The following is a 55,826-nucleotide window of genomic DNA, read 5'->3' as shown; positions in this document are numbered from 1 at the left end:
GTCAGAGACTGCTCACGGTCACGTTCGTGGGCGGCGGGTTCTCCGGTGTCGAGGGCTTCGGCGAACTGCTGTCGCTGGCCACCGCGATGCTCAAGGCCTATCCCGAACTGAGCTTCGACGACCTGTCCTTCCACCTGGTGGAGGCTCGGGACCGGATTCTGCCCGAGGTGACCGACAAACCCGGAGCCTGGGTGGTGCGCTCCCTCGAACGCCGTGGTGCGCACGTTCACCTGAACACCCAGCTCATCTCCGCCGAGGGCGGGCACGTCGTCCTCTCCAGCGGCGAGGAGTTCGACTCGGCACTGATCGTCTGGACCACCGGCAACGCCTCGAACCCCGTCGTACGCCGGCACACTGACCTGCCGGTCGACGAGCGCGGCCTGCTCGTGGTCCGGGCCGATCTCCGGGTGGGTACTGACGGCGATCCGGTACCGGATGCGAGGGCGGCCGGAGACGACGCGGCGGTACCCGATCTGGCCTCGCCCGTGGCGGGGACACGCACGGTGCCGAACGCGCAGCACGCCGTACGGCAGGGCAAGCACCTGGCGAAGAACATCACAGCCGATCTGAGAGGCGGCAAAGTCCGGAACTACCGTCACAGCAGCCTCGGGGTGGTGGCCACGTTGGGGCTGAGGCGGGGGATCTTCCAGTACAAGGGAATCGTCATCAAGGGCTTCCCCGCATGGCTGATCCACAGGGGCTATCACGTACTGGCCGTGCCCACCTGGGAGCGGAAAGTCCGGGTGCTCACTGTCTGGCTCACCGCCGCACTGTTCGGCCGGGATCTCGTCTCACTCGCAGCCGTGCAGCACCCGCGAGACGCATTCGTCGCCGGCGGTGACCCGCGGCGTCCCGAGGAGAGCCGGGCGAACGACCACACGGCCGCATGAGAGGACAGAAGAGGAGAAGATCAGGTCTTCCCCAAGGCTTGATACACTGTTCACAGTGTTCTCAACACCATGTGACATGGTTCCCGTGAAAGGTGTCCGGAACACGCTTCCCCGCCTGCGGCCCCAGGCCGGCAGATGCGGTGCTCCGGACGCCACTCGATCCCCCGCGAGTCGGCGTCCGGAGCTGGTACCCGTCGGCGGCGTGCCGGCCCGACGGCGGCGGCCGCTACTCGTTGCTCTTCAGGACTTCTTGGCGCGGTAGAGACCCCGGCCGGTACGACGGATACGGGACGTGCCGACAAGGCGGTCGAGTGTGCTCCGGACCGCGTTGATGCTACCGCTGTCGGTGTCGCGGCCCAGAGCCGCCGCGACATCACGAGCCCGTACGTCGGTCTCGCCGACCTCTGCGAAGTAGTCCAGGATCTGCTCGGTGAGCCTGCCGTAGCTCCGCTGCTGTTCTGCTTCTGCGCGGGATCCACGGGAAGCCCGCTTCCCTGCGCCCTGCCGGCTCTTCGGCTGCCGAACACGAGGTTCTGCTTTCGAGACGACACCGGCGGAAACGGAGGCAGCAACGTCCGTCTGCGATTTCGCGGTCTCCGCGGTCTGGCGCTGACCCGTTTCTGCGACATCTGCGACAGGGCCGGCGGTGTCCGCTGGGGCCGACGAGCCGAGCATCAGGACTTCGAGGGCACTGAGGGCGCGCTGGACGGAACCGAGATGGGCCACGACCGCAGCCAGTTCCCTCTCCAGTGCCTGCTTCTGGACCTCCAGACGGGCCAGATCCTCCTGGAGGCTCTCAGCGGTGATCTCAATGTTGTGCGCCGCGCGAGTTGCCGAGACCATGTGTTCCTCTCATCCTCAACCCTTCTTTGCTGCGTTCCTGACCAGCTCACCAGCGGTGTCGCTCGGCCCGAACGCCGGGATGGGCTACCCCAGGACATCATATGCAGGAGCGCACTCCGCACAAAGATGGACCAGTGGGCCACACGTTTCCGAAGGGGCGACCGCACTTCGGATTCCCGTGATGCTGCGGCAAGAAACCGTATCTCATCAATTGTTCCCACTGTTGCGCAGGAAATGCAACGGACAAGTACCGACAGGAAAGGACGCTTCCCCGGTCAAGGCAGGCAGGGCAGGGAGCGCTTCAACCACTCGGCCTCGTGCGAGGAGGCGGGGCGGTGCAACTGCCGCAGTGTTTCGGAGACCGCCTCGATACGAGCGTCGACCGTCTCGAGCGCCTCTTGCAGCATGCGCACACGAGCCTCCAGCAGGGCAGCCTCGGCTGCCAGAGACACACTGGCGGCGGCGGGATCGGAGTGCTGGTCAGAATCTCGGGGCATCATGCGTCTTTCTTGGGAGGGAAGGAGACCGTGTGCCTCGGCCGCGCCTCGCAGCGCAGCACGGCCGGTGCCGCGAACGGGCTCGCGAAGGTGCTCACGGACCCCACATGCATTGACCGAGCAGTCGAGGGAGTTGTGACAACCCCGTACGACGCTGCGCCTGTGCGTGGATGTGGGTCGGACACAGCTGAAAGCCCACGGGAGGCCGCCGGACACATCACTGCGCCATACACACGTCTAGCAACATCGTCGCCAGTTGCCACTGTCTTAACAGAAAGTGTGATCCTCGCCCCTGATTGCCGGCTTCCGTGAGAGGGTGGCGGGCACGAAAGCGAAACCGGCGCACATCCTGCCGCGACCCCGCATCTGCCGTCAGCAACGACTTGTCACGGCGAACCTGTCACAGAACAGGGACGGGCATGGTCAATGAAGCAGATGCGATGGGAGTAGCCGTGATTTTCAGTGTCCGAAGCCTTTGCGGCAGCCGGCCGGCCGGATCTGGAGGCCAGGACGGCCGATACGGCCACGCCCAGGAGCCGGCCGCCGGGGCGGCTGCCACATGGCAGTCGCATGATCGCCTCTCTGAGCAGCACCGACCCCCGGAGGAACGGAGACAGCAGGATCATGCATCTTGATACGTCCCCTACGGAAAGTGGCACCCTGGACCAGGCCCTCTCTGTGTTCGTGAAGCTCAGGCCACGCCTTTTCGGCATCGCGTACCGCGTTCTCGGAAGCTCGGTCGAGGCCGAGGACGTGGTCCAGGAAGTATGGCTGCGCTGGCAGAAGGCGGACCGTTCGGTGGTGGTCAGCCCCGTGGCATTCCTGTCGAGTGCGACCACTCGGCTGGCCATCAACGTGGCCCAGTCCGCTCGTGTGCGGCGCGAGACCTACATCGGCCCGTGGCTGCCCGAGCCCGTCGACACGAGCTCCGACCCGGAGGTGGGCGCACAGCGGGCGGAGGCTCTCGAACTGGCCCTACTCCTCGTACTGGAGAGGCTGAACCCCACCGAGCGGGCCGCCTACGTGCTGCGAGAGGCGTTCGACTACGCCTATGCCGAGATCGCCGAGATGCTTCAGCTCAGCCATGTCAACGTACGGAAGATCGTGAGCCGGGTCCGCAAGCACCTGGCGGCCGAGCAGCGGGAGACCGTGGACACGGGGGAGCACAGACGGCTCCTCGAGGCCTTCGTCTCGGCCGCGCAAGCGGGGAACATCGCCTCGCTGGAGGCGCTCCTCACCCCTGATGCCGTCAGTCTGTCCGACGGCAACGGGCTGCGTGGCGTCGCTCGCATCCCCGTTCTCGGCCGCTCACGTGTGGCGAACCTGTCGACTGCGTTTCCGAGGTTCTGGCCCGAAGCGGACGTCCAGCCGGTCCATGCCAACGGACGGGCCGGCGTGATGATCTACCGGAACGGGCGACCCACGACCTTCATGACCGTAGCGGCTTCCCACAAGGGCATTGACACGGTGATGTGGGTGTTCAGCCCGATCAAGATCGCCGCGTTCCTCGACTCGACGTCACGCTCCGCGAGGGCACCCAAAACCGAAGGCGATGTGCGGTAACCGCGCCGAAGCTCTTCCTGCCGGTACTCACCGCGACGCATCGGCCTCCGGAACGGATCAACGGCCCGCGGCGGGGTCCGGTTGGTTCCAGGGGCGGAGTTTGTCGGGGTTGAGGGTGACCCATACCTGTACGGCGTGGTGGCCGGCGATGTCGAGGCTGATGACTGCGACTACCTGGCCGTCGTAGCGGACGACGAGTCCGGTTCGGCCGTTGACGGAATGGGTGTGCAGGGTGGTGCGCGGATGCCGGGCCAGGAGTGTCAGCAGGCTGTGGGCGACCTGCTCGCCGCCGTGGACGGGTCTGATCAGAGCGCGGACCTTGCCGCCGCCGTCGAAGAACGCCGTGGCGTCGGGCGCCAGCAGGGACGCCAGGAGTGCCGCGTCCTGCGTGGCACAGGCTTCCCGGACGGCACGGACCATGGCATCGTGCCGCCATTGAGCGGCAGGAAGCGAACGACGGGCCCGCAGACTGCTGCGAGCACGCTCGGCCAGCTCGGCGGCCTCGGCCTCGCTCTGACCCACGACGCCCGCAACCGCACCCGACGCCATACCGAACACGTCGTCGAGGACGAACGCCGCCCGCTCGGCCGGACTCAGCGAATCCAGCACCTCCAGCCACACCGCACCGGTATCCCCCTCCAGAACACCACCCGGACCCACCACTCCTGCCACGCTCTGCCCACCCGTCCGGCCATCGCCCTCCCACCGGCCGGGCAGAGCCAGCCGGTCCAGGCAGATACCACCCGCGACCTTCGCAAGCCAGGAACGCGGCACCGAAATCCGCGCCCGCACCGCATCGGACAGCTCGTACCACCGCCGATAGGTCTCCGCGACAACACCCTCGGCCTCACGCCCACTGCCCAGCATCCAATACGCCACATCCAGCAGATGCCGCCGCTCATCGAGCAGCTCCGCGATCGGCACGCCGACACCGGCACCCTCCATACGACAACCACTCTCTCTTGTGCGCTTGATAGTCCTGACCGGGCAGACGTAGATCTTGTGACACTCTGCCCGCCGCCCGCTCGGACCCGGTGTCACACATGCGGAGGGCACTCGGTCTGACAGGCACTGCCGTGATGCGTTTCGTGCGGCCCCAGGCAAGATCACGGACCTCGAGCACACGAGGGCCGTTCGAGCAGGCACCGACCTACGAGGCACATCGCCTGCGCGACCCGGCGTGAAAGCCGACATCTCGGAGGTTCCCGAGGTACAGGCATGGGTCCACATCCATCAAGGAGGAGGTGCAGCGTGGACTGGCGTGACATGGCGAGCTGCCGAGACGGAGACCCTGACCTTTTCTTTCCCATAGGCAACAGCAGCAGTGCTCCCTCACTGATTCAGGTGTATCGGGCGAAGGCCGTGTGTCGTCGCTGCCCCGTCAGGGACAAGTGCCTGAACTGGGCCATCAAGGCCGACCCCGTGGAGGGCATATGGGGCGGCACCACGGAGAGCGAGCGTCGTGCCCTGAGGCGTCGCTCGGCGTGCCCGTCGCGGGCCGGCGTGGAATCCCCGGCGTGACCACGCGGCACAGAAACACTGACTTGAACCCGCGGCCGAGGTGCTCGCGGACGCGACGGCCAACCCGCCCTTCCTGTACGAACTCGGTCCGGAGGGCGCTCGGAAGGTACTCGACGATCTGCAGGCGGCGCCCATCGAGAAGCCCGACGTGGGGGAGAAGTGGGTCACGGTGCCGGCCGAGGTCGGCGACGTGCGGGTACGCGTCGTCAAGCCCGTCGGTGCCGTGGGCGCGCTGCCGGTCGTCCTCTACGTGCACGGCGGAGGCTGGGTCATCGGCAACGCGGGTACCCATGACCGCCTGGTCCGCGAACTGGCCGTCGGAGCGAACGCCGCTGTGGCGTTCGTCGAGTACGACCGTTCCCCGGAGGCGAAGTATCCGGTTGCCGTCGAGCAGGCGTACGCGGCGGCACAGTGGATGACGAAGCAGGGCGCTCAGGAAGACCTGGATGTCTCCCGCATGGCCGTGGCGGCGATTCCGTCGGCGGCAACATGACCGCGGCGCTGACCATCATGGCCAAGCAGCGCGGTGACGTGTCCTTCGTACACCAGTCCCTGTACTACCCCGTCACGGACGCTGCTCAGGACACCGACAGCTACCGGGAGTTCGCGTACGGCCCCTACCTCACCGCGAAGGCCATGGCCTGGTTCTGGGACTGCTACACCACGGACCCCGCCCAGCGGGCCGAGATCACCGCGTCACCGCTGCGGGCCGACCTGGCCGATCTGGCGGGACTGCCGCCCGCCCTCGTTCTCGTCGACGAGAACGACGTCCTGTGGGACGAGGGTGAGGCATAGGCCCGGAAGCTGACGGAGGCCGGTGTACCGACCACCAGCATCCGGTACAACGGCACCCTGCACGACTTCATGATGCTGAACCCCGTGCGGTCCACACACGCCACCACGGCCGCGATGCAGCAGGCCATTCGCAGCCTGGGCACGGCGCTCCACTCCAACTGAGCCACGGCTGCCTGCCGTTCGCGTACGGCCCACTCCTCCCCACACGGTGTGCGACAGCCGACTGCCTCGAACCACTGCCGATCCGTCCATCCGGACACGGCGGAACCAACAACTGCCCCGAGAAGTCCTCTCATGAACCGTCATTCTCTCTACCGGCGTGTCCGCACGCCGCTCTCCCTCATGGCCACGGCCGGCGTTGCCGCTGCACTCCTCGCCACCTCGGTCGCCCCGGCGAGCGCCGGCAAGGGATCGTCGTCGCCCAGCCGCAAGCCGACCGTGGTGCTCGTCCACGGAGCTTTCGCCGATTCCACCAGCTGGAACGGCGTCGTGAAGAAGCTGAAGCGCGACGGCTACCCGGTGGTGGCCGCGGCCAATCCGCTGCGCGGGCTGAGCAGTGACTCCGCCTACCTCAGGGACGTCCTGGCCGCCATCGACGGGCCCGTCGTACTTGCCGGACACTCCTACGGCGGAGCGGTCATCAGCAGCGCCGCCCATGGCGCCGACAACGTGAAGGCGCTGGTGTACATCGCCGCCTTCATGCCCGACAAGGGGGAGAGCGCCATCGAGCTGGCCGGCAAGTACCCCGGCAGCACGCTGGGCGAGGCCCTGCGCCCGGTCCCGATCACCATGCCCGACGGCTCCCAGGGCGCGGATCTCTACATCCAACAGGACAAGTTCCACCACCAGTTCGCCGCGGACGTCCCGGAGAGCACCACCGACATCATGGCGGTCGCACAGCGCCCCGTGACCGGTGCCGCGCTGGAGGAGGGTGCCGGCGAGCCGGCCTGGAAGACCATCCCGTCCTGGGCCCTGGTGGCCACCGAGGACCTCAACATCCCCCTGAAGGCTCAGACCTTCATGGCCGAGCGGGCCCAGGCCCACACCGTGGAAGTGCGGGCATCGCACGCCGTGAGTGTTTCCCGGCCCGATGACGTCGCCCGGATCATCCAGGAAGCGGCGCGGACGGTCCGCTGACCGGCCGACGGCCAGGCCGGCGGGGTGGCGCGAACGTGCCGCCCCGCCGGCTTGTCGGCCTTTCAGCACATCACTTGGATTCGATTCGCCCAAGTGGGTTGGTGCTCTCGGCCAAAGCCTTCTGCGCTGCCGGCCAGCTGGAGTTCTCAATGCCGAGGGCATGGCGAAGGTAGGCCCACGTAAGCCGTTGGATCAGGGCAACTCTTCCGGGATTCTCGTCCGTTGTCTCCTTGACCTCGTAGCCAGGAATTCCGCCGAGCGAGTGTTCTGCCCCGAACAACGTAAGCAGGCTCTTCTCCCCGGGACTCAGGAAGTACGGGTCGGCCATCCAGTCCGGCCCCCGAACGGTCAGCGGTGAGTGGTCCTGGTCTCCCGCGACCACCAGGGCCGGCGTGGCCATGTCCGCGAAGCTCGGGTTCATGAACGGGAAGTGCTCGGCTGCGAACGGTGTCAGGTCGGCTCCGCCCTGTCCGGCCGTGGCAAGCAGCACGCCCGCTCTGATCCGTGAGTCGGACAGGTCCTCTCCCTTCCTGCTCCGCGGATCGAGGACTCGCAAGCCCAGCAGACTGCCCGCCGTCTGGCCGCCGAAGGAGTGTCCGGCTGCGGCGATGCGGCTCCGGTCGAGGCGGCCGCCGAGGCCGGGGACGGCAGCTTCCAGAAGGTCCAACTGGTCGAGGACGTGCTTCACGTCCTCGACTCGCCAACGCCAGATCCGTGGTGTGCGGGGATCCTCCAGAGGGAGGCCCACCGTTCTCGAGTCGAGATGGGTGGGCTGAATCACCACGAAGCCATGGGCAGCCCAGAAATCGGCCAAGGGGCCGTAGCCGTCGAACGACGAGCCGAAGCCGTGCGAGAAAACAATGATGGGCAATGCCCGCCCGACCGTCGGTGCGGAAACCTTCACCCGCAGGTCTTCACCACGGCCCGGAGCTGAGAGCACTACCGGCTTCACCGAGATGATTGGATCGGGTGTATTTATGGCCACTTGCGAGGTAGCCGTCTCTGATTCGTCCATGGAGCAGCCGTCCTTGGCTTTGACGGGAGTGTGAGGTCTTCGCGAGATACGCTAAAACCTGACACTGGCGTCAGAGGCAAGAAGTGTGGTCCGTGCCACGGCGGGAGACATGATGCGTATCGGCGAACTCGCCACCAGGACAGGCGTCAGCGTCCGGGCGCTGCGGTACTACGAGGAACAGAACCTGCTCGCCTCGGAACGCAGCCCCAGCGGCCAACGGCACTACCCGGAGAATGCGGTCGACCGTGTCCAGCTGATCCAGCAGTTGTACGCCGCTGGGCTGTCGAGCAAGTCGATCCTGGCTTTGCTGCCGCGCGTCGTGAACGGAGAAGCCACGGCAGAGCTGCTCGAAGGGCTTGCGGCCGAACGGGACCGTATGGACAAGCAGATAGGTGACCTGGTGAGTGCCCGGGACAGGCTCGACACCGTCATCACCACCGCCACCACGAACTGGCGAACAGGTGAACGCTGCCGACCCCGGTGACCACCAGGTCCCGGTAAAGAGCTCGACGTCACAGAGGCGCTTCACTCCGGCACGCTGACGGCCGAGCAGTCGCCGCTGACTCCTGAGAGCTCGTCAGGGATGGTGGTTCTGGAGGTAACTGCTGAATGACCTTTGTGCCGCAGCAGGTTGGACACCGCCCGCATCTGCTCGTCGAGTTCTGCGAGCGCCTGGCGCAGCGCGATGACGCGAGTCTCGAGCTCGGTGGCTTCGGCGGCCAGGGAGATCACGGTGGCTGCGATGGAGGGTCGGTTCTCGGATGCCAGGGTCATCACATGTCCTGTCATCAGGCAGCGGCCTTCGGCTCATGCTGCACGGCCGAGATGTCGAGTATCAGCGTCACCTTGTCGCTGATGAGAACGCCCCCTGTTTCCAGGGCCGCGTTCCAGGTGAGACCCCAGTCCGATCGCTGCAGAGTGGCGGTGCCCTCGAAACCGACCCGGTGCTGCCCGTCGGCGTCCAGCCCGGCTCCGCCGAAGCTGAGGGCGATGGGGATGGGCAGCTCGACGTCCTTGATCTTGAGGTTCCCGACCAGACGGAACTCGTCGCCACCGACGGGAACGATTCCCGTGGAGCGGAAGGTCATCAGGGGAAACGTCGAGGAGTCGAAGAAGTCAGGACCCCTAAGGTGCGCGTCCCGTTCGCGGATCCCCGTGTCCAGGCTCTGGGTCTGGACGCTCACGTAGGCCTCGGAGCGGGCGGGTTGGGACCCATCGAGTTTGAGGAGTCCCTCGAAGGAGTCGAACTTTCCCCGCACATTCGAAATCATGGCGTGCCGGACGGAGAAACCGATCATGCTGTGAACCGGGTCAATGGTGTAAACACCGGTCAGTGCTTCATACGGGCCGGTGCCGGAGACAGTGCTCTGAGTACTGTTCTTGAGCATGACGAGCCGCCTTCTTCGTGCTGTGGAGGTTGGGTCGGGTTGGTTCCGGCACGGCTCGACCGACACGTCTCCGCTGCACGCAGCATGCGAGATGCGAAATGCGGCGAAGTGAGGACCGGCCGGAGACGGGGTGGCCCCTGGAGGCAGGGGCCACCCTCATCCCGAGTGCTTACTGCTGCTGCGCGAGCCAGTCGGCGAACCTGGTCTCGGCGAGGTGCGCGTCCGGACCGGGCAGGAGCGTGGTCTCCTGCAACTCGGCGCCCGAGTACGTGGCGTGCGGGTCCGTGACCACCGCGCGGGGGTCGTTCTTGGCGGCGAGTCCCTTGCGGACGAACTCGTCGATCGGGAACGCTTCGGGGCCTGCGATCTCCACAACACCGTTGACCGGGGCGCCGACCGCAGTGCGGCCAACGGCCGCGGCCACGTCGTCGGAGACGATGGGCTGGATCTTCGCGGCGGGCAGACGCACGGTGTCGCCGTCGGTGGCCCCGTCGGCGATCCCCTTCGCGAACTCGAAGAACTGGGTGGCGTGAACGATGCAGTAGGGGATGCCGGACGCCTTGATCAGCTCTTCCTGCACCTGCTTGGCACGGAAGTACCCGCTCCCCTGGAGCCGCTCGGTGCCGACCACGGAGAGCGCCACGTGGTGGGTCACGCCGGCGTTCGCCTCCGCCTTGAGGAGGTTGGTGGTCGAGGTGCGGAAGAACTCCATGACGGCATCGTCCGCGAACGAGGGGGAGTTCGAGACGTCGACCACGACGGAGGCACCCTGCAGAACCTCGGCCAGGCCCTCACCCGTGAGCGTGTTGACGCCGGTGTTGGGCGCGGCCGGAACTGCCTCGTGGCCGTGCTCGTTGAGCTTGGCAACCAGCTTTGAGCCGATGAGCCCGGTTCCGCCGATGACTACGACCTTCATGAAGTGGATCCTCTCGAAGTTTTTCCCATGTGCAGCGGGCGCTGTGCGAAGAGCGGCTCGGCTGCACCGGTCAATTCTGTCTTCACCAGGAAAGACAGGGCGGTGACTGCATTTGTGACACGAGACCCGGATGGAGTCCGAAAATCCCTCGACAAGGCGGGCCGATGGCGATTTCCACATGTGTGCCCGGACGGCTGCACACCGTTTGGGCACAGGCGCGCCACGGATTTCCTGTAGGCAGTTGTGCCGAAAGTCGAATTCGGCGGGTTACTCCACGAGCTTTCCTACGGTCGAGACCTCTTCCATGAGAGGGGCGATCTCGTCCGGGACGGGGGCGATGCTCTCGCGGGTGATTCCCGTCGTCGGGGACCACACGAGGTTGACCTGCAGTGCGGGATCCATGTCCGGGTAGTCGCTGCGGTTGTGGCAGCCGCGGGACTCACGCCGTTCCAGCGCCGCTTCGAGGGTGGCCCGGGCCGCGAGGGCAGCGGACTTGAGGTCGAAGGCGTGGGCGAGATCCTGGAAGCCGGCGATGTCGGGATGGACGCCGACGTCCTCCATCCGCTTCTCGATCACACCGAGTTCCGCCAGCCCGGCGCGCAGCCCTTCTTCGTCGCGTACGACGCCCGCGTGCTCGGTCATGGTGTTGCGGATGGCGCGCTGCAAGGCACGGACGTTCTCCGGTCCGTCCGCCGCGAGCAGCTCGTCGATCTCGGCCCGGGCCTCAGCAACCGCTGCCGCCGAGCGCGGCTGTGCGGTCAGACCCTGGGAGTAGGAGGCAGCCGCCTGTCCCGTGATGCGGCCGAAGACCAGCAGCTCGATGAGACTGTTGCCACCGAGGCGATTGGCGCCGTGCAGACCGCTCGACGCCTCGCCGATGGCGTAGAGACCGCGCACGTCGGTGCTGTGGTCCTCGGGCCTGACCCAGACCCCGCCCATCGAGTAGTGCGCCGTCGGTGCGATCTCGATCGGCTCGCGGGTGATGTCCAGCATCTGCAGGTCCAGCAGCGTCTGGTAGACCCGGGGCAGCCGGTTCATGATCGTCTGCCGGGGCAGGTGGGAGACGTCGAGCCATACCCCGCCCTTGGGCGTGCCGCGTCCTTCCTTGATCTCCGTGTAGGAGGCGAGGGCCACGCGGTCGCGGGTCGAGAGTTCCATGCGCTCGGGGTCGTAGCGGGTCATGAAGCGCTCGCCGAGGGCGTTGCGCAGGATGCCGCCCTCTCCCCGCGCGGCCTCGCTGACGAGGGTGCCGGCCGCGTTCTCCGGCTCGATGATCCCCGAGGGGTGGAACTGGACCAGCTCCGGGTCGCGCAGACGTGCTCCGGCCTCCACGGCCAGCCGGAACGAGTCGCCGGTGTTCTCGTCGCGCCGTGAGGACGTGCGCCGCCAGATGCGGGTATGGCCGCCCGCCGCGAGAATGACGGCGTCCGCGTGGATCACGTAGCGCTGTCCGTCCGTGAGATCGAAGCCGTATGCCCCGAACACGGCACCGTCGTGCACCAGGAGCCGGGTGATGTAGACGCTGTCCAGCATGGGGATCTTCAGCTGACTCGCCCGCCTGATGAGCGTGCGCTGGATCTCCAGACCCGTGTAGTCACCGGCGAAGGCGGTGCGCCGGAACTTGTGCGCACCGAAGAAGCGCTGCGAGATACGGCCGTCCTCCTCCCTGGCGAAGGCCATGCCGTAGCGCTCCAGATCATCGATACCCAAGGCGGCGCCCTGGGTGACGATCTCGGCGGTACGAGGATCGGCGAGCAGGTAACTCTCCTTGAGAGTGTCCGCGGCGTGCTGCTGCCAGCTGTCCTCGGGATCCATGGTGGCCAGGGCCGCGTTGATGCCCCCGGCGGCCAGCGCCGTGTGGGCGTCCTCCTTCGGCCGCTTGCCGACGGCGAGGACGTCCATACCGGCCTCGGCCAGCTCGATCGCCGCCCGCAGGCCTGCTCCGCCCGTACCGATCACCAGCACCATGGTGGAGAGACGTTGTTCGGTGATAGCCACGATTGCTCCGATCGCTTGGTCTCACTGAGTACGACCGGCTGCTCCCGCCGTTTGTGACACCGAGCCGTGGACCTGCTGTCTCACATCGGTGTGTCCCGGTGCCGTCGTCTCCCACTCACACGGTCGGGGTGTCAGGGCAGCAGGCTGGCCAGAGGGAGGATTCGGGATCGGCGAGGAGCGCGTCGTCGACGTCGGCCGGGGACTCGATCAGGGACCGGACCGGACCGGTGACGTCCCGCACATTGACGCTCATCCCACGGAACGGGCCGAGGCGGCCGTGCTCCCGCAGCGCGTCTGCTGCCTTGCCGTGTGGTTTCCCGTCTGAGCGACTGGCCTCCGCTGCGATCGTGGGTACGGTGACCACCGAGGCGTCTCCCGTGAGCGGGCGATGCACTGGACAGCGTTCGGGCGGGCCGGGGGAGTGCCTGAACCGCTCGGAGCAGAGAGCCCTGGCTAGGGAGCCAGCGTGATGGTCGTCGGCGTTCCTTCCCCGGCCATCCTCGCGTAGGGGCACAGTGAGTTGGCCTTCTCGATGAGGGGCGCGGCGGTTTCCGGAGAGATACCCGGCCACTTGACCACCAGATCGACGCGAAGCACGTAGCCGCCGTCTCCCGGATACCGGCCGAATGCCGCGGTCGCCTCTACCGTGATCGTGGCCGGATCGAGCGCCGCTTGCCGTGCCACCAGGCTCAGGGCCCCGTGGAAGCAGGCTCCGAAGGCGGCGGCGAACAACTGCTCGGGATTGGTGCCTTGGCCGTCGCCACCGAGTTCGCCGGGCATGCTCAGGTCGAGGTCCAGAACCCCGTCGGCCGATCGCGCCCTCCCCGAGACTCGCCCGTGTGCCGCCACGCCGCCGCTGACGGTCACCGTCGTCGTGTAGATCGCCGAGAACGACTCACCGTTGAAGTCCTTGCCGGTGGACAGGTCGGGCAACTTGATGTGCTCAGTCACCGCGTTACTCCAGCCTCGTGGCATGCAGGTCCTGTCAGAGTCCCGACAGCAGGTGCGGAGCGGGCAGGGCGGCGGCGACGGCCGGGACTGCCCGCCCCACCAGGAATCTTCCCTCGCCAGGCACAGCCATGCACTCCGCCGAAGGCAGGGCCGACTGTGCCGTTCATGACACTGTGCCGTTCATGACAATCGCCACGGGGTCTTGTCCTTCTGGTCTTGGGAAACCTCAGGTACCGGTCAACTGGTTGACCGACACGGCACTGTCTTGTGACACCTGGCCGGCCTCGCGTCGTTCGCCGGACGCCCAGAGTGCTCAGCCGTCCAGTGACGCCACATAGGGCGACAGCTTGGCCGGGTTCATCACCCACATGATCCGGTCGATCCCCTCCGCCGACACGTCGACGGCCAGCAGGGCCACAGCGTTTCCTCCGGACTGGACAAGGACAGCCGGGCGGCCGTTGGCCTCGACCCAGCGGATGTCCGACTCCGGCCAGAACCGCGGCGCGAAGGCGGCGAGGTACTTGGAGACGTGCAGACGTCCGATCACCGGAATCCTCGATGCGCCACGCACCCCTCCGCCGTCGGAGTAGCTGACGACGTCCGCGGCGAGCACATCCTCGAGCGCCCTCAGATTGCCCGTCTGCGCCGCGGTGAGGAAGGCCTCCAGCAGGCGCTGGTGCTCAGTCCGGCTGACACGTTCCCTGCGTTCTTGGGCCAGGCGCTTGCGCGCACGGCTCACCAGCTGGCGGGTGTTGGCCTCACTTGTCTCCAGGATGTCGGCGACCTGCCTGTAGGGGTAGTCGAACGCTTCCCGCAGGACGTAGGCGGCCCGTTCCACCGGGTTCAGTTTCTCCAGGAGGAACAGGACCGCCAGTTCGACCGCCTCGGCCCGTTCGGCTCCCACCTGCGGGTCCAGGCTGGTGTCGACCGGCTCGGGAAGCCACGGGCCGACGTATGACTCCCGCCGCACCCTCGCGGACTGGGCCGTGTTGATCGCGAGACGTGTGGTCACGGTGGCGAGGAAGGCTGCCGGCTCGATGATGTCCGTGCGGTCGGCGTTCTGCCACCGCACCCACGCTTCCTGAAGGACGTCTTCGGCTTCTACGGCGCTGCCGAGCACGCGGTAGGCGATTCCGAAGAGCTGCGGACGCGCTGCGACGAAGTCCCTCGTCGCCTTCTGCAGAGAGTCGACGTCATCTCCAGCGTGCATGGGTGTCCCTTCCGGCACAGGAGCCACCATGCTACAGCCGGTAAGAAGGTGTGTCCCGCGGCCCCGGACAGCTCACACTCAAGTGCCCCAACGGTGTCACTTACGGGCGCCTCGAATGGAGAACGTTGTTACCACTGCTGAGCGTCATCGACAGGACGGCTGGATCATCTCGCCGGAGCAGCGGGGCGAAGCCGTGCTTCTCCAGGTCACCGATCAGCTCGGCCCGAGTGGCCGGCCACATCCAGAATGTTTCGATGTGCTCTCGCAGCGCGTTCCCCGCCCCTCGCACCCAGTAGTCGAAACGCGTGCGGATGCGGTTTCCGTCGGCCGACATCAGCATGTGCCCTCCGTATTCGTGCCGGCCGACCCTCTGACGGGGGAAGACGCGCATGATGTCCTTGTCGGGGAGGCGAGCGGGCGGGAGTTGGAGAAGCAGTGAGCCGCCGGGAACGAGTGCCCGGGCGACAGCCGGCCAGAGAGCCTGTCGTGCGGCGGGTGCGAGACAGGCGATCGTGTTGTGGCAGATCGCCACGTCCGCGACTCCGTGCAGTGCCGCCTCCTCGAGCGTCTGGGGGTGCACCGTAACCCGCTCCCTCAGTTCTGTGGGCAAGGTGGGCGAGACGCGTCATCAACGGCGCGCGCATGGCCCGTGCGGGCTCGACAGCGTGAACGCCGACCCGGGATTCCATGAGGCTCATCATCGTGACGCGTCCGGTTCCGGCTCCGATGTCCAGCATCCCGAGGCGGGCACGACCCGCATCGCGACCGTAGAGGTGATGGACCCGTATCTCGTCCTGGTGGGCTTGGAGTACGTCGTAGAACTCCGCGCTGACTGCATAGTCGTCCGGCTGCATCCGAACAGTCGGTGCTCTCGGAATGACAGGGTGCATATCCAGTAAGACAGATCATGCGCTGCGTCTGTGACAGGTGCGGCGGGGGCACTGACTGCCTGCCTTCGCCCTCATCTCGACACGATAGAGCCCGAATTCGCCTCGTGTGGTGGTCGTGGTCGCCAGGTAGTGAATGGCGTCCTCGCCGGCCTTGCCGAGATCGGGCCCGGCGCTCGCGGGACGGAAGTCAGCGCTGATCTCGCCGCCATCTCCCCAATACACCTGTTCCGGTTACGACATGATTCCCATCCTTTACATAGGGTGGTTTCGGCGGTCGCCGACCGAGGGTTTCTCCGGCGGTCCGGAGCCGCTGACGCCCATGCCTCCTACAGAGACCGAGGATCCCCGAAACCTGTGACACCCGAGGCCGACCAGGGGGCGCGGCAGCATCCTCTTCCGCGCCGGTCACCGCCCCGACATCAGTTCCTCCGGGGCCCAACCGACAGAAAGCCTGCGTCGATGCGGCCTCCGGCAATTCTTTCCGCGGCGCCCTCCGCGCAGATGTCGAGCGGCAGAATCTCGATGTCTGGGTGCGTGAGCCGTCCGCTCCGGAGCGTTTCGGCGCCCCCGCCGAGTACCCGGGCTCCTGACTCGGCCAGGGCGACGGCTGTGGCATGAACCACGCCAGCGTGTGACACAGTGGTTCCGAGTGTGCCGTGAACGCCGGAAGTCCGTCTCCCCGCCGCAGGCCGGGCGACGCGGAGACGGACCGTGTGTGTCCGGCCGGGGTGGGGTGTCTCTCGTCAGCCGAACTGGCCGGGCTGGTAGCTGCCGGCGGGCTGCTGATTGATCACGTTGATGCGGTTGTAGGCGTTGATGACAGCGATGAGGGAGATGAGTGCGACGAGTTGGTCCTCGTCGTAGTGCTTGGCGGCATTCGCCCAGGCCTCGTCGGTGACGCCACCGGCCGCGTCCGCGATCCTGGTGCCCTGCTCCGCCAGTTCCAGCGCCGCGCGCTCGGCCTCGGTGAAGACCGTGGCCTCCCGCCAGGCGGCGACCAGGTTGAGGCGCTGGGCGGTCTCCCCGGCGTGCGCGGCGTCCTTGGTGTGCATGTCGGTGCAGAAACCGCAGCCGTTGATCTGGCTGGCGCGGATCTTCACCAGCTCCTGCGTCGCGGCCGGCAGCGTCGAGTCCGAAACGACCTTGCTCGCCGAGTTGATGTGCTTCAGGACCTTGCCCGCAAGGGGATTGCCGAAGTAGTTGAGACGTGAATCCATGCCTTCTCCTGGAGTCAGTTGCGGATACGCACTACTGACAGCGGAGCTGAAAGAAATGTGACACGGCAGGGGCCTGTGTCGGCGTGGCCAGGCTCACACCTTGCGCTTACCGACCGTTGTGTTTCCGAACCTGTGGCATCCGCCCAAACCCGTCGCCAGAACCGTCACCACCACTGGTCGGCGCGTCAGCTTTCCCGACATCCTGGTGATCCGAGTCCGGGACGGCACGATTGTGCATGTCCGCGATTACAGGGACGGGCTCGGTGTGGCTCACGCCATGGACCGGCTCACCGTCGTGGTCGCCGGCCTGAGCGGCCGAACCTGAGCCTCTGCCTAGGACCGTTCGTCTGCCGTGGTGGCGTTCAGGCGGCGGCCAGGGTGGCGGTCCCCAGCGCGACGAGCGTGACCAACTTGACCGACTCGCAGGCCACATAGACCAGGTGAGCGCGGGAGCGCGGGACGTCCGCTCCGGCCAGGACCCGGTCGGAGCGGCGGTTGAGGACGGGCCGGACCGCGGCCATCTGCACCGCCAGCAGCGCGACGGCGAGGACCGCCAGGACCAGGACCGTCACCGGGGGACCACCGACGGCGACCGCCGCGACCACGACGACGGCCAGGACCACTTCGGCCCGGTTGAGCGCGCGGAAGACGAGGCGGCCGATGCCGAGTCCGATCCGTACGGTCACGTCGGGCGCCCGGAACTTCAGCGGTGCCTCCAGGAAGGAGATGGCCAGCACCATCCCGAGCCAGACGAAAACAGCCGCGGCGGCCACGGCCGCCGAAGTGTCGTTCATGCGCGGTGCGCCTCTCTCGTGTGATCGTTTCCCGTCGCGGCGGGCGCGGTTTCCGTGTGCGTGCGCCGTGCGTCGGACGCGTCCGCAGGCCTGGTCCCGCCGCCGTGGGCATCGGCTCTACTGGGCGAGCCAGAGATCCGGGCCGAAGACCTCGTAGTGGATCCTCTCGGCAGGCACGCCGCACCGCAGCAGGTCGCCACGCACCGCCCGCATGAACGGCAGCGGCCCGCACAGGTAGGCGGTCAGGTCGGCCGGGAGGTGCAGGCTGCTCACGTCGGCTTGGCCGGCCGCGGCCTCTGAGGCCTGGTCGCCGGGCACCTCGTACCACAGGTGGTGCCGGGCGTTGGGCAGGGCCCGCACCAGGCCGAGCTGCTCCGCGCGGTGTGCGTGGTCGGCGGGGGAGCGGTCGGCGTGGATCGTGACGACCGGGCGGGTGGAGCCGGTGGAGGCCAGGTGGTCGAGCATGGCCAGCATGGGGGTGTTGCCGATCCCCGCGGATGCCAGCAGGAGTGGGCCGTCGCCCGCGGGCAGGACCAGGTCTCCGAACGGTGCCGACAATGTGAGCCTGTCGCCGGGCTGTGCGTGTTCGTGGAGCCACGTCGAGACCTCGCCGTCCGGCCTCGCCTCGTCGCGGACGCGCTTGACGCTGATACGCCAGTTCTGCCGACCGGGTGCGGAGGAGAGGCTGTACTGGCGGATCTGCCGGGCCCCGTCAGGGAGTCCGACCTGGACGCTGACGTACTGGCCCGGTCGGAAGGGGGCAGCCGGGCGCCCGTCGGCGGGCCGCAGGAGGAGGGAGACGACATCGGACGTCTCCTGGCGGCGCTCGGCAATCTCCATGCGCTGCCAGACCTCGCCGTCCGCGGTGCCCGCCTCCTGGTACAGGCGCGCCTCGATGGCGATCAGCGCGTTGGCCATGAGCCAGTAGACCTCGTCCCAGGCTGCGGCGACCTCGTCGGTGACCGCGTCGCCGAGTACCTCGGTTATCGCGGCGAAGAGATGGCGGTGGACGATCTTGTACTGGCCGGAGGTGATGCCGAGTGAGGCGTGTTTGTTCGCGATCCGCGCGAGCATCGCGTCGGGGCGGGTGTCCGGCTTCTCCAGCAGCAGGCTCGCGAACGCTGCGATGGAGCCGGCCAGCGCCTTCTGCTGATCCCCGCTGGCCTGGTTGCCGCGGTTGAACAGGTCCCGCAGCAGCTCGGGCTGGGCCTCGAACAGCTTGCTGTAGAACAGGTCGGTGATGTTCCCGATGGCGGCTCCGACCGCCGGAAGGGTGGCCCGGACGACGGGGACAGACTGTTCGGAGAGCACTGGGACTCCTAATAGGTAAATGAGCTTCGCATTTTGAGGCGTGTGTGGCCGCACCCCAGGGAGCGTGACTACCGTGGCGACCGGGGTGGGTGCCAGGGCATGGCTCTATTGCGGGGGAGGGCCGGCCAGAGCGATCAGCACCGGCCCGGTGGGCGAGGTGACGAGGTCGGCCACGGTCAGCGGATCGAGCGTGGCGTAGAACGCATCCTGGGCGTCGCGCAGTGCGCGCCGCAGGCGGCAGGCCCCGCGCAGGGGGCACGGTGGGTCGTCGCAGGAGACGACCTCGCCCTCGCCCTCGAGTTCGCGCACCAGCCAGCCCACCGAGGCTCGCCTGCCGAGGCTGGTCAAGGCGAGACCGCCGCCGCGGCCGCGCCGGGCCTCGACCACGCCCAGGTGTTGCAGGCGCGTGATCGCCTTCGCCGCGTGGGTGTGCCGTACGTCCATGGCCTCGGCCACCTCGCGGGTGGTGAGCACCTCGTCGTCGGCGCAGACCGCCAGACGCATCACGGAACGCAGCGCCAGGTCGGTGAACTTCGTCAGTCTCACAGCCCGGACGCTAGCAAATACGAATGCTAGATTCTTGTTTGATGAATGGTGTGACGGTGTGGAGTGCGTCACGGGCGGCGGCGTCCGGCGATTCTCCGGCGTTCCCCCGGCACAGGGCCGGCCATGCCGGCGACGGAGAAGGCAAGGCGAGATCGGATGGTGGCAGTGACTGTGGCAGACGGCGACTCCCCGGACCCGGCCGACGGGGCGCCGGTGCCTCGGATTCTGTTCGACACCGCGGCGCTGGAGGCGCTCGGCCCGGCATCGACGGGCGCGGTGTGGAGGCTGTCCGAGCCCGGCCGGCAGATCGACGCCAATATCGTCCGGATCCTGTCCGAGCAGCGCGTCGAAGCCCATGCCGAGCCGGACCTGGACGTACTCCTGCTGGTCGTGGCGGGAGACGGCACCCTGCTCACCCCGGAGGGACCGCACACTCTGGGCGAAGGCAGCCTGGTCTGGCTGCCCCACGGCTCCACCCGCGGCCTGGAGGCGGGCAAGAGCGGTATGTCGTACCTGACCGTTCACCGCCGCCGGCCCGGCATGCGGATCCAGTCCGCCGCCAGCCGGGATCGTGGGCACGGCAGGCCGCGCCCCTGAACCGCGGGCATGCCGAACAGGGCGTCGAATATTCCCTGCCCTGGCGGTCGTTGGACGTGCAGACTCGTCCCATGGCGGACATGCGCGTATTCCTGGACGCGGTCGGTAGCTGGGCGGCGGGCGGCCCCGGCGAACCGGCGGCTGATCTGGCTGTGCAGCTGGGGGTGCGGACGGCGGTACTGCTGGAAGGACCGAGTGACCTCGCGGCCGTCGAGGCGCTGGCCGCACGGCGTGGCCGGGACCTGGCAGCCGAGGGGGTGTGCGTCGTGCCGATGGGCGGGGCGATGAGCGTCGGCCGCTACGCCGGTCTTCTCGGGCCACCAGGTCTTGGCCTGCGCCTGGCAGGACTGTGCGACGAGCGCGAGCAGGGCTTCTACGACCGCGGCCTGCAACGGGCCCGGGCGTCGCACCGGGGTTTCTTCGTGTGTGTGGCGGACCTGGAGGACGAGCTCATCCGCGCGTTGGGCACGGCGCGGGTCGAGGAGATCATCCTGGCCGAGGGTGACCTGCGGCCCTGGCAGACCTTCTTGCACCAGCCCGCACAACTCGGTCGGCCCCGGCATCAGCAGCTGAGGCGCTTCCTCGGCACGAAGAAGGGTCGCAAGATCCGCTACGGCCGTCTCCTGGTGGAGACGCTCGACCCCGGCCAGGTACCGGCCCCGCTCGACGACCTCTTCACGAGCCTGTGACCGCGCACGAAGGCGCGGTCACGGCCGCTCAGGGCGCTCTGTCACGCCGTCCGTCCGTGTGGCCGACTGGCGCTGCGGACGGCCATCTACCGGCGACTGTGATGCGATGCGAGGGCGGGGCCTCCCGCTCCGGCCAGGTGAAGACGATGTCCGGTCAAGGAACGTGCGAACTCGTCCACGGCTGGGGGACTTTGATGGGGTGAACTAGCCCGCGCCGAGCCGCAGTTCGCCGGATCGGCCCTGTACCCGCAGCCACTCGGTGCGCTCCGGATGACGCCGTAGGCAACAGCATCTGGCCGGTCCTGCCGTGGAGGCGAGTCCTGGCAAGGTGCTCCGCCTGCCCCACCAGCACCCCTCAGGGCCTTATGACGATTCACGCACGACGAGCTCGGTGGGAAGCGTGACGTGCCGACGCGGTGACTCGGGATCGCCGATCTCCTCCATCAGGATGTGGGCGATCATGCTGCCGATCTCCTCGACGGGCTGACGCACGGTGGTGAGGGGCGGATTGCTGTGCCGGGCGATGATGGAGTCGTCGAATCCGACCACCGCCACCTCGTCGGGGACGCCCCTCCCCTGCCTGCGCAGCTCCACCAGCGCCCCGGCCGCCATGACGTCCGAGGCGACGAACACGGCGTCGAGCTCGGGGACTTGTTCAATGAGTGAACGCATCGCGGCCTCGCCGCCCTCCTCGGTGAAGTCGCCCGAGGCCACGAGTCGGTCCGTGGCCTCGTGCCCCGCCTTCTCCAGGGCCTCGCGCCAGCCTTGGAGCCTGCTGCGCGCCACATCCATGTCGAGGGGGCCGCTGATGGTGGCGACGGTCCGCCGCCCCCGCGCGAGGAGGTGGCGGACGGCCGTCGCGGCCCCGCCCGCGTTGTCGGAGTGCACGTGGCTGAGCGACTCGTCGGGGGAGCGGCGCCCGGCGAGCACCGTGGGCAGCCCCATGTCCTCCAGCAGCCCCGGCAGCGGATCGCGCTCGTGCACCGAGACCAGGAGCACCCCGTCGACGCGCCGCTCCGCCACCGACTCGGTGAGCTGGTCACGCTCGGCCTGGTCGCGTACGAGCATCAGTTGGAGCTGGGTCCGGGTCTCCGCGAGGGCGGTGCTGACCCCGCGGATCACCGCCGAGAAGTAGGGCTCCGAGCCCAGTCTGCTCTCCGACTCGGGGATGACCAGGGCCACGGAGTTCGTCCGGCTCGTCACCAGCCCCCGGGCAACCGAGTTGGGTACGTAGTTCAGCTCGGCGATGGCGGCGAGGACGGCGGCCCTGGCTTTGTCACTGACGAGCTCCGAGCCGTTGATGACTCGTGAAACCGTGGTGCGTCCGACGCCGGCGCGCGCGGCCACGGTCTTGATGGTCGGGCGTTGCCTGCCCCCCATGACGCCTCCCTCGCTTCCGCGCTGCCCAGACGGCTTTCACCTGCGCATTGTGCCAGACCGCCGCAGCGCGTCCGCCGGGTCCGAGCTCGGGGGCGGGACATCTTCCCGCAACGAAGTGGATTCAACTTCTTGACAGACCCCTTTCGCGGCGGCCAGGCTTCGGGCTCCTGAGTGGGCACGTTCCCATCGCCGTTTGGGAACGTTCCCACCGGACAAATGGGGCCTGCGGATCGGACCGTGGGTCTCGAACTCCGGTGCGTCAGCGCCGCCGCTAGGAGGACGAAATGGACAACTCCCGAAGGAAGTTGCGTACGAGAGTCTTGGCCGCCGTGTCGGCCGCCTCGGCTCTCGGGCTGGTCGTGGGCTGCGGGGGCAGCAGCGACGGGGGGACCGGCGGGGGAAAGAAGGACGGCAAGGTCACCATCACCATGGGCCTGTTCGGCGTCATGGGCTTCAAGGAGACCGGTCTGCTCGACAAGTACATGAAGGAACACCCGAACGTCGTCATCAAGGCGGACGTCGCGGGCGACGAGCAGACCTATTACACCGCCCTGCAGACCCACTTGGCCGCAGGCAGCGGGCTGAAGGACATCCAGGGCATAGAAATTGGTAGGGCCAAGGAACTGTCCGACACCCAGAAGGACAAGTTCGTCGATCTGGCCGGTGTGGCCGGGACGGACCACTTCCTTCCGTGGAAGCAGAGCCAGGTCACCACCGCGGACAAGAAGGTCATCGGCCTCGGCACCGACATCGGCCCGATGGCGGTCTGCTACCGCAAGGACCTCTTCGAACAGGCCGGCCTGCCCACCGACCGCGAGGAGGTCGCCAAGCTGTGGGACGGCGACTGGTCGAAGTACGTCGCCACTGGCAAGCGGTTCAAGGAGAACTCGAAGGCCGACAAGGTCGCCTACATGGACAGCTCCAGCGGACTGTTCAACGCCATGATCTACGGCAACTCCCAGCAGTTCTACGACAAGCAGGGTGAGCTGATCTACAAGACCAACCCTGTCGTGAAGGACGCGTGGAAGCTGGCCTCCGAGGCGGCCACGTCCGATCTGACCGCGAAGCTCCGCCAGTTCCAGCCCGGTTGGGACCCCGGCCTGGCCAACAGCACCTTCGCCACCACCGTCTGCCCGGCATGGATGCTCGCCCACATCAGCGAGAAGGCGGGCCCGAAGAACAAGGGCAAGTGGGACGTCGCCAAGGCTCCCAAGGGCGCCAACTGGGGCGGAGCGTTCCTCGGCGTGATGGAGAAGAGCCCTGTCAAGAAGGAGGCGCAGGAGCTCGTGGCCTGGCTCACGGCCCCCGAGCAGCAGGCCTACCTCTTCAAGGAGATCGGCAACTTCCCCTCGTCGCAGACCGCGTTGTCCCTGCCCGAAGTGGTCGATGCCAAGTCGGACTACTTCAGTGGCGCGCCCATCGGCAAGATCTTCAGCGCCGCGGCCCAGGAGATCCCCGACGAGCAGGTGCTCGGCCGTAAGGACGGCACCATCAAGGACATCTTCTCGCAGGGTCTGACCTTGATCGAGGCGCAGAACAAGAGCCCGAACGAGGCATGGGAGACCACTGACACGCGCATCGAGAAGGCCGCCGGCTGACCGATGGCCCCGTTGCCCATCTCCGCAGCATCTCGGCGCCCCATGCACTGCCTGTCTGGGCCGCCGGGCCCCTGCTCGCCTCTCTCACCCTCCAGGAAGGACGCCTTCCGGTGGCCATCTCCACCTCGACACCCCCACACGGTGCGGCCGGCACCGCCCCGCCGGCCGGGACCGGCGGGGACCGTCAGCGGCGCCGTACGCTGCTGCACCGCATCGACCTGAGGGGCGCCCCGTACGCCTTCGTCGCCCCGTTCTTCATCGTCTTCGCCGCCTTCAGCTTCTACCCGCTCATCTACACCTCGTGGATCTCGCTGCACCGCGTCGAACTGTCGACCCTGAACCTCATGGAGTGGGTCGGCTTCGACAACTACACGGCGCTGTGGGACGACGACCGCTTCTGGAACGCGCTGCTCAACACCATCACCATCGGCGTGCTGTCCACCGTGCCGCAGCTGCTGATGGCGCTCGGGCTGGCACACCTGCTCAACTACCGGCTGCGCGGCTCGACGTTCTTCCGCGTCGCCGCCCTGACGCCGTACGCCACGTCGGTGGGCGCCGCGGCCCTCGTGTTCACGATGCTCTTCGAACGCGACTTCGGCATGATCAACTGGATGCTGAACCTGGTCGGTGTCGACAACATCGACTGGGAGAACAACAAGTGGGCCGCACAGACGGCGATTTCCTCGATCGTCATCTGGCGCTGGACCGGCTACAACGCCCTGCTCTATCTCGCCGCGATGCAGGCGATCCCGCGCGACCGGTACGAGGCCGCGGCCATCGACGGCGCCTCGCGGTGGCAGCAGTTCCTGACGGTCACCGTCCCCGGCATCCGCTCCACCATCGTGTTCACCATCGTCCTGTCCACGATCGGCGCCACCCAGCTCTTCGGTGAGCCCCTGATCTTCGGCCAGGGCCCCAACGGCATCACCGGGGGCGCGGACAACCAGTACCAGACGCTGGGTCTGCTGCTGTACGAGGAGGGCTGGAAGAACTACCAGATGGGCCGGGCCGCCACGGTCGCCTGGGCGATGTTCCTGCTGCTCATTGTCGTGTTCGTCGTCCAACGAGTCGTCAAGCGCGTCCTGGCGCGCAAGGCCTGACCGGGAGGTTTCCATGACCACAGACAGCATCCCGGTCCGGACGGCGGACGCGCGCCCCGGGACCGAGCGGAACGCCCGCAAGACCACCCCGTCCGGCGGACGACGCCGAGGACTGTTCCGGCACCCGGGCGCCGGACGACAGCACCACGCGGGTCCCGTCGCCTACATCCTCCTGGGAATCGCGGCGCTGTTCTCGCTCTTCCCGCTCTACTGGACGATGGTGGCGGCGTCGACCGACAACACGCGTGTCACCCAGACGCCTCCGCCGTTCCTGCCGGGACCCCACCTGCTGGAGAACCTCGGCAAGGCCTGGCAGGACGCGGCGCTGGGCAAGGCCATGCTCAACAGTCTGATCGTGGCCGGCGTGATCGCCTTGTCCACGGTGCTGTTCGCCACCCTGGCCGGCTTCGCGTTCGCCAAACTCCGCTTCAAGGGCCGCAACATCCTGCTGATGCTGGTGATCGGCACGATGATGGTGCCGCCGCAGCTCGGCGTCGTACCGCTGTTCATGATGATGACCGAACTGGGCTGGGGCCAGAAGCTGCCCGCCGTCATCTTCCCCACGCTCGTCAGCGCCGTCGGTGTGTTCTTCATGCGCCAGTACCTGTCCGAGGCGTTGCCCGACGAACTCGTCGAGGCCGGGCGCGTGGACGGTGCGCACTCCCTGCGCATCTTCTGGAGCATCGTGCTGCCGATCGCCCGGCCTCCCATGGCCGTGCTGTTCATGATCACGTTCGTGCACGCCTGGAACGACTTCTTCTGGCCCTTCATCGTGCTCGACATGACCAATCCGACGGTGCCCGTCGCCCTCACCCAGCTCAGCGCGGGATACGTGCGCGACCAGTCGCTGATCATGGCGGGCGCGCTCCTCGGCACGCTGCCCCTGCTCGCCCTGTTCATCGTCTTCGGCCGTCAGATCGTCGGCGGCATCATGCAGGGAGCGGTCAAGGGATGAGCACCCTGCCGTTCCCCCGATGCCGAGGCCCATCGACGCCGGCCACCCCGCTTCGCCGCTCCCGCCCCGCCTCGCAGTCCATCTGGAAGGACCCACGTGACCACCACCGCAGCCCGACCTGTCGCGCCCGCCCCGGAGAACACCGCCGCCCTCAGGTTCCCGCAGGGATTCACCTGGGGCACGGCGACCGCCGCGTACCAGATCGAGGGTGCCGCCGCCGAGGACGGACGTACCCCTTCCATCTGGGACACCTACTCGCACACGCCCGGCAGGGTGCGCAACGGTGACACCGGTGACGTCGCCACCGACCACTACCACCGCTGGCGCGAAGACATCGCGATCATGGCCGATCTGGGCGTCAGCGCCTACCGGTTCTCCGTGTCGTGGCCGCGCGTGCAGCCGACCGGCCGGGGCCCGGCCGTCGAGAAGGGGCTCGACTTCTACCGCGCCCTGACCGACGCACTGCTGGAGAAGGGCATCGAACCGGTCGTCACCCTCTACCACTGGGACCTGCCCCAGGAGCTGGAGGACGCGGGTGGCTGGCCGGAGCGCGCCACCGCCGACCGGTTCGCCGACTACGCGACGCTGGCGGCCCGCGCGCTGGGGGACCGGGTGAAGACCTGGATCACCCTCAACGAGCCCTGGTGCAGCGCCTTCCTCGGATACGGCTCGGGTGTCCACGCGCCCGGGCGCACCGACCCGGTCGCGGCCCTGCGCGCGGCGCACCACCTCAACCTCGCCCATGGCAAGGCCGTTCAGGCGCTGCGCGCCGAACTGCCCGCCCGGGCGCAGGCGTCCATCACGCTCAACATCCACCACGTCCGCGCGCTGACCGAGGCCGCCGAGGACCTCGACGCGGCCCGCCGGATCGACGCACTGGCCAACCGCGTCTTCACCGGCCCTGTGCTCGAAGGCCAGTACCCCCAGGATCTCCTCCAGGACACGGCGAGCCTGACCGACTGGTCCTTCGTACGGGACGGCGACACCGCCACGATCCACCAGCCGCTGGACTTCCTGGGCGTCAACTACTACACACCCACGCTCGTTTCCGCCGCCACCGGCGAGGCCAGCCACGGCTCCGACGGCCATGGGCAGAGCGAGCACAGCCCCTGGCCGGGCGCCGACAAGGTCGCCTTCCACCGCCCGCCGGGCCGTACCACCGCGATGGGCTGGGCGGTCGACCCCAGCGGCCTGTACGACCTGCTGATGCGACTGAAGACCGACTTCCCCGCGATGCCTCTGATGATCACCGAGAACGGGGCCGCGTTCGACGACTACGTGAACCCCCAGGGCGAGGTGGCCGACCCCGAACGCATCGACTACCTCCACGGCCATCTGTCGGCCGTGCACCGCGCGATCGGCGCCGGCGTCGACGTGAGGGGTTACTTCCTGTGGTCCCTGCTGGACAACTTCGAATGGGGCTACGGCTACAGCAAGCGCTTCGGTGCCGTCTACGTCGACTACCCGACCGGCAAGCGCATCCCCAAAGCCAGCGCGCGGTGGTACGCCGACGTGGCCCGCACCGGCATTGTGCCGGAGGGGAGCGGCGGGAACCACTGAGCGAGAAGGAGTGCCGCATGGCCGGCCGGGCCATTGAGGCCCTCGCCACGGAGCGGCCTCCGAGCGGCAGCGCCCCTGCCGCTCGGAGACGCTCCGTGTCGGCCTTCGACTGATCCAACTCGCGGCGTAGCCGGTATCGCGGACGAGTACGACGGCCGACTCTGGCGGATAGTCGAGCCGCCGCCGTTGAGGAACAGATACGCCTCCGTGGCGGGCGGGCGGTCCGCAGGCTGCCACAGCCCCGCGTCGGAGTCTCGCGGGTATCTGGCTCAGCACCTGGTGCCGGCCCCAGTCAGCCTTCGCGGGACAGCCCTTGGCCGTGACTCGGTTCTCCTTCGACTGCGTGAACGCAAGGGCGGGGTCGTGCAGTCGGCGACGCGCGGCTTTGAAAGTCCTCGCCGGTGAAGGTGGCGGTCAGCCGTCCGTCCGTCAGGGCCACCTCCACGCCCGCCCCGCTCGCCGTCGCTTCGGCGAAGGCGGCGGGTGGGGTGTGGTCCAGCAGTAGGACGAAGTGCAGCGCGAACGGCGGACGGTCCTCGTACGGGATGCCGTCGGCGTCGAGCTGGAAGTTCGCGGCCCAGGCCGCCTGACATAGCACCGAGACGAACAGTCCCAGGAACTCCGCGCCGAGCAGGTCGTCGGCGTCGTCGATCAGGACGGCGACATCTCGGTTGCCGTGCCCGGGGCCGTGCCAGTCGTGGAGGCAGTCCACCAGCGCGTCCCAGTTGTGGCCGAAGTATCCGAGGAAGGACAGCTCCCGGGCGAAGGCACGGAACAGCGAAGCCGGTTGGAGCAGCTCTCGGCCATCCAGTCGGAAGGGGATCCCACCCTGCTTCTGGAGCGCGGCTGTTTCGGCGGTCACCCACGGGTCGTTGCTGGCGGTGAAGACAACCCAGGGTGGTCTGCGCGCGGCGAGGGTGGGCGCATTCATGAGGGGGATCCTCGCACGGGGTCACACCATCTGCGCTGACCTCCTGAGTACCGGGCCGGTCGCGGAACGTCGCGCCGTAAAGCGTGTCGTTCCCGGCCGTAACCCGGGTGCTGCCCGCCACGAGCCGATCGCTCCAGTTGATCCCTGGGGCAGCCCGGCTGCACCGGCTGTCCGGCTAGGCGAACGCGTCCGCTCCTCGTTCCACCCACACTCGAAGGTGGGAGGGGTGCTCGGCATCCATGTGTACGGTGTTCGCTGCTATGGCGGTCCGGCGGGCTGTTGCCTCCGGTTCGCCGGTGTTGGTGTTGATGTCGAAACGGGGGAAGTTGCTGGAGGAGACGTCGAGCCGGATGCGGTGGCCGGCGGCGAAGCGGTTCGCCGTGTCGGGGGCGATGACCTCGATCTCGTACACCGTGCCCGGAGTGAGCAACTCCGGCTTCTCGTAGGAACGGTGGAAGCGGCAGCGGGCGATGCCGTCGGTGAGGTTCATGGCGAAGCCGTGCGGATAGTCGGCGTTGGGCGGGTGGACGTCGATCAGCTTGATGGTGAAGTCGGTGTCCTGGGCCGTGGTCGAGATGTGGAGCCTTGCCGACACGGGGCCGGCCAGTACCAGGTCATGCTCGAGTGGCGGGGTGCTCAGGCTGATCACGTCCGGGCGGGAGTCCAGCGGCAGGTACGGTGCGCGCGCCCCGTACACCCGGGCGTCCGGGGCGTTCTGGTCGTATGCCCCGCCCGTCATCACCGGTTCGCCCGAGGTGACTTGGCCTCCCATGGTGGGGACCGGCCGGCGCGGGTCGAAGTCGTAGGTCACCGATGCGGCGGCCACGGTGGGCGGGGAGAGGGTGAGGGCGCCTGCGGCGGTGAAGTACAGGGCGACAGGGGCCGTCGACGCCGGCGGCCACCGGGTGTCGGTGCGCCATGCGCCGCCGTGCCGCATCCGCCCGGCCGCATCCCTTCGGCCGTCGCCGCCGCCCATCAGGAAGTACTGGACGGCGGGGAGATCTCCGCTCCCCGGATTCCCCTCGTCCTCCCGGCCCAGCGCCCGGTCGAACCAGCGGCGGCGGAACTCCAGGTACGACGGGGCGAGGTTGCCGTCCAGTGTCGCGCGCGGTCCGAAGTCCACGTCTCCGGCGTACGTCTCGCAGCGGTGCCCGTGTGTCCACGGGCCCATGACGAGGTAGGAAGGTGCCGACTTCAGCTCCCGCAGGGCGGTGAAGTTCTCGATGGTGGAGCGGACGTAGGGGTCGTACCAGCTGCCCATGTGCAGGCTCGGCGCGTCCGGGAAGCGCCCGTAGAAGCCCCGCCCGTAGATCGCCGGGTTGCGGTAATAGTCCCCGAAGGTGTCCTGGCGCCACTGCTGCAGCAGGAAGTCCTCGTACGCCGGCAGGTGCCGCAGCGGCGTGCAGCCCGGCCGCCACGGCATCGCACCGAACCAGCCCCTCGCGTCGACCCGCAGCAGCTGCTCGGCCAGCACAGAGTCCGCCGCTGCCTCCGGACTGTGCACCGCATGCCGCAGTGCCCAGGTCACCTGCTTCAGCTCGAAGGCGCCGCCCATCCGCATCCCCGCGTCGTACGCGCAGGAGAAACCGCCCGAGTCCTGGAACATGGCGGCCAGTCCCGTCGCCCTCTCGGCGGCTGCGGCTGCCTGGACATGGGCGGAGTAGGACACCCCCGTCATCACGACCCTGCCGTCACACCACGGCTGGTTCCTGAGCCAGGCGATGGTGTCCGCCCCGTCCGGGCCCTCGCCGAGGTACTTCACGAACGTTCCCTCGGAGTCGCCGCGGCCCCGGCAGTCCTGCCGTACGACGTGGTACTGGGCGTCGGTGAAGTGCCGGGCGATGTCCTCGGGTTGCGGGACCGGCGCATCGCTGCGGTCCTGGTCCGAGCCGCGCTGCCGGCGCCGGCCGTACGGGGTGCGCTCGAGGAGCACGGGAAGCGCGGTCGCCTCCGGTTCGGGTGAGGCGGAGTACAGGTCGGCGGCGAGATGGATGCCGTCCCGCATGGGGATGCGCAGGGTGCGGCGCCACAGGGCGCCGTCCTGGAGGGGTTCGGGCCGACAGGTGTGGGAGGTGTCGTACGAGGTCATTCCCGTGACGCTAAGCAGTGGCTCACCTCATGGCGATCACTTGACGTCATCAGGTCAACTGTTCCGTCGGACGGTGACGGGATCGGACACGGGACCTACTGTGCAGCGCAACCCGGCAACACGCCGCGTGCCTCGCGACGGATCGTGCGCGGTTCCGGGTCCCTGCTTCCCACACAACGCTCGCCACGCGGCCGCGTCGTGCCCTCGTTCACCGTCCTCACAGGAGGCCGCCATGACCACACCTGCCCAACGCCCCCAGGAGGTGCAGGCCCCGGAGCCCGACGAGGGGGGCCGTGGCTCCAGGCTCCTCGACCTGGTCGAGCGCGCGGGAAACGCACTTCCGCATCCGTTCTGGCTGTTCTGGATCCTGTGCGGGGTGGTCGCCCTCGTCAGCTCGGCGCTGAACGCCTCCGGCCTGCGGGTCGAGGACCCCTCCTCGGGTGACCTGGTCGGCGTACGCAGCGCTCTTTCGGCGGACGCCGTACGGGACCTGATCACCGGCGCCGAGGAATCCTTCGTCACCTTCGGCCCGCTCGGCACCGTGCTCATGGTGATGCTGGGTGTCGCGGTCGCCGAGCGGTCGGGACTCTTCGAGGCACTGGCCCGCCGCATGCTGTCCGGCCTGTCCCCGCGCACGGTCGTCCTGGGCGTGGCCCTGGGCGGCGTACTGGGCAAGTTCCTGTCCGACTCCGCGTACGTGGTCCTCATCCCGCTCGGGGCGGTGGCCTTCCGCGCCGTGGGCCGCTCTCCCATGCTCGGCATGATCGTCGCGTTCGTCTCCATCAACGCCGCGGGTGACGCCAACCCGTTGATCGCGCCCGGGGACGCGCTGTTCGCCTCCGTGGCCACCGAGGCCGCGCAGCTCGTCGACAAGGGCGTGGTGGTCCGCGCGACGGACAACATGTACTTCACCACCGTCTCGGCGTTCGTGCTGGCCGGCACCATCGCCCTGGTCGTGGACAAGATCCTCGCCAAGCGCGAGCACCATTTGACCCCCGACGCAGACTTGGAGGCCGCCGCGGCACAGCGGGTCGTCGCCGCGGAGGTCGACGACGCCACCGAGGTGCGGGCCCTGAAACTGACCGGGCTGGCCGTGCTCGGCTACGCCACGCTGATCGTGCTGGCGATGCTGCCCGCCTCGTCACCGCTGCGCGGCGAGGGGGGCGCGATCGTGGAGTCCACCTTCATGAACGCCATCGCCGTCTTCCTCACCGTCTTCTTCCTGCTGATCGGCGCCGTGTACGGGCGGCTCACCGGGCGGATCAGGGGGAGTCGCGCGATACCGGAGTTCATGGCCGAGGGAGTGCGCTCCATCGCACCGCTGCTGGTGCTCTTCTTCGCCGTGTCGCAGTTCCTCGCCCTGTTCAAGTGGACCAACATCGCCACCGTCGTCGCCGTCGAAGGCGCGGACTTCCTCAAGCAGCTCGGCGCGCCCACGCTGGTGCTGTTCTCGCTGCTGATCGTCGCGGTCGCCCTGATGAACCTCCTCATCACCTCCGGCTCCGCCCTGTGGACGCTGGTGGCCCCGGCACTGGTGCCGATGCTCATGCTGCTCGGCACAAGCCCGGCCACCACCATGGCGCTCTACCGCATCGCCGACTCCTGCACGAACTCCATCACCCCGATGAGTACGTCGTTCATGCTCTGTGTCGGCTACCTGCAGACGCTGCGTCGCAAGGCCGGCATCGGCACCCTGGTCTCCTTCACCCTGCCCCTCGCCATGATCATGCTGGTGGTCTGGGTACTGCTGTTCTTCGCCTGGTACCTGCTGGGCATCCCGCTCGGCCCGGGCGCACCCGTACGGTGAACTCCGCCGTACGCTGACGGCGTGAGCATCGTCCTCGACCTCGGAGGGCTCGGCCCCGCGGACCTCGCGGTCGGGCCCTCCGCGCTGTCGGAACTGATGGCGAGCCTGCACGTGCTCGCCGAACCCGAGCACCACCCGGAGGCCGTCGGCTGGACGGCCCGCGCCGCCGCGGCGGGACCGGAGCTGCGCGACGAGTTGTCCGTGTTCGCTCCGCTGTGGGCACGCTTCCGCTGCCGCCTGTTCTTTCCCCGTATCGTGCCGCTCACGGCGAACCTGGACGAAGAACTGGCAGCAATAGGGGAGTTGCCGAAGGGGGACTTCCTCGAGCTGGTGGCGCCCGGAGTCCTCGGCACCAGCGCGCAGCCCGTGCCGCAGGCCCGCGAGCTGCGGCCCGGCACCGCCGCCGCGGAGGACTACACACGCCGCTGCCTGCGCCGCTCCTACGCCCGCGGTGAGCTGGCGCGGCAGCTGGTGGCGGCGCCGTTGGAGCTGCGGGACCGGCTGCTGGAGGTGCTGCGGGCCGCAGACACCGCCTTCTTCGCCGAGGACTGGCGCACCCTGCGGCCGGCACTGGAGGACCACGCGCGGGAGGTACGTCGCCGGCTGACGGCCCGGCCGCCCGCGGAGGTGCTCGCCGAACTGCTGCCGACCGCGGCCCGGGTGGGGCCGGGGGAGCGGATACGGCTGGACAAGCTGCAGATCGACGAAGTGAAGGTGGCCCCGCGCCCTCTCGTCCTCGTCCCGTCCGCGCGGGTGTGGCCGCATCTGACCGTCAAGAACGAGCACCCGTCGTGCGTGGTGGTGCAGTACGCGGCGCGTGGCGCAGCCCCGGCCGGACAGCTGACCCTGCGGGATCTGCACCACCGGCTGATGGCGCTGACCTCGCCCGCCCGGATGGAGCTGTGCCGCCATCTGCTGGGCGAGCCCATCACCACCTCGGAACTCGCCGCCCGGCTGGGCTCCAGCGAACCACAGGTCTCCCGCGCCCTGCGCACCCTGCGCGACGCGGGCCTGGTGCGCTCCACCCGAGACGGCAAACTGGTGCGGCACCGGCTCGCCACGGACGTCATCCAGCGACTGGGCCACGATGTCCTCGCCACCGTGGCACGGTGAACCGAACGAGGAAAACCCTGGCCGTCTCCGGCGCCCGGTCGGGCGGATCCTGGAAGAGGCAGACCACCGGGTCACGAGCATCGGCGTCGACGGGGTGGCCACCTGTCCGCCGGCCCTCATCGACCCCGGCTCCGACACCCGCATGATCTCCGGCGCGGGTCATCCTCCGCCGCCCGGAGAGGTGCTCCTGCTGTACACCGACGATCTGGTCGAACACCGCCGGACGGACACCGATGCCTCGCTGCGGCGCGCGTTCTGGTGCACGGACTCACCGAGGACGACGTGCCCCTGTCGCCGCCGGCCTGCGGGCCGCACCACTCGGGCTGGGGGACGGCGGGACAGGTTCCCGGCTCAGAGCTTCCTTGCGTCCCACCGGCCCGTGTTGGGGTGGTTGCCTCGGGGTGGTGCCCTACTGCCGCGCGGAGAGCTTCGCTTCGAGCCGGTTCAGGGTGCGGTTCAGGGTGCGGGGGACGTGCATCTGGGTGATCCCCAGTTCCTCACCGCCGTGCCTCAGTGGCACGCATGCAGGTGAGGGCGGCTATAAGTCGGATAGTTCAGGGCAGGTGAAACAAATGGCCGAACTTTCACAGCTGTTGCAACAGACCATGCGACGCAGGCACCTGAACGCACAGGACCTCGCCGACCGTACCGGCATTCGCACCCCGCGGATCCGCGTCTTCGCCGCGGACGGCGCCCACGGTCCCGTGCGGCCCACCCCGGAGGAACTGTCGGAGCTCGCCGAAGCTCTGGAACTGCCCTTGCTGGATGTCCAGGAAGCCGCCCGCACCGCTGCACCGGCGCCGGCCTGACGGCTGCCGCGGGACTCCCCCGTCACGCCGCAGGCCCGAGACCTCGGGCGTGGCGGATTCGGGACGTGATCACTTTCCCCCCGGCCGGGTTGGCCGGGGGCAGCGGCATGGCCTTGCTGCCCCAGCCACCGTCATGACGGCCGAGGCCGACTGCCTGCGGCATGAAGGCGAGGCGCTCCAGCGCGGCCCACGCACATGCCCCGCATGCCCGCCACGTCCCAAGGCGGCATCATGCAACCAGTGATGCAGGACATCAGGCTCTGCCCCGGCTGCGCAGAACACCCAAGGACATGATCCGCCCCATGCTCTGCCTCCGCTGGGCCGGTCGCCCAGCCAGGCAGCTGCCCGTGCACCAGGGATGGAGGTTCGCCGGGCCAGGAAGACTGGAGTGAGCGAGCCCCCTACACAGCGCCGTGCCGGGGTCGGTTGAGGATGCGGGGTGGGGGAGAACTCCTGTGAACGATCAGGACCGGGTTGGCGGGCAGATGCTGGCCGGTCTGCTGGCCTCGAGCCAGCTGATACCCCTGGAGTGGTTGCCGGCCAAAACGGTCGAGCATGCGGCGTCCGCAGGTTTCACGCAGGCGTTGATCTATCTGGCGGACCTGCAGCGCGAGACGCTGCATCTGCTGACCGGGCAGGGACTGGACGCAGCAGGTGAGCCCGGCGGTGAGGAAGCCGGGATCAACATCGAGGGCACGCTGCCGGGCCGGGCCTACCAGTACGGGCAGATACTGCACGGTGGCCGCTCGGATCCCGAAGATCAGCAGTGGTGGGTGCCGTTGCTCAACGGCACCGAGCGCCTGGGCGTACTGCGACTCACGACGCAGGCGGACGACGCGCGCACGCGCGAGAACATGGAACTGCTGGCCTCCCTGCTCGCACTGATCATCGTGAGCAAACGGCAGAGCAGCGATTCCTACGCCCGGCTGATGCGCACCGAACCGCTGAACATCGCCGCCGAGATGCAATGGCACCTGATGCCGCCTCCCACCTACGCCGACAGCCGCGTGGCGATCTCCGCCGCGATGGAGCCTGCGCACCACGTGAGCGGCGACGCCTATGACTACGCCACCGCCGCCTCGGTGGTGCCCATCTCGATCTTCGACGCGATGGGCCACGGCACCGCTACCGGCCTGACCGCGGCTCTGGCCATGGGGACCTGCCGCAACACACGCCGCCAGGGCGGGAGCCTGCTCGACATCGGCGAAGCGGTCGAGATCGCGCTGATCAAGCAATACGACAGGACGCGATACGTCACCGGCATCCTCGCCGATCTGGACACCGGCACCGGAGTCCTGACGCGGGTCAACCGAGGCCACCTGCCGCCGGTACTCATCCGTGACGGCCGCTCCAGCAGCCAACTGAAATGCAAACCCGCACACCCGATGGGCACGGCACTGGGGCTGGAAGCCACCATGTGCCGTGAACGGCTGGAACCCGGTGACCGCATCGTGTTCTACACCGACGGCATCACCGAAGGCCGCGGCAGCGGCGATACCGAACTCGGTGTGGAACGCTTCACCGACTTCCTGATCCGCCACCACGCCGACGGACTGCCCGTCCCCGAAACCCTGCGCCGCCTCATCCACACCCTCCTCGACTACCACGACGGACAGCTCCAGGACGATGCCACCATCCTGATCTGCCAATGGCTCGGCCCCGCCGATGGCCCCGTGCCAGACGAGACGGACCGCACCTGAAGCCGCCCTTCCAATCCGTCCGCCGGCAGGTCCGTCGGTCGGCGGGACCTCAGTTGGAAGCAGTGGCCGATAGCTGACAACTGATCAGCAGGTAGCCCGGCAAGGCGCCCGACGTGTGGAGCACGATGTCGTCGAGCTCCACCGGAATCACACCAGCAACTGTCCAGCTCATCCCGGCGGAGGGGAACGAGGTTCACCGCTTCCGTGTCCGCAGAACATTGTCCCCGTAGGTGACGGTCTTGGCGGCCTCTCCGCGCCAAGTCCCCAGGTGAGCGCGGGGTGCGTGGCAATCCAGCAGGCCGGCCCCGTCAAGTCGCCTGCATGTCTGCGGGTTGGCGATCACCGTCCAGGGGCATCAGGACTGGGCAGGACCGGCCGCCCAAGATTTGGCGCGGTCCCGGAGCGGCCAGGCCACGGGCATGCCGGGTGTCCTAGGAGGGGAAGTGATCCGCCATGCGTACGCATCGGCGTACCCATCGGCGTTCCGTACGAGTGGAGTATCTGCTGCCCGATGAGGCCACCTCGGCCGGACTGGCGCGGAGGCTGACCTCAGCGTTTCTCGCCCGGCCTCGCCACCGGATGGCGCCGGTGCATGCCGAGCAGATCGACGACGCGACGCTCATCGTGTCCGAACTGGTCGCCAACGCCACCCGGCACGGCCACGGTGGCTGCCGCCTGCGCCTGTGGGTGGCCGATGGGCAGGTGACCGTCGAGGTCTCCGACGACAGTCCGGCACGGCCCCGTCTACGGCCACCCGTGGCCGACGCCGAGAGCGGGCGGGGCCTGGCCATGGTGCGGTGCCTGGCCGAGCGCTTCGACGTCACTCCGGTCACCGGGGGCGGCAAGCGGGTACGCGCGGTCCTGGCCGTCTGACGCTGCACCCAAGTCCGGTCGACCGCCGAGGGCAGCGCCGGGCTCCTGGAAGACGAAGCAACCGTCAACCTATTGGGTGGCAGGAGCGGCAGGTGGGGCTCATGCCCCGCCCCCGCCTACGAGCCGACCCCCGGCGATCAGGCGCAGGTCCTCGGCAAGGTCGTCGGCGTGCTCCGCCTGCTCCAGAACTGCGCGGCCTTCACGACAGGCCGCCAGGACGTCGTACCGTCCGGCTGCTCAGTGCGCGGTGAGTCCGCCGTCGACCACAAGCTCCGAACCGGTGACGAACGAGGAGTCGTCGCAGGCGAGGAAGAGGATCGCGGGTGCCACCTCGTCGGCGCGGCCGGCTCGGCGCATGGGGGTGCGTCGGATGTCCGGCTGCTGGTCGCCCTGGTCGTCCAGGAGTTCCTGAATCATCGGCGTGGCGATCACCCCGGGATGTACCGAGTTGATCCGCACTCCCTGCCGGGCGTACTCGACCGCAGCGGTCTTGCTCAACAGGCGCACCGCCCCCTTGGACGCTTGGTAAGCCGCGGCCGCGCCGCTTCCCACCAGGCCGAGCACCGACGACGTATTGATCACCGACGCGTTGCCGCTCGCCCGCAGGAGAGGCATCGCCGCCTTCATGCCGAGCCATGTGCCCTTCTGGTTCACGTCGATGACGCGGTCCCAAGCCTCCTCCCGCGTTTCCTCGATACCCGGCCAGTCCACGATGCCGGCGAGGTTCACGAGCACGTCCAGCGTTCCGAACCGGTCCCGTACGACGCTGATCACTTCGTCCCACCCCCGCGCGGAGGAGACATCGAGGCGGGCCGCGAGGACCTCCACGCCGTGGGCCTCGATCCGGTGGGTCAAGTCCCGCAGGGGACCTTCGGTGACGTCAGTGATCACTATCCGGGCGCCTTCGCGGGCGAAGAGGTCGGCGGTTGCTGTGCCGAGGCCGCCGGTCGCGCCGGTGATCAGCGCGACCTTGCCGTCAAGTCGTTGTCCTCGCATGGAAATGTTCCTTTGATTCTCGCTGATGCCGAGTGCTGTGTCGGGCTTCTCTTTGCCGCCGATGCCGATGCCGATGCCGCTGCTCGCTGCGGTGACCAGGAGGACGTTGGCGCGGCCTCCGTTACGGCGACTTCTGCTCCCGGTAGAACACGAGGTGCTCGTGGTAGAGCACTCCGTCCCGGATGTCGCCCGTCGCGGTGAACCCGGTGTCGTCGATGTAGTCCAGGTGGCTGCCGGTCACCGTGTACCGGCCCGTGTACGCGCTGCGCCGCTCGCCGCGGGCTTCGTCGTAGCGGCCGTCCGGCAGCAGCTCCTGGCGGATGTGACCGTCCGCGGTCACCCACATCCCGACCACGTCGACGTGGTCGCTCTCAGTGGTCCCTGCCATGGCGGACTCCTCTCCTCGGTTGGTGCGGTCCTTCCCGTTCCACCGAGTCTGAGCAGGTCGGCGGCCATCAACCAGGACGTGTGCTGCCTGGGTGTGGCACACCCAGGCAGCACACCGGACCGCCGCCTAGCCTGAACTCATGGACGACAACCACCTGGGAGACTTCCTGCGCTCACGCCGTGCCGGCCTGCGGCCGGAGGACGTCGGCATGGCGAGCTACGGGGCCCGCAGAGTCGCCGGACTGCGCCGCGAGGAGGTCGCCGTCCTGGCCGGAGTGAACGCCGACTACTACACCCGCCTGGAACAAGGGCGCGAGCGCAACCCCTCACCCCAGGTACTCGAAGCGCTCAGCCGCGCGCTGCGCCTCGACGCGGATACCCGCGCGCACCTGTACCGGCTGGCCGGGGCCACACCGAGCGACCGGCCTGCCGTTCACGCCGCCGAGCGGGTCAGTCCCGCGCTGCGCCAGTTGATGGACGGCTACCCGAACACACCGGCGTTCGTCATGAGCCGGACCCTGGACCTCCTCGCCGCCAACGCCCTGGCCGAAGCCCTCTACGTCCCGTTCGAGCCGGCGGACAACCTGGCCCGCATGACCTTCCTCGACCCCGCGGGCCGGCACTTCCACTCGGACTGGAACCGGGCGGCCCAGGCCACCGTCGCCAATCTGCGCCAGGCGGCCGGCTTCGAGCCGGACAACCCACGGCTGCGCGAACTCGTCCGCACCCTCACCGAGCACAGCACGGACTTCACCCGCCTCTGGAACGCCCACACCGTGCGCGGCAAGACCCAGGACGCGAAGCAATTCCTCCACCCGGACGTCGGCCCCCTCACGCTCACCTACCAGGCCTTCGACGTACGCGACGCCCCCGGCCAGCAACTCGTCATCTACCACGCCGAACCAGGCAGCCCCAGCGCCCAGGCCCTCAATCTCCTCGGCTCCATCCATGCCACCCGGCGCCAGGCCGAACCCTGGCCCCATCCCTACTGAGTTCTTCTGAGGTGCTAGGTGCTGGGTGCTGTTTGGGGTGGTTCGGATCCAGGTGGAGTCAAGCGTTTCCGTTTGGTTGGTTTGACCACCTGTCAGCGTGCGCGGGTGGAAGATCTGGGACCCGTGGCTTGGCCGCCTGAGCCGATAAGGACCGAGAGGCTCGTGCTCCGAGAGCCCGAGACCCGGGACCGTGCGGCGTTCATTGAGCTGCTCGCCTCGCTGGAGGTGCACACCTACCTCGGCGGCCCTCGGCCGCGTGACGAGCTTGAGCGCGAGATGTCCGGGGCGCCCGAGCGGTGGCCCGGGAGCTTCGTCGTTGATCTCGACGGGTCGATGATCGGCCAGATCCTGCTCAGGAGAGCAACGGAGCACCGTCGCCCGGCTGCCGTGGGGAAGGCCGATCTCGGCTACCTGTTCCTGCCGCGGGCGTGGGGATTCGGGTACGCCGCCGAGGCGTGCGCGGCGGCACTCTGCTGGCTCGCCGGCGCGCTTCCCGGCGAGCCGGTGGTGCTTGCCACCCAGACCGCCAACGTCGGCTCGATGCGTCTCGCGGCGGAGCTGGGGTTCACCGAGGTAGAGCGGTTCGAGGCATGGGGCGCCGAGCAGTGGCTCGGCATGTGGTCCCCGGTCACGCCGTCCAGTTGAGTCTGTGACGGAACCCGCCCGGGAGTACCCGCCCAGGCGTGTCGGCGGATCATGCTGCGATCGGCACGGTGAAGCAGGCCATCTGAGTACGATCACGGGATGTTTGAGTACCACGGTTGGATCACGGTCAGGGAGACCGCAGCTGATGACGACGATGAGTCCCGTCTGCGGCAGATCGTCGATGAGCTTCGGCTTCGCATCGCCCAGATGGACAGCCCGTACCTGCTTGACCTCAGGTGGATGAACGGCGAGCCGTTCATCCACCTCGGCGGCTACTCCAATCGCCGCTCCTCGCCGGATGTTGTCGAACTGTTCGAGCATGTGGCTGTCGTTGCCCCTGGTTCCTACGGGCTCCTCCACGTTCGTGATGACGAAGAACCGGACCACGAAAACGAGGTGCGCGTGCTCAGGCTCGTTCGGGGCGTGGTCACGCAGCACACGGAGGCGCTGCTGTCTCCGTGCATCCCGACGGTGGAAGATGCCTTCACCGACTGAGGCGTCTCCGGCGAATCACGCTCGGAGCCAGAGGCTGATCGCGGCCGCCGTGACGGTGCCGTGGAAGACGTAGGCCCGCTTGTCGGGGCGGGTCGCGACGGCGCGAAAGCTCTTCCGGCGGTTGATCGTCCGCTCGACCTCGTTGCGGCGCTTGTACTGCTCCTTGTCGAAGCCGGCGGGGCGTCCGCCACGCACCGTCGAACGTTCTCCTAGTGGGCATTGCGCTCAGCGGCGGCGTGCCACCAGCCGGGCGGGGATGCGCTAGTGATCTCGGCGGTGGGTTGGTCGGGATGTAGCCCGAGTCGTCGGAGCGCATCTGGGTGGACGCGGACGTCGAACCAGCCGTGCCAGTGGCCGTCCGGACCGATGCCGCAGGACAAGTCCCAACGGATTTCGTCCGGACCAAACGGCATCCAGTCGATGCCGCGGTCGCGCAGTCAAGCGCGTGCGGCCGCCATCGGGTGGAGGCGGCCGAGGTTTTCGTATGCCGCGATGGTGATCAAGTCGGTGCTCGGCGTGTCCATAGCGACCATGATGCTGGGCGATCGTGCAGGTGTCAGCCATTCGTTGAGGAAGGTGGCCTCGTAGCGGACAGCGAGCTTGTCAGGGCGAGTGGCCACCGTTCGGTACCGCTTGAGCCAGGATCGGGGTCACGCCGCCGCCGGTGACCAACTTGATCGGCAGGCTCGGGAACGGTCGTGGGCATCTCCTGGATGCCGGACACAGCACTGACGCCGGCAGGTGATTGAGCGTCAAAGTCAGTTGTCAGTGCCTCCCCATAGAGTGGAGACATCACTCGGGGAGCCTTGGAGGGGGAGCAGAAACATGTCCGCACACAAGATCCAGCACAAGGTGAATCACGTCGCGCTGGTAGTGGACTGTTCGGGTTCAATGCGTCCGCACCAGAGTCAACTCATTCGCGTTGTGGACGAGTTCGTGGCGGGGTTGAAGGCCGAATCGGACAGCCTCGGCCACGAAACCCGGATCAGCCTCTACTCCTTCGACCACAGGGTGGAGAACCTGGTTTGGGACATGGACGTGAAGCATCTGCCGTCCATGCGGGGGCTGTACCAGGTCAACAATGGTGCTACGGCCCTCATTGAGGCTTCTCTGAAGTCCCTGGACGACCTGGGCCATATCTGGGAGGAATACGGCGAGCACAGTTTCCTCCAGATCGTGGTGACGGACGGCGAGGAGAACGCCTCCGGCGGCGATCGGCGGCACGACGGCGACATGGCCATCCTTGGCCCCTGGCTCGACAGGATCACGGCGAAGATGAGCGGGCTTCCGGGCCACTGGACCTCCGCGATCCTCGTTCCGAACTCCCTGGCCAAGCGGACCGCCCAGAACTACGGTTTCCCGGCCGGAAACATCGCCATCTGGGATGCGGATTCCCACAAGGGCGTCGAGGAGGCGATCGGCACCGTGCGCGCTGCCGCCACCAGCTTCCTCCGCGGACGAGAGCAGGGGGTGCGCGGCACGAAGAACCTGTTCGCCGTCGGTCAGGACATATCGGTTGACGAGGTGCGGGCGAAGCTCGAACCGATTCCGGCCGACAAGTACCGGCTCCTGAAAGTTGACAAGGAGGTCGAGATTCGCGCCTTCGTCGATTCACATCCGGGCGTGACGTACGAACGGGGTTCGTGTTACTACCAGCTGGGCGTCCGGGCTCAGGTTCAGCAGAACAAGGAAGTCATCGTGGTCGAGAAGGACACCGATCGCGCCTATACGGGCGACGCGGCGCGCAGCCTTTTGTTCGGTACGGGTGTCCAGGGGACCGTCTCCGTGAAAGCGGGGAACAACCCCAAGTTGGAGGTGTACGTACAAAGTCGTTCGGTGAACAGGAAGCTCAAGCCGAAGACGCGTCTGCTCATCATGCTCTGAAATCAAAGAGCGAGACGAGCCGGGGGGAGCGATCGGGAGCAGTCTGCTCCCATCGCTCGATACCTCCGTGAGCAACAGATGTCCCCCCGTGCGGTCACCGGCGGCACGGGGTGGCGGGAAGGCCGGGGATTGTTCACAGACACTGACTGGGACACCTGATGCGCCTCCGTTGCTCTGTGCGGACGGGCCGGTGAGGGCGACCGATGGACCTGAAGCTGGTTGGCGAGCACCAGCGCTGCCTCGCCCGGCCGCTGGCCGCGGATCTCCGCCGCCCTTGGGAAACCCGACCCGCCCAGCCTCGGCAGCCCACTCGGCTCGAAGCACCGACACCCAGGCACCCACCACGACGTGGGTAAAACCGGCACGCGACCCGAGACCATCGCCGGATTTGACCAAGTCGGACCGGGAGCACGAGCTCAGACCTCGCCTACGAAGCAGGTAGTTCCAGGCGGGGCCCGTGGAAGCGTTCGCGCAGGAGCCGGTCGTGCGTCACCACGACCAGCGTGCCGGTGTAGTGGGCCAGGGCTGCCTCGATCTCTTCCACCAAGGCGGGGGCCAAGTGGTTCGTCGGCTCGTCGAGCAGGAGCAGATCGAGTGGGCCGGCCGTCACGAGCCGGGCCAGTTCGAGCTTGCGGCGCTGCCCGACCGACAGATTCCGTACGGAAACAGCGAGGTCGGCGGCCTGGAACAGGCCGAGCGCAAGGAGTGCGTCGGCGTGCTCGTCGGGCTGCCCCGCCCTGTCGGCCGCGAATGCCGCGAGCAGTGTTCGGGCATCGAAGGCGTCGTCGGGCGCGCTCTGCTGACGTAGGAATCCAACCCGGCGCGGTCGGTGCACGATGCCGGCGTCAGGCGTCAGTTCCCCTGCCAGCAGTTGGAGAAGGGTGCTTTTGCCGACACCGTTGGGGCCAGTGACGAGGAGTCGGTCACCGGGGGCGAGTTGCAGGGACGCAACATACAACCGCCCTTTGACCAGGACGCCTTCCAGGTGTGCTGCCGTTGGTGTTTCCCCGGCGGTCGGCGTGCCTTCGACGCGGCCTGTGAACCGCAGTGGCTGCGGAGGTGGCGGCACGGGGTGCTCCGTGAGCCGTTGCAACCGCTCGCGTGCGTTCCGGATGCGGCTTTGTGCGCCGTGTGCCCGCGAGCGTGCTCGAAAAGCGCCGGCGCCGCTGAACGCCCATGGCCCCTTGCGGGGGATCTCGGCCAGCCGCCCGATACCGGAGTCGGCGAGGTGTTCCTGCCGGGCGACCTCATTGCGCCATTGCTCGTGATCCCACGCCCACCGGGCCCGGGCCGCCGCCTTGGCGGCCAGAAAGCCGGCGTATCCATTGCCGTAGCGCCGTACGGTGCGCTGATCGTGGTCCACTTCCAGGATGGTGTCGGTGACGCGTTCCAGGAACGCCCGATCGTGCGTGGCCACGATGACCGTGCCCCGATGACGGCGCAGATGTCCTTCGAGCCAGGCCACGGCCTCGTCGTCCAGATCGTTGGTCGGCTCGTCGAGCAGTAGCAGTTCGGGGGCCAAGGCAAGGGTCGCGGCGAGCGCGAGCCGGGAGCGCTGCCCTCCGGAGAGGGTGCTCAGCACACGCTTCCGGTCCAGGGGCGCGTGCTCGCCGAGCCGGCGCAGGCTCACCTCGACCCGGCGATCCGCTCCGTGCCCGCCCCGAGCGTCGAACTCGGCCACCAGTGCGGCGTAGCGCTCGAACTCAGCGGGGCCGGCCGTGCCCAGTGTGGCCTCGGCGACACGAATACGGTGCTCCAGGGCGCGCAGTTCGCCCAGTACGTGATCGATGGCATCGCCCACGCGCGCCGAACCGGGCAGATCGAGAGTCTGGCTGAGGTGGCCGATCCCGCCTGGTGCCATGACGGTCAGGCTGCCGTTGTCGACAGGCTCCTGTCCTGCCAGCAGCCGTAGGAGCGTGGACTTCCCAGAGCCGTTGTCCCCGACGATCCCGACCTTTTCGCCCGGCCGGACTGTGAGAGACACGCGGTCCAGCACCATTCGGTCGCCGTAGCGCTTGGTCACTTCGGCGAGAGCGATCTGAGACGTCGTGAGAGGAAGAGCGGTGACGGTGGTGTCGACGGAAGCACAGTGCAAGGGCAGTCCTTTGCTGGGTGAACTGGGTTGTGCGGCGAGCAGAAGGCGCATGAGCTGCTGGCCGACGAGCAATAAGTTAGACGAGACGGTTCGTCTCGTCAAGGGGTGGAGGCGGCCCGCGAACAGCTCACCGCACTCGCCCACGAACTGAACAATCCGCGCTGCACCGCCACACAGCGCGCGGCCCTGCTGCGGACCCGGAAGCCTTGAGCATCCCTCGCACACGGCGATCCGCCAGACGAATCCGGGCGCATCCCAGGCCTGGTTGATCGGATGAGGCGTTCAGTCGATGCGGATGATGCCCCGGCCCAGTGCGGCGGTGACGGCGCCGGTGCGGTCGGCGACGCCGAGCTTGGCGTAGATGTGCAGCAGATGGGTTTTCACCGTTGCCTCGGACAGGCGCAGGGCGCGGGCGATCTGCTTGTTGCTCTGTCCACGGGCCAGGGCGGACAGGACTTCGAGTTCCCTGCCGGACAGGCCGGCGCCCCGGTCGCCGCGCATGTGGGCGAGGACTTTGGCGGCCACCGTGGGGGACAGTGCGGCTCCTCCCCGGGCGGCGGTGCGCACGGCCTCGCACAACTCGTGTCGTCCGGTGTCCTTGAGCAGGTAGCCGACCGCGCCGGCGTCGATGGCTGCGGTGATGTCGGCGTCCGTGTCGTAGGTGGTCAGGACGAGGACCTGGACCCGGGGATGGGCGGCGCGGATGGCGGCGGTCGCGGCGGTGCCGTCCATGCCGGGCATCTGCAGGTCCATCAGGACCACGTCGGGTGCGAGTGAGGTGGTCTGGTGCACTGCCTCGGTACCGCTGGCTGCTTCGCCGACGACCGTGAGGTCGGGCTGGGTGGCGAGTATGGCGGCAAGCCCCTCGCGGACGATGAGGTGGTCATCTGCGAGGAGGATGCGGATCTTGGGACCGGTCGGAGTGCTCATGGTGCCGGTGCCAACCGCTCGGTACCGGCGACGGGTGAGGCTTCGGCGGCCGCAGGGCCGGCCGGGACGGAGGCCGAGGGCTCGGTCGGGAGCGGCACCGTGACGGCGACGGTCGTACCCTCGCCCGCGCCGCTTTCCACCGCGAACGTGCCGTCCAGAGCGGCGATGCGCTCGCGCATAGTGGTCAGACCGATGCCGGCATGCCGGGCAGCGGGTGCGAAACCGGTGCCGTCGTCCTGGATGTCGATGGCCAGGAGGCCTCCGAGGTAGGACAGCGTGACCGACACGCTCACCGCGTGGGCGTGGCGCCGGGCATTGGTGAGTGCCTCCTGCACGACACGCAGCAACTCGCCCTCGCTGCTGGGAGGCAGGGCCATCGGCTTGCCGGTCACGACTGTGTAAGCCTCGATGCCGGTCTCCTCCGTCAGTCGGGTGGTCAGTTCGCGGACCGCTTCCGCCAGGTGCGTGCGGTCCAGCGACGCCGGGCGAAGGGCCTGCACGAGGCGGCGGCTCTCGGCCAGGTTGTCCCGGGCCGTCCGCATGGCCTGCTCGACGCGTCGGGCCGCGCGGGAGTCGGGTGGCAGGTCGTCGCGTGCGGCGTCCAGCAGCATGGAGATGGACGCGAAGCCCTGGGTCAGGGTGTCGTGGACCTCTCGGGCCAGGCGCTGACGTTCGGCCAGGGTGCCCGCCTGACGTTCCGCCGCCGCTCGTTCCGCCTGGGTGGCGGTGAGCTCGTCCAGGAGCCGCTGGCGCTTGTGGCTCTCGTGGTCGAGGGTGGCGACGTAACAGACGATGGTGACCGCGACCGCGGTCGCGAGCACGCAGCCCGTGAGCGTCCGCGCGCCGACGGAGCCGTCCGTGCTGAATCGCTGCCACGACCAGGCGCCGCCCAGCACCAGCACCCCGCCGGCCGACCACCAGGCCCTTCGCAGCCAGTACGGGGTCAACACGGCCAGGGCGACCGGGAGTAGCGCGGGGTCCACCGCGGCCATGATCACCCACCCTGCCAGCGCCCCGACGAGGTAGGGCAGTGGCGGTCGATCGGCGCCGCCCCGCAGCACGATCCAGTACGCGTACCAGGCGGCGATTCCCACCGCCAAGCCGATCCCCAGCAGTGCCGTGCCGGTCGTCAAGTCGGTCCCGGCGAGGGCACCCAGTACGGACAGGGTGAGCACGACAGCGAAGAAGGCGTGCTGTCCGACGGCCTTCCAGCGTTCCTTCTCCCACACCTGCCCCAGTGCCATGGCCCTCAGCTTAGGCGCAGCCAGGTGGCCGCAGGATCAGCCGACGGGTGCGGACGGAGTCCACCGATCGGTGGGTGACTGATGCGTCGATCGGTCGATGCGCCAGGCCGGTGCGGGCGGCGACGATCGGTCCCGCCCCCGGGCGGCCGCAGCCCCCACCGCACCCTGTTAAGGAACCACCAGTGTCCCTGGCCTTCATTCCCAGCCCGTCCATCGGCGAGATCCACCTGGGCCCGCTCCCGCTGCGCGGCTACTCGCTGATGCTGATCCTCGGGATCGCCGCGGCGGTATGGGTGGGCGGTCGTCGCTGGGCCGCCCGCGGTGGTGAGCGGACCGTCGTGACGGATGTCGCCCTGTGGGCCGTTCCCTTCGGGGTGGCCGGCGCCCGTCTCTACCACGTGGTCACGTCCAGCGAGCCGTACTTCGGTAAGGACGGCGATCCCCTCGAAGCCCTTTTCATCTGGGACGGGGGCATCGGCATCTGGGGCGCCATCGCCGGCGGTGCGCTCGGAGCCTGGATCGGCTGCCGCCGCAGCGGCGTCCCCCTGCTCGCGTTCGCCGACGCCGTCGCCCCCGGCATCGCCCTGGGGCAGGCCATCGGCCGCTGGGGCAACTGGTTCAACCAGGAACTCTACGGGCGGGCCACCACCCTCCCCTGGGCGTTGGAGATCGATCCCTCGCACCGGCCCGAGGCCACCCCCGGACTGGCCACCTACCACCCCACCTTCCTGTACGAGTCGCTGTGGTGTCTCGCCGTGGTCGCCCTCATCCTGTGGGCGGATCGCCGCTTCCGCCTCGACCGGGGCCGCACGTTCGCGCTGTACGCCGCCGCCTACTGCGTCGGCCGCTTCTGGATCGAGTACCTGCGGGTCGACGAGGCCCACCACATCCTCGGCCTGCGCCTGAACGACTGGACCGCCCTGCTGGTCTTCGCGGCCGCCGTCGCCTACCTCATCGCTGCGAGACGGCGGGCGGCCGACAGCCGTGGCGATGCCGACGCCGACCGTCTCCTTGAGCGCGCGGACGCGACCAGCAGTCCCACGAGCTGACCATGTCCCCTCTCGAGAACTGGAGTTGCTGTGCCCCCTCTCTCCGAAACGCGCTCTTCGCAACGGGGCCCGCTGGTGGTGGCAGGAGGCGTTTTCATCGCCTTCCTGTTGTCCTCCCTGGCGAACGCCCTGATCGCTGTACTGGCGCTCTTGATGGGCGCGCCGGACGACTTCGACCCGCTGGAGCCTCCGGCGTACGTCTTCCTGACCGCCCTGGGGGTGCTGGCGGGAGCCGTGGGCTGGGGCATCGTCCGCAGGGCTTCCCCGAATCCCGAACGCCTGCTCCGGCGACTCGTCCCCTCGGTCGTCGTCATCTCCTTCGTTCCGGACTTCTTCCAGTTCGGCGAGGGCGGGGCGACCGGTGTGGCGGCGCTGCTCATCATGCACGTCGCGGTCGCGGTGATCGCGGTGCGGGCGTACCGCAGGGTCATGCCACTGGGGTGAAGCCCCCGATTCTCTCTGCGCGAAGTGCACTTCGCGCAGAGTCGGAGGGGGGGTGGGGGAGTTCGACCGCCCGCAGGTAGCGCCGGCTTGGACGATCTGGTCTGCCCAAGCCCCATTAAGGTCGCTTCTGGATAATCCGCCTCGGATCGATCTGCTCTACGCTGGCAGGTATGACCGCCATGACGCCCGCGCGCACCGAACCGGACCTGTCGTTCCTCCTTGACCGCACCAGTCACGTCCTGCGGAGCAAGATGTCCGCCGCCCTCGCCGAGATCGGCCTGACCGCCCGCATGCACTGTGTGCTCGTCCATGCCCTGGAGGAGGAGCGCACCCAGATCCAGCTCGCCGAGATCGGCGACATGGACAAGACCACGATGGTGGTGACGGTGGATGCCCTGGAGAAGGCGGGTCTGGCCGAGCGTCGCCCCTCCAGTACGGACCGGCGGGCCCGGATCATCGCCGTCACCGACGAGGGTGCCCGCGTCGCCGGGCAGAGTCAGGAGATCGTCGACCGCGTGCATCGCGACGCCCTGGCTCCGCTTCCCGAGGGGGACAGGGAGGTCCTCCTGCGGGCCTTGAATCGTCTGGTCGACGACGGTCTGGCGACCCCTGTCGAGACCCCGCGCGCCGCCCGCCGGGCGCGCCAGTCGAGGTAGCTGGGGGAGCGGGTCAAAAGTAAGTCCGAAAGTAAGTCCGAAAGAAATAGTCTGCAACGAAACCATCTGTTACGGTCTCTCCTGTCGCCCCGACTGACAGGAGAGACCGCATGTTTGCCGCATCCGACTCCGCGCCGTCACCCGCATCTCCCGCCGCTCCGCGCTCACGCCGGCTCGCCCTCGGCGTCATCGCCACCGCGATGCTGATGATCATCCTCGACGGCTCCATCGTGACCGTGGCGATGCCGGCCATCCAGAACGACCTGGGGTTCACCCCCGCCGGCCTCAGCTGGGTCGTCAACGCCTACCTCATCGCGTTCGGCAGCCTGCTCCTGCTGGCCGGCCGACTCGGCGACCTGATCGGTCGCAGGCGCATGTTCCTGGCCGGCACCGCCGTCTTCACCGCCGCCTCGCTGCTGGCGGGCGTGGCCACCTCGCCGGCCGTACTGATCGCCGCCCGCTTTCTCCAGGGCATCGGCAGCGCGATGGCCTCCGCCGTCAGCCTGGGCATCCTCGTGACACTGTTCACCGAGCCCAGGGAGCGCGCCAAGGCCATCGCCGTCTTCAGCTTCACCGGCGCAGCGGGTGCGTCGATCGGTCAGGTCCTCGGCGGCGTACTCACCGACGCGCTCAACTGGCACTGGATCTTCTTCATCAACCTGCCGATCGGCATCGCCGCCCTCGCGGTCGCCGTGCGCGTCCTGCCCCGTGACGTCGGTCTGGGCCTCAGGGCGGGCGCGGACGTCGTCGGCGCGGTGCTGGTCACCGCAGGTCTGATGCTCGGCATCTACACCGTCGTCAAGGTCGAGGAGTACGGCTGGACCTCGGGCCGCACCCTCGGCTTCGGTGCCCTCGCGGCCGTACTGCTCGCCGCGTTCCTCGTCCGTCAGGCCACCGCGAAGAACCCGCTGATGCCGCTGCGGATCCTCCGCTCGCGCAGCGTCTCGGCCGCCAACCTGGTCCAGATCCTGATGGTCGCCGCGCTCTTCTCCTTCCAGATCCTCGTCGCCCTGTACCTCCAGAAGGTCCTCGGATACGGCGCCGCCGAGACCGGCCTCGCGATGCTCCCGGCAGCCGCCGTCATCGGTGCCGTCTCCCTGGGAGTCTCCGCCCGTCTCAACGCCCGCTTCGGTGAGCGCAACGTCCTGCTGGCGGGCATCGTGCTCCTCATCGGCGTCCTCGCCCTCCTCGCCCGCGTCCCCGTGCAGGCCAGTTACGCCGTCGACCTCCTCCCGGTCATGCTGCTCGCCGCGGGCTTCGGCCTCGCGCTGCCGGCGCTGACCACACTCGGTATGTCCGGCGCGAACGAGGAGGACGCCGGTCTCGCCTCCGGCCTGTTCAACACCACCCAGCAGATCGGCATGGCGCTGGGCGTCGCGGTCCTGTCCACCCTGGCCGCCTCCCGCACCGAGAGCCTCGCGGCGGAGGGCCGGACAGCGGCCGAGGCACTGACCGGCGGCTACCGGCTCGCCTTCGCGGTGGGCGCGGGGCTCCTGGTCATCGCCTTTGCCGTCGCCTTCACGATGCTGCGCCGCCCCGCGCGGCAGACCGCCCAGGAGCCGCCCGCCGACACACCGGCTCCCGCCCCCGCCGCAGTCGTCTGACCCGCCCTGTCACCCACCCACGCCACGACCACCGAAAGGCTGATCCCCATGAGCGAGAACACCGCCACCGAGACCACCACCCGGACCACCAAGAACGACGGCCCGGCCCCCCGCGTGCTCACCGACCAGGAACTCTCGGAGCTGCTGCGGCAGCAGCAGTTCGGCGTACTCGCGAGCGTCAGGAGCACCGGCCACCCGCACCTGTCGACCGTCCTGTACGACTGGAACGCCGAGGAGCGCATACTGCGCACCTCCTCCACCGCCGACCGCCTCAAGGTCCGCCAGCTGCGCCGCAACCCGCACACGTCACTGCATGTCAGCGGCCCGGACGTCTGGTCGTTCGCCGTGGCGGAGGGCGAGGCGGAGATAGTGGACCCCGCCGACGGGGCGGCCCCCGGCGAGCAGCCGCTGCCCGACCGGCGTGTGGTGATCCTGATCCGGGTCTCCCGCCTGTACGGGACCGCCCTCGACATCCCCGCCCAGGACTGAGGACTCGGCGCGTGCGCCGGATCGCGGAGGATCGATGTAGCGCAGGGCGGAGGGGCCCTCCCGCCCGAAGTAGCCTTCGCCGACGCACCGGCGCCGAGAGCGAATCGGTCCTGCACTGCCGAGGGCGAGTGAGGGAAGGTGCCGGCCCGCTCCGGTGCTGCGACAGGGTACGGGCCGGCAGTGTGGCCGGCGCCGGTCAGAGGGTGAGGAGCACCTTGGTGGCGCGCCGCTCGTCCATGGCCTGGTAACCCTCGGCGGCCTCGTCCAGCGGCAGGGTGAGGTCGAAGACCTTGCCGGGGTCGATCTCGCGGTCCCAGATGAGCTGGATCAGGTCGGGCAGGAACCGGCGGACCGGGGCGGGGCCGCCCTCCACGTGGATGCCGGCGAAGAACAGCTCGATGCCCTGGATCGTGACGTCGTAGTTGACGCCGACGAAGCCGAGGTGGCCGCCGGGGCGGGTGGAGTTGATCGCCTGCATGGTCGACTCCTGGGTGCCGACGGCCTCGACCACCGAGTGCGCGCCGAGCCCGCCGGTGAGTTCCTTGATCCTCGCAACGCCCTCGTCTCCGCGCTCCTCGACGATGTCGGTCGCGCCGTAGAACCGGGCCAGCTCCTGCCGCTCGGGGTGACGGGACATCGCGATGATCCGCTCCGCGCCCAGCTGCTGGGCAGCGAGGACGGCCATCAGGCCGACCGCGCCGTCGCCGACGACGGCCACCGTCTTTCCGGGGCCGGCCTCGGCCGCGACGGCGCCGTACCAGCCGGTGCCGAGCACGTCGGAGGCGGCCAGCAGCGAGGGGATCAGCTCCGGGTCCGGCTGCCCCGGCGTGGCCACCAGGGTGCCGTCCGCGTGCGGGATACGCGCCTTCTCGGCCTGGGTGCCGACCGTCTGCGCCACGAATTCACGGTGTACGCAGCCGGACTGGTAGCCCGAGCGGCAGATCTCGCAGGTGTTGTCGGAGATCACGAACGACCCGACGACGAAGTCGCCGACCTTGACGTTCTTCACGTCGGAGCCGACTTCCTCGACCACGCCCGCGTACTCATGTCCCATGGCCGTGTGATCGGCGGGTTCGACCCCGCGGTACGGCCACAGGTCGGAGCCGCAGATGCAGGTCGCGGTCAGCCGGACGACGGCGTCGGTGGGCTCGATGATCTTCGGGTCGTCACGGTCCTCGACCCGGACGTCGCCGGCCTTGTACATGACTACGCCACGCATACCTGGATCTCCTTGCTGTTCTTGCTTCACTTGCTGTGCGTGTACCGGCGCCAGCGGTCCCGAATCATTTCCTCGGGCTCGTTCGGCCGTTTTGCGTGCGACTGAGAGTTCCTGACCTCGCGGCGAGCAAAGATCACCCCGGAGCGGGCCGGCCTGCCGGCCGGCACCAGGCGCCGCGTTACCGGTTTGCGCCGCAGCGAGGTTGCCGCGCTGGCCGACGTCAGCGTCGAGTACTGCGCCAAGCTGGAGCGCGGCAATCTCGCCGGCGTCTCACGGGCCGTGCTCGAGGCGATCGCTCGCGCTCTCCAACTGGATGACGCCGAACGGGCTCACCCGCTCCACCCGGCCCAGACTCAGGAGGGATTCGACACCCTCGCCCGTCCTCGACGGCCCTCCGGCAGGCCTTCTTCACCGACTTGTACACCGGCCACGTGCAACCGCCGAACCTGGCCCGCTACCCGTTCCTGATCCCGCGGCCCGCCGCTTCTACCCGGACTGGTACGCGCGGGTCGTGCATGACCTCGTCGGTGAGCTGTCCACCCGATGTGGCGCCTTCCGCACCCACAGGGGCGCCCACAACGTGACCCATCACGGCACTCCCAACAATCCGTGCATCTGCTCGCCTCCTGAGCCGCCACTCAGCAAGCCGCCACCGCTCCCTCTCTTCGGTCTCCGACCGCTCCGGTTCGCCGCGGCCAGCGCGGCACCAGAAATGGATAGGTCAATCCGATTGCTAGACTCGCTGGTATGAACCCTGGCGCCCAGTCCCCCGACGGTCCTGCCGCGCAGCCTCTCCGCAGTGACGCCGAGCGCAACCGGGAGCGGATCATCGCCGCCGCACGCACGGTGTTCGGGCGCGACGGCCTCAGCGCCTCCATGGCGTCCGTGGCCCGCGAGGCGGGCGTGGGCATTGCCACCATGTTCCGCCGCTTCCCCACGAAGGAGGAACTGGTCGACGCCGTCTTCTCCGACCGCATGGGTGCCTACGCCGACGCGGTCACCGTCGCCCTGGACGATCCCGACCCCTGGCACGGTTTCGTCGGCTACATCGAGGCCGCCTGCGCGATGCAGGCCGCCGACAGCGGCTTCGCCGACGTCCTGACCATGTCCTTCCCCACCGCCAAGGTCCTGGAGCAACGCCGTAACGAGGCGTACCAGGCCATGCTGCGCCTCATCGACCGCGCCAAGGCCGCCGGCCGCCTGCGCGAGGACTTCGACCCCTCGGACCTGGTACTGATCCATATGGCCAACGCGGGCGTCGTCAACGCCACCGGCGACGCCGCCCCGGATGCCTGGCGACGCGTTGTCGCCCTGATCATCCAGTCCCTTGAGGCCCCGGCGCGCGGCCCCCTGCCCGCCTCGCCCGGGCACGAACCCCTTTACAAGGCCATGCTCCGCGCCGGCCAGGGCACCGCCACACCGCCGCCGGGCAAGAGCAGTTGACCTCAGGGCCGGATCGCCGTGCCGGGGTGCGGCACAGCAGAACCGTATCGACGAAGAGTGCCGAGCCCGAGGCGTGAGAGCTGGTAGCGCGGGTCAAGGACATGTGCTGGGTGCGGTTCTTGATCAGGGCGTGGCCGAGCATGTCGCGGTCGCCGTCAACTCCGAGACGCGCTGTGCGAACACGTGTCATGGGCGGAATCCGGGCCGTTGCGGGATCGCATTCAGCCCCTGGTGATACGGGCGTTCACCCGTCGCATCCAGTCCCGGTCGGTGTGCCACATGGGGTGGTGGGGGGCTGCGTTGGAGGTCAGGACGACACCGTGGAAGCCCGCCGCGAGGCAGCGGTCGACGACGAACTCCGCGATGTCCTTGCCGACGGCGTCCTCCTCGAAGCGCGTCAGGAGAGGGGTGTAACCCACGACGCCTTCGCCGAGGACGGCGGGGATGCCGCGGCGATGCGCGAAGTCGGCGACGGAGTCGACCCACTGGGCCAGTGTCTCCCGCATGGCGTCCCGGTGGGTCGAATAGTTCTCGTAGAGCCACAGGTCCCAGCGATCGGGGTCCACCCAGTCGTGCGCATAGAACAGTTCGCGGGGGATTCCGGTGGCGAGCAGCCGCCACGCTTCGTCCGGCTGGTAGTCGGCGAATGCGGGAGCATCGGGGCGCAGCATCCCAGCCAGTTGGGGAGTGGGCCACGTGGCCGTCGCGGGTGCCGCTTCGGTGCCGTGGCCGAGTCCCACCGCCTCGTACAGCGCGCCGAGCACGCCGTAGACGTAGAAGTGGAAGTGAGCGATCTGGGCCTGGTCCGGCAGGTCGTCGAGCTCGTTCGGCCAGGGCTCCCCCAGGGAGTAGGTGACGGGGACGCCGGGGTGGCGTGCTCGCAGCAGCTTTACGGAGCGTTCGAGGGGTCCGCGCAGCCGGGCGTAGTGGGTGGTGCCGTCGGCCGGTACCAGTGAGCAGTTGTCGACCTCGTTGTGCACTTCGACGTAGGCGACGCGGTCGGCCAGCCCGCGCCCGGTGAGGAAGTCCAGCAGCCCCGCGAGTGCTTCGGCCACCGCCTCGGCGCGGTCCGGGCCGGGAACCGCGGCCAGGGCGCGGTGCCAGGTGTCGGTGTCGGCGAAGCTGGGGGACTGCTGGTACTCCCACGAGGACACGATCACCTTGCAGTCGTGCCGGGCAGCCGCCTCGAACAGTTCGACGAGCCGTCGGCGACCGTCCAGCGGATAGCCGCCGCGCACGTTGTACCAGCGCGTGCGCTGTCCGAACTGCTCGCCCAGGCCCCGTACATGGAGGGACTCCGGGGCTTGGACACGTCCGGAGAACAGCAGGAACGGCATGGCGCAGATGCGCACGGTGTTGAAGCCCCGGTCGACCGCCTCGGCGAAGGCGCGGTCGAGGTCGGCGAAGGGCTCGCCGGGTCCTGCCTGCGTGTACCAGCTGAAGTCCCACAGGGTGATGGCGAGTCGGCCCGTGGATTCGCGCGTGGTGGCTTGCTGCGGTGCGGTCATTAGGTCACCCGTTGTTCGTGTGCGGTGGGTCGCCGTCGGCGGCTCGACGGCACCCACGCTAGCTCAATTCATTATTTATGAATAATCCTTGACGAGGGTGACGGGGTTGTCCAGGCTGTTGGGGCGAACGAAGACGTGCGTGCCTCGAGGAGTCGCCTGCCATGACCGAATCCATCCATCTGTCCCGGCGTACCGTCGTCACGGCATTCGGCGCCGCCGGCGTCGTCGCCCTGCCCGCCTGGCCGGAGACGGCGCGAGCTGCGGACGGTACGGTCACGGCCGCCGCGGACGCCCCGGTGCTCGACACCCACCGGGCCACCGAGCCCTCCGGCACCCACGTGCGAGATGTCGGCGGCACCGACGTCGTCTTCCAGTACGGTGCCGTGCTCCCCGCCTTCGACGGCTGGCGCACCCGTGAACCCACCCGCGAGTACCTGTCCCTGGACAGGAGATGGCGCTTCCGCTTCGACCCCGGAAACCAGGGCCTCGACGAAGGCTGGCAGTCCCCGCGCCTCGACGACAAGGCGTGGGACCTCATCGACGTGCCGTCGGCCTGGGACCTGCTGGACACGCCCGGATTCGGCTCGGAGACCGCCCCCTTCGGCCAGGGCACCGCGTTCACCGACGGCTACGCCTGGTATCGCACCACCGTCGACATCCCCGGATCCTGGCGTGCCCGGCACGTGCGCATCGCCTTTTTGGCCGCCGGCTACAGCGCCGAGGTCTGGCTCGACGGCGTGCATCTCGGCAAGCACGAGGGGGCCAACTCGCCCTTCGCGCTTGCGGTGGCGGGGGCGCTGCGGCCGGGCACGCGCCAGACGCTCGCCGTGCGGGTCTTCCGTCGGGCGAGCTACACCGACTACACGGCCTCGACTCCGCAGCCGGTCACCGACGACCACGAGATCCCGTACAAGCCCGTCGACTACTGGCCCTACGCCGGCCTGACCCGGTCCGCCTGGATCGAGGCGGTCCCGCAGGTCACCATCGCCAAACTGCTCGTGGCCGCCGCCAACGGACGCCTCGAAGCACGCGCCGTCGTCGAGAACCACGGTGCCTCCGACTT

The 55,826-nt window shown here is 68.6% G+C and carries 56 protein-coding genes and 3 pseudogenes (2 of these 59 only partly in view); 30 read left to right on the top strand and 29 right to left on the bottom strand.

Going from position 1 to position 55,826, the window contains the following annotated elements:
• Positions 1-890, top strand: partial view of an NAD(P)/FAD-dependent oxidoreductase gene (locus OG252_RS03420; protein ID WP_329345067.1) — the 3' portion only. Its footprint begins 454 nt before the window's first position; the window shows 890 of its 1,344 coding nt (coding positions 455-1,344); the start codon falls outside the window, past its left edge; its stop codon occupies positions 888-890.
• Between the two features lie 240 nt (positions 891-1,130).
• Here OG252_RS03420 and OG252_RS03415 read toward each other — a convergent pair whose 3' ends face one another.
• Positions 1,131-1,733 carry a hypothetical protein gene (locus OG252_RS03415; protein WP_329333582.1) on the bottom strand — a complete coding sequence of 201 codons (603 nt, stop codon included), beginning with the start codon at positions 1,731-1,733 and terminating at the stop codon, positions 1,131-1,133.
• Positions 1,734-2,008: 275 nt separating this feature from the next.
• Complete coding sequence (locus tag OG252_RS03410; RefSeq protein WP_329333580.1) at positions 2,009-2,146, bottom strand: hypothetical protein; 138 nt, start codon at positions 2,144-2,146, stop codon at positions 2,009-2,011.
• A 708-nt stretch (positions 2,147-2,854) separates the two neighbouring features.
• On the opposite strand from OG252_RS03410, the gene OG252_RS03405 reads away from it, so the two are divergent.
• Positions 2,855-3,793, top strand: coding sequence for a sigma-70 family RNA polymerase sigma factor (locus OG252_RS03405; protein WP_329333578.1), 939 nt, complete (start codon positions 2,855-2,857; stop codon positions 3,791-3,793).
• Between the two features lie 57 nt (positions 3,794-3,850).
• Here the strand turns inward: OG252_RS03405 and OG252_RS03400 are convergent, their stop codons facing one another.
• Entirely contained in the window at positions 3,851-4,738 is an 888-nt protein-coding gene (locus OG252_RS03400; protein WP_329333576.1) for a sigma factor, read from the bottom strand.
• A gap of 306 nt (positions 4,739-5,044) precedes the next feature.
• Between OG252_RS03400 and OG252_RS03395 the strand changes: the two genes are divergently transcribed.
• From OG252_RS03395 to OG252_RS03385, 3 genes and pseudogenes are all read left to right on the top strand, one after another.
• Positions 5,045-5,314 (top strand): WhiB family transcriptional regulator, encoded by a 270-nt coding sequence (locus OG252_RS03395; RefSeq protein ID WP_443068380.1) that lies wholly within the window; start codon positions 5,045-5,047, stop codon positions 5,312-5,314.
• A gap of 40 nt (positions 5,315-5,354) precedes the next feature.
• Positions 5,355-6,271 (top strand): annotated as a pseudogene (locus tag OG252_RS03390) (alpha/beta hydrolase).
• Positions 6,272-6,403: 132 nt separating this feature from the next.
• The gene (locus OG252_RS03385) at positions 6,404-7,246 is read left to right on the top strand and encodes an alpha/beta fold hydrolase (RefSeq protein WP_329333575.1); all 843 of its coding nucleotides are present in this window, start codon (positions 6,404-6,406) and stop codon (positions 7,244-7,246) included.
• 70 nt (positions 7,247-7,316) lie between these two features.
• Here the strand turns inward: OG252_RS03385 and OG252_RS03380 are convergent, their stop codons facing one another.
• The gene (locus OG252_RS03380) at positions 7,317-8,261 is read right to left on the bottom strand and encodes an alpha/beta hydrolase family protein (protein WP_329333573.1); all 945 of its coding nucleotides are present in this window, start codon (positions 8,259-8,261) and stop codon (positions 7,317-7,319) included.
• A gap of 109 nt (positions 8,262-8,370) precedes the next feature.
• Between OG252_RS03380 and OG252_RS03375 the strand changes: the two genes are divergently transcribed.
• Positions 8,371-8,745, top strand: a complete 375-nt coding sequence (locus OG252_RS03375; protein WP_329333572.1) for a MerR family transcriptional regulator — start codon at positions 8,371-8,373, stop codon at positions 8,743-8,745.
• A gap of 41 nt (positions 8,746-8,786) precedes the next feature.
• Here the strand turns inward: OG252_RS03375 and OG252_RS03370 are convergent, their stop codons facing one another.
• The 9 genes from OG252_RS03370 to OG252_RS03330 form a co-directional block, all read right to left on the bottom strand.
• Positions 8,787-9,035: a hypothetical protein gene (locus OG252_RS03370; protein WP_266451974.1), complete on the bottom strand. Its 249-nt coding sequence runs from the start codon at positions 9,033-9,035 to the stop codon at positions 8,787-8,789.
• A 14-nt stretch (positions 9,036-9,049) separates the two neighbouring features.
• Complete coding sequence (locus OG252_RS03365) at positions 9,050-9,649, bottom strand: YceI family protein (RefSeq protein WP_266453186.1); 600 nt, start codon at positions 9,647-9,649, stop codon at positions 9,050-9,052.
• 169 nt (positions 9,650-9,818) lie between these two features.
• Positions 9,819-10,565, bottom strand: a complete 747-nt coding sequence (locus OG252_RS03360) for an SDR family oxidoreductase (protein ID WP_329333571.1) — start codon at positions 10,563-10,565, stop codon at positions 9,819-9,821.
• 267 nt (positions 10,566-10,832) lie between these two features.
• Complete coding sequence (locus OG252_RS03355; protein ID WP_329345065.1) at positions 10,833-12,533, bottom strand: L-aspartate oxidase; 1,701 nt, start codon at positions 12,531-12,533, stop codon at positions 10,833-10,835.
• A gap of 145 nt (positions 12,534-12,678) precedes the next feature.
• Positions 12,679-12,816: a hypothetical protein gene (locus OG252_RS03350; protein ID WP_329333569.1), complete on the bottom strand. Its 138-nt coding sequence runs from the start codon at positions 12,814-12,816 to the stop codon at positions 12,679-12,681.
• 200 nt (positions 12,817-13,016) lie between these two features.
• Entirely contained in the window at positions 13,017-13,514 is a 498-nt protein-coding gene (locus OG252_RS03345; RefSeq protein WP_329333567.1) for an Ohr family peroxiredoxin, read from the bottom strand.
• Between the two features lie 313 nt (positions 13,515-13,827).
• Entirely contained in the window at positions 13,828-14,724 is an 897-nt protein-coding gene (locus tag OG252_RS03340) for an RNA polymerase sigma-70 factor (RefSeq protein WP_266451978.1), read from the bottom strand.
• 100 nt (positions 14,725-14,824) lie between these two features.
• Entirely contained in the window at positions 14,825-15,304 is a 480-nt protein-coding gene (locus tag OG252_RS03335; protein WP_329333565.1) for a hypothetical protein, read from the bottom strand.
• 1,053 nt (positions 15,305-16,357) lie between these two features.
• The gene (locus OG252_RS03330; RefSeq protein WP_266451981.1) at positions 16,358-16,831 is read right to left on the bottom strand and encodes a carboxymuconolactone decarboxylase family protein; all 474 of its coding nucleotides are present in this window, start codon (positions 16,829-16,831) and stop codon (positions 16,358-16,360) included.
• A gap of 100 nt (positions 16,832-16,931) precedes the next feature.
• Here OG252_RS03330 and OG252_RS03325 point away from each other — a divergent pair, with 100 nt between their 5' ends.
• Positions 16,932-17,156, top strand: coding sequence for a nuclear transport factor 2 family protein (locus OG252_RS03325; RefSeq protein ID WP_266451982.1), 225 nt, complete (start codon positions 16,932-16,934; stop codon positions 17,154-17,156).
• Between the two features lie 37 nt (positions 17,157-17,193).
• Here OG252_RS03325 and OG252_RS03320 read toward each other — a convergent pair whose 3' ends face one another.
• From OG252_RS03320 to nsrR, 3 genes are all read right to left on the bottom strand, one after another.
• Positions 17,194-17,625 carry a hypothetical protein gene (locus tag OG252_RS03320; protein ID WP_329333563.1) on the bottom strand — a complete coding sequence of 144 codons (432 nt, stop codon included), beginning with the start codon at positions 17,623-17,625 and terminating at the stop codon, positions 17,194-17,196.
• Between the two features lie 117 nt (positions 17,626-17,742).
• Positions 17,743-18,936 carry a globin domain-containing protein gene (locus OG252_RS03315; RefSeq protein ID WP_329333561.1) on the bottom strand — a complete coding sequence of 398 codons (1,194 nt, stop codon included), beginning with the start codon at positions 18,934-18,936 and terminating at the stop codon, positions 17,743-17,745.
• A gap of 105 nt (positions 18,937-19,041) precedes the next feature.
• The gene (nsrR, locus tag OG252_RS03310; protein WP_329333559.1) at positions 19,042-19,482 is read right to left on the bottom strand and encodes a nitric oxide-sensing transcriptional repressor NsrR; all 441 of its coding nucleotides are present in this window, start codon (positions 19,480-19,482) and stop codon (positions 19,042-19,044) included.
• 165 nt (positions 19,483-19,647) lie between these two features.
• Between nsrR and OG252_RS03305 the strand changes: the two genes are divergently transcribed.
• Together OG252_RS03305 and OG252_RS03300 are read left to right on the top strand one after the other, a co-directional pair.
• Positions 19,648-20,079, top strand: coding sequence for a hypothetical protein (locus OG252_RS03305; RefSeq protein ID WP_329333557.1), 432 nt, complete (start codon positions 19,648-19,650; stop codon positions 20,077-20,079).
• Positions 20,080-20,150: 71 nt separating this feature from the next.
• On the top strand, positions 20,151-20,768 hold the full coding sequence (locus OG252_RS03300; protein WP_266451987.1) for a TOPRIM nucleotidyl transferase/hydrolase domain-containing protein: 618 nt from the start codon (positions 20,151-20,153) through the stop codon (positions 20,766-20,768).
• A gap of 363 nt (positions 20,769-21,131) precedes the next feature.
• Here OG252_RS03300 and OG252_RS03295 read toward each other — a convergent pair whose 3' ends face one another.
• The gene (locus OG252_RS03295; protein ID WP_329333555.1) at positions 21,132-22,148 is read right to left on the bottom strand and encodes a LacI family DNA-binding transcriptional regulator; all 1,017 of its coding nucleotides are present in this window, start codon (positions 22,146-22,148) and stop codon (positions 21,132-21,134) included.
• Positions 22,149-22,432: 284 nt separating this feature from the next.
• Here OG252_RS03295 and OG252_RS03290 point away from each other — a divergent pair, with 284 nt between their 5' ends.
• The 4 genes from OG252_RS03290 (at position 22,433) to OG252_RS03275 (ending at position 27,361) form a co-directional block, all read left to right on the top strand.
• Positions 22,433-23,746, top strand: a complete 1,314-nt coding sequence (locus tag OG252_RS03290; protein ID WP_266451989.1) for an ABC transporter substrate-binding protein — start codon at positions 22,433-22,435, stop codon at positions 23,744-23,746.
• Between the two features lie 110 nt (positions 23,747-23,856).
• A complete protein-coding gene (locus OG252_RS03285) occupies positions 23,857-24,846 on the top strand; it encodes a carbohydrate ABC transporter permease (RefSeq protein WP_266451990.1) in 990 nt (329 codons plus the stop codon).
• Between the two features lie 13 nt (positions 24,847-24,859).
• On the top strand, positions 24,860-25,801 hold the full coding sequence (locus OG252_RS03280) for a carbohydrate ABC transporter permease (RefSeq protein WP_266451991.1): 942 nt from the start codon (positions 24,860-24,862) through the stop codon (positions 25,799-25,801).
• Positions 25,802-25,897: 96 nt separating this feature from the next.
• Positions 25,898-27,361, top strand: a complete 1,464-nt coding sequence (locus OG252_RS03275; RefSeq protein ID WP_266451992.1) for a GH1 family beta-glucosidase — start codon at positions 25,898-25,900, stop codon at positions 27,359-27,361.
• Positions 27,362-27,653: 292 nt separating this feature from the next.
• Here the strand turns inward: OG252_RS03275 and OG252_RS03270 are convergent, their stop codons facing one another.
• Entirely contained in the window at positions 27,654-28,292 is a 639-nt protein-coding gene (locus OG252_RS03270; protein ID WP_329333550.1) for a barstar family protein, read from the bottom strand.
• 175 nt (positions 28,293-28,467) lie between these two features.
• Positions 28,468-30,381 (bottom strand): CocE/NonD family hydrolase, encoded by a 1,914-nt coding sequence (locus OG252_RS03265; protein WP_329333548.1) that lies wholly within the window; start codon positions 30,379-30,381, stop codon positions 28,468-28,470.
• Between the two features lie 232 nt (positions 30,382-30,613).
• On the opposite strand from OG252_RS03265, the gene OG252_RS03260 reads away from it, so the two are divergent.
• The 5 genes from OG252_RS03260 to OG252_RS03240 all read left to right on the top strand — a co-directional run bounded on the left by OG252_RS03260 (position 30,614) and on the right by OG252_RS03240 (position 36,683).
• Positions 30,614-32,188 carry an AbgT family transporter gene (locus tag OG252_RS03260; RefSeq protein ID WP_329333546.1) on the top strand — a complete coding sequence of 525 codons (1,575 nt, stop codon included), beginning with the start codon at positions 30,614-30,616 and terminating at the stop codon, positions 32,186-32,188.
• Between the two features lie 21 nt (positions 32,189-32,209).
• Entirely contained in the window at positions 32,210-33,301 is a 1,092-nt protein-coding gene (locus tag OG252_RS03255; protein WP_329333544.1) for an ArsR/SmtB family transcription factor, read from the top strand.
• A gap of 572 nt (positions 33,302-33,873) precedes the next feature.
• Entirely contained in the window at positions 33,874-34,110 is a 237-nt protein-coding gene (locus OG252_RS03250) for an XRE family transcriptional regulator (protein WP_266451997.1), read from the top strand.
• Between the two features lie 455 nt (positions 34,111-34,565).
• On the top strand, positions 34,566-35,810 hold the full coding sequence (locus OG252_RS03245; protein ID WP_329333542.1) for a PP2C family protein-serine/threonine phosphatase: 1,245 nt from the start codon (positions 34,566-34,568) through the stop codon (positions 35,808-35,810).
• Between the two features lie 453 nt (positions 35,811-36,263).
• Entirely contained in the window at positions 36,264-36,683 is a 420-nt protein-coding gene (locus OG252_RS03240) for an ATP-binding protein (protein ID WP_329333540.1), read from the top strand.
• A 237-nt stretch (positions 36,684-36,920) separates the two neighbouring features.
• On the opposite strand, the gene OG252_RS03235 is transcribed toward OG252_RS03240, so the two are convergent.
• Both OG252_RS03235 and OG252_RS03230 read right to left on the bottom strand, forming a co-directional pair.
• The gene (locus OG252_RS03235; protein WP_329333538.1) at positions 36,921-37,679 is read right to left on the bottom strand and encodes an SDR family NAD(P)-dependent oxidoreductase; all 759 of its coding nucleotides are present in this window, start codon (positions 37,677-37,679) and stop codon (positions 36,921-36,923) included.
• Between the two features lie 121 nt (positions 37,680-37,800).
• Positions 37,801-38,067, bottom strand: coding sequence for an Atu4866 domain-containing protein (locus tag OG252_RS03230; protein WP_329333536.1), 267 nt, complete (start codon positions 38,065-38,067; stop codon positions 37,801-37,803).
• 139 nt (positions 38,068-38,206) lie between these two features.
• Between OG252_RS03230 and OG252_RS03225 the strand changes: the two genes are divergently transcribed.
• The 3 genes from OG252_RS03225 to OG252_RS03215 all read left to right on the top strand — a co-directional run bounded on the left by OG252_RS03225 (position 38,207) and on the right by OG252_RS03215 (position 40,198).
• The gene (locus tag OG252_RS03225) at positions 38,207-39,058 is read left to right on the top strand and encodes a helix-turn-helix domain-containing protein (RefSeq protein ID WP_329333534.1); all 852 of its coding nucleotides are present in this window, start codon (positions 38,207-38,209) and stop codon (positions 39,056-39,058) included.
• Between the two features lie 105 nt (positions 39,059-39,163).
• On the top strand, positions 39,164-39,703 hold the full coding sequence (locus tag OG252_RS03220) for a GNAT family N-acetyltransferase (protein WP_329333532.1): 540 nt from the start codon (positions 39,164-39,166) through the stop codon (positions 39,701-39,703).
• A 99-nt stretch (positions 39,704-39,802) separates the two neighbouring features.
• Positions 39,803-40,198: an Imm7 family immunity protein gene (locus OG252_RS03215; protein ID WP_266452003.1), complete on the top strand. Its 396-nt coding sequence runs from the start codon at positions 39,803-39,805 to the stop codon at positions 40,196-40,198.
• A gap of 15 nt (positions 40,199-40,213) precedes the next feature.
• Here OG252_RS03215 and OG252_RS03210 read toward each other — a convergent pair.
• The 3 genes and pseudogenes from OG252_RS03210 to OG252_RS03200 all read right to left on the bottom strand — a co-directional run.
• Positions 40,214-40,387, bottom strand: a pseudogene (locus OG252_RS03210) (IS5/IS1182 family transposase); the annotation flags it as partial.
• A gap of 20 nt (positions 40,388-40,407) precedes the next feature.
• Positions 40,408-40,611: a hypothetical protein gene (locus OG252_RS03205; RefSeq protein WP_266452004.1), complete on the bottom strand. Its 204-nt coding sequence runs from the start codon at positions 40,609-40,611 to the stop codon at positions 40,408-40,410.
• A 24-nt stretch (positions 40,612-40,635) separates the two neighbouring features.
• Positions 40,636-40,818 carry a hypothetical protein gene (locus OG252_RS03200; protein ID WP_329333529.1) on the bottom strand — a complete coding sequence of 61 codons (183 nt, stop codon included), beginning with the start codon at positions 40,816-40,818 and terminating at the stop codon, positions 40,636-40,638.
• A 205-nt stretch (positions 40,819-41,023) separates the two neighbouring features.
• On the opposite strand from OG252_RS03200, the gene OG252_RS03195 reads away from it, so the two are divergent.
• Positions 41,024-42,082, top strand: coding sequence for a vWA domain-containing protein (locus tag OG252_RS03195; RefSeq protein ID WP_329333527.1), 1,059 nt, complete (start codon positions 41,024-41,026; stop codon positions 42,080-42,082).
• Positions 42,083-42,509: 427 nt separating this feature from the next.
• Here the strand turns inward: OG252_RS03195 and abc-f are convergent, their stop codons facing one another.
• The 3 genes from abc-f to OG252_RS03180 all read right to left on the bottom strand — a co-directional run bounded on the left by abc-f (position 42,510) and on the right by OG252_RS03180 (position 46,351).
• Positions 42,510-44,249, bottom strand: a complete 1,740-nt coding sequence (gene abc-f / locus OG252_RS03190) for a ribosomal protection-like ABC-F family protein (protein WP_354006265.1) — start codon at positions 44,247-44,249, stop codon at positions 42,510-42,512.
• Positions 44,250-44,459: 210 nt separating this feature from the next.
• Complete coding sequence (locus tag OG252_RS03185; protein WP_266452006.1) at positions 44,460-45,107, bottom strand: response regulator; 648 nt, start codon at positions 45,105-45,107, stop codon at positions 44,460-44,462.
• Complete coding sequence (locus OG252_RS03180) at positions 45,104-46,351, bottom strand: sensor histidine kinase (RefSeq protein WP_329333524.1); 1,248 nt, start codon at positions 46,349-46,351, stop codon at positions 45,104-45,106. The genes OG252_RS03185 and OG252_RS03180 overlap by 4 nt, the downstream gene beginning before the upstream one ends.
• A 182-nt stretch (positions 46,352-46,533) precedes the next feature.
• Here OG252_RS03180 and lgt point away from each other — a divergent pair, with 182 nt between their 5' ends.
• The 5 genes from lgt (at position 46,534) to OG252_RS03155 (ending at position 50,593) form a co-directional block, all read left to right on the top strand.
• Positions 46,534-47,400 carry a prolipoprotein diacylglyceryl transferase gene (gene lgt / locus OG252_RS03175; protein ID WP_329333521.1) on the top strand — a complete coding sequence of 289 codons (867 nt, stop codon included), beginning with the start codon at positions 46,534-46,536 and terminating at the stop codon, positions 47,398-47,400.
• A gap of 78 nt (positions 47,401-47,478) precedes the next feature.
• Entirely contained in the window at positions 47,479-47,844 is a 366-nt protein-coding gene (locus OG252_RS03170) for a DUF6069 family protein (RefSeq protein WP_329333519.1), read from the top strand.
• Between the two features lie 170 nt (positions 47,845-48,014).
• Positions 48,015-48,500, top strand: a complete 486-nt coding sequence (locus tag OG252_RS03165; protein ID WP_329333517.1) for a MarR family winged helix-turn-helix transcriptional regulator — start codon at positions 48,015-48,017, stop codon at positions 48,498-48,500.
• A gap of 110 nt (positions 48,501-48,610) precedes the next feature.
• Positions 48,611-50,104, top strand: coding sequence for an MFS transporter (locus OG252_RS03160; RefSeq protein WP_329333515.1), 1,494 nt, complete (start codon positions 48,611-48,613; stop codon positions 50,102-50,104).
• 48 nt (positions 50,105-50,152) lie between these two features.
• Positions 50,153-50,593, top strand: coding sequence for a pyridoxamine 5'-phosphate oxidase family protein (locus tag OG252_RS03155; RefSeq protein WP_329333514.1), 441 nt, complete (start codon positions 50,153-50,155; stop codon positions 50,591-50,593).
• A 196-nt stretch (positions 50,594-50,789) separates the two neighbouring features.
• Here the strand turns inward: OG252_RS03155 and OG252_RS03150 are convergent, their stop codons facing one another.
• Positions 50,790-51,812: a zinc-dependent alcohol dehydrogenase family protein gene (locus tag OG252_RS03150; protein WP_329333512.1), complete on the bottom strand. Its 1,023-nt coding sequence runs from the start codon at positions 51,810-51,812 to the stop codon at positions 50,790-50,792.
• Positions 51,813-51,923: 111 nt separating this feature from the next.
• Between OG252_RS03150 and OG252_RS03145 the strand changes: the two are divergent.
• Positions 51,924-52,410 (top strand): annotated as a pseudogene (locus OG252_RS03145) (helix-turn-helix domain-containing protein); the annotation flags it as partial.
• A gap of 149 nt (positions 52,411-52,559) precedes the next feature.
• Complete coding sequence (locus OG252_RS03140; RefSeq protein ID WP_266452014.1) at positions 52,560-53,255, top strand: TetR/AcrR family transcriptional regulator; 696 nt, start codon at positions 52,560-52,562, stop codon at positions 53,253-53,255.
• A 221-nt stretch (positions 53,256-53,476) separates the two neighbouring features.
• On the opposite strand, the gene OG252_RS03135 is transcribed toward OG252_RS03140, so the two are convergent.
• Positions 53,477-54,763: a cellulase-like family protein gene (locus tag OG252_RS03135; RefSeq protein WP_329333509.1), complete on the bottom strand. Its 1,287-nt coding sequence runs from the start codon at positions 54,761-54,763 to the stop codon at positions 53,477-53,479.
• Between the two features lie 161 nt (positions 54,764-54,924).
• Between OG252_RS03135 and OG252_RS03130 the strand changes: the two genes are divergently transcribed.
• On the top strand, positions 54,925-55,826 hold the beginning of the coding sequence (locus tag OG252_RS03130) for a glycoside hydrolase family 2 protein (RefSeq protein WP_329333508.1). The gene runs 1,147 nt beyond the window's last position; 902 of the gene's 2,049 nt are visible here — the first part of the coding sequence; it begins with the start codon at positions 54,925-54,927; its stop codon lies beyond the right edge, outside the window.

The sequence above is a fragment of the Streptomyces sp. NBC_01352 genome, from assembly GCF_036237295.1.
GTDB classification, from domain to species: domain Bacteria; phylum Actinomycetota; class Actinomycetes; order Streptomycetales; family Streptomycetaceae; genus Streptomyces; species Streptomyces plumbiresistens.
Note: the sequence above shows the minus strand (reverse complement) of the source record. Positions and strands in the feature narration are given on the sequence as shown.

Excerpts from the sequence above, each read along its gene's own strand:
- OG252_RS03415 (WP_329333582.1), bottom strand. The coding sequence starts at position 1,733 with ATGGTCTCGGCAACTCGCGCGGCGCACAACATTGAGATCACCGCTGAG.
- OG252_RS03405 (WP_329333578.1), top strand. The coding sequence starts at position 2,855 with ATGCATCTTGATACGTCCCCTACGGAAAGTGGCACCCTGGACCAGGCC.
- OG252_RS03400 (WP_329333576.1), bottom strand. The coding sequence starts at position 4,738 with ATGGAGGGTGCCGGTGTCGGCGTGCCGATCGCGGAGCTGCTCGATGAG.
- OG252_RS03385 (WP_329333575.1), top strand. The coding sequence starts at position 6,404 with ATGAACCGTCATTCTCTCTACCGGCGTGTCCGCACGCCGCTCTCCCTC.
- OG252_RS03380 (WP_329333573.1), bottom strand. The coding sequence starts at position 8,261 with ATGGACGAATCAGAGACGGCTACCTCGCAAGTGGCCATAAATACACCC.
- OG252_RS03375 (WP_329333572.1), top strand. The coding sequence starts at position 8,371 with ATGATGCGTATCGGCGAACTCGCCACCAGGACAGGCGTCAGCGTCCGG.
- OG252_RS03370 (WP_266451974.1), bottom strand. The coding sequence starts at position 9,035 with ATGACCCTGGCATCCGAGAACCGACCCTCCATCGCAGCCACCGTGATC.
- OG252_RS03365 (WP_266453186.1), bottom strand. The coding sequence starts at position 9,649 with ATGCTCAAGAACAGTACTCAGAGCACTGTCTCCGGCACCGGCCCGTAT.
- OG252_RS03360 (WP_329333571.1), bottom strand. The coding sequence starts at position 10,565 with ATGAAGGTCGTAGTCATCGGCGGAACCGGGCTCATCGGCTCAAAGCTG.
- OG252_RS03355 (WP_329345065.1), bottom strand. The coding sequence starts at position 12,533 with ATGGTGCTGGTGATCGGTACGGGCGGAGCAGGCCTGCGGGCGGCGATC.
- OG252_RS03350 (WP_329333569.1), bottom strand. The coding sequence starts at position 12,816 with ATGAGCGTCAATGTGCGGGACGTCACCGGTCCGGTCCGGTCCCTGATC.
- OG252_RS03340 (WP_266451978.1), bottom strand. The coding sequence starts at position 14,724 with ATGCACGCTGGAGATGACGTCGACTCTCTGCAGAAGGCGACGAGGGAC.
- OG252_RS03330 (WP_266451981.1), bottom strand. The coding sequence starts at position 16,831 with ATGGATTCACGTCTCAACTACTTCGGCAATCCCCTTGCGGGCAAGGTC.
- OG252_RS03320 (WP_329333563.1), bottom strand. The coding sequence starts at position 17,625 with ATGAACGACACTTCGGCGGCCGTGGCCGCCGCGGCTGTTTTCGTCTGG.
- OG252_RS03300 (WP_266451987.1), top strand. The coding sequence starts at position 20,151 with ATGGCGGACATGCGCGTATTCCTGGACGCGGTCGGTAGCTGGGCGGCG.
- OG252_RS03295 (WP_329333555.1), bottom strand. The coding sequence starts at position 22,148 with ATGGGGGGCAGGCAACGCCCGACCATCAAGACCGTGGCCGCGCGCGCC.
- OG252_RS03290 (WP_266451989.1), top strand. The coding sequence starts at position 22,433 with ATGGACAACTCCCGAAGGAAGTTGCGTACGAGAGTCTTGGCCGCCGTG.
- OG252_RS03280 (WP_266451991.1), top strand. The coding sequence starts at position 24,860 with ATGACCACAGACAGCATCCCGGTCCGGACGGCGGACGCGCGCCCCGGG.
- OG252_RS03270 (WP_329333550.1), bottom strand. The coding sequence starts at position 28,292 with ATGAATGCGCCCACCCTCGCCGCGCGCAGACCACCCTGGGTTGTCTTC.
- OG252_RS03265 (WP_329333548.1), bottom strand. The coding sequence starts at position 30,381 with ATGACCTCGTACGACACCTCCCACACCTGTCGGCCCGAACCCCTCCAG.
- OG252_RS03260 (WP_329333546.1), top strand. The coding sequence starts at position 30,614 with ATGACCACACCTGCCCAACGCCCCCAGGAGGTGCAGGCCCCGGAGCCC.
- OG252_RS03250 (WP_266451997.1), top strand. The coding sequence starts at position 33,874 with ATGGCCGAACTTTCACAGCTGTTGCAACAGACCATGCGACGCAGGCAC.
- OG252_RS03240 (WP_329333540.1), top strand. The coding sequence starts at position 36,264 with ATGCGTACGCATCGGCGTACCCATCGGCGTTCCGTACGAGTGGAGTAT.
- OG252_RS03235 (WP_329333538.1), bottom strand. The coding sequence starts at position 37,679 with ATGCGAGGACAACGACTTGACGGCAAGGTCGCGCTGATCACCGGCGCG.
- OG252_RS03230 (WP_329333536.1), bottom strand. The coding sequence starts at position 38,067 with ATGGCAGGGACCACTGAGAGCGACCACGTCGACGTGGTCGGGATGTGG.
- OG252_RS03225 (WP_329333534.1), top strand. The coding sequence starts at position 38,207 with ATGGACGACAACCACCTGGGAGACTTCCTGCGCTCACGCCGTGCCGGC.
- OG252_RS03215 (WP_266452003.1), top strand. The coding sequence starts at position 39,803 with ATGTTTGAGTACCACGGTTGGATCACGGTCAGGGAGACCGCAGCTGAT.
- OG252_RS03205 (WP_266452004.1), bottom strand. The coding sequence starts at position 40,611 with ATGCCGTTTGGTCCGGACGAAATCCGTTGGGACTTGTCCTGCGGCATC.
- OG252_RS03195 (WP_329333527.1), top strand. The coding sequence starts at position 41,024 with ATGTCCGCACACAAGATCCAGCACAAGGTGAATCACGTCGCGCTGGTA.
- OG252_RS03185 (WP_266452006.1), bottom strand. The coding sequence starts at position 45,107 with ATGAGCACTCCGACCGGTCCCAAGATCCGCATCCTCCTCGCAGATGAC.
- OG252_RS03180 (WP_329333524.1), bottom strand. The coding sequence starts at position 46,351 with ATGGCACTGGGGCAGGTGTGGGAGAAGGAACGCTGGAAGGCCGTCGGA.
- OG252_RS03165 (WP_329333517.1), top strand. The coding sequence starts at position 48,015 with ATGACCGCCATGACGCCCGCGCGCACCGAACCGGACCTGTCGTTCCTC.
- OG252_RS03160 (WP_329333515.1), top strand. The coding sequence starts at position 48,611 with ATGTTTGCCGCATCCGACTCCGCGCCGTCACCCGCATCTCCCGCCGCT.
- OG252_RS03155 (WP_329333514.1), top strand. The coding sequence starts at position 50,153 with ATGAGCGAGAACACCGCCACCGAGACCACCACCCGGACCACCAAGAAC.
- OG252_RS03150 (WP_329333512.1), bottom strand. The coding sequence starts at position 51,812 with ATGCGTGGCGTAGTCATGTACAAGGCCGGCGACGTCCGGGTCGAGGAC.
- OG252_RS03140 (WP_266452014.1), top strand. The coding sequence starts at position 52,560 with ATGAACCCTGGCGCCCAGTCCCCCGACGGTCCTGCCGCGCAGCCTCTC.
- OG252_RS03135 (WP_329333509.1), bottom strand. The coding sequence starts at position 54,763 with ATGACCGCACCGCAGCAAGCCACCACGCGCGAATCCACGGGCCGACTC.